Origin of the sequence: Massilia mucilaginosa (assembly GCF_011682145.1) — a bacterium.
GTDB classification, from domain to species: domain Bacteria; phylum Pseudomonadota; class Gammaproteobacteria; order Burkholderiales; family Burkholderiaceae_D; genus Telluria_A; species Telluria_A mucilaginosa.
The window spans coordinates 1-57671 of record NZ_WHJH01000032.1; the positions used below are offsets into that span (position 1 = coordinate 1).

The 57671-nt window shown below is 63.1% G+C and carries 47 protein-coding genes and 1 tRNA gene (1 of these 48 running past the window's edge); 28 read left to right on the top strand and 20 right to left on the bottom strand.

Annotated features, from left to right (window positions below):
- The coding region (locus F2P45_RS21860; RefSeq protein ID WP_166879930.1) for an IS66 family transposase at nt 1-210 on the top strand (210 nt) is incomplete at its 5' end.
- Here the strand turns inward: F2P45_RS21860 and F2P45_RS21865 are convergent.
- From F2P45_RS21865 to ispB, 5 genes are all read right to left on the bottom strand, one after another.
- Complete coding sequence (locus tag F2P45_RS21865) at nt 191-1348, bottom strand: GH39 family glycosyl hydrolase (RefSeq protein WP_229505220.1); 1158 nt, start codon at nt 1346-1348, stop codon at nt 191-193. The two genes, F2P45_RS21860 and F2P45_RS21865, sit on opposite strands and share 20 nt — an antisense overlap.
- Before the next feature lie 152 nt (nt 1349-1500).
- Nucleotides 1501-2448 (bottom strand): alpha/beta hydrolase family protein, encoded by a 948-nt coding sequence (locus tag F2P45_RS21870; RefSeq protein WP_166879932.1) that lies wholly within the window; start codon nt 2446-2448, stop codon nt 1501-1503.
- Nucleotides 2449-2646: 198 nt separating this feature from the next.
- On the bottom strand, nt 2647-3198 hold the full coding sequence (locus tag F2P45_RS21875) for a hypothetical protein (RefSeq protein WP_166879934.1): 552 nt from the start codon (nt 3196-3198) through the stop codon (nt 2647-2649).
- A 279-nt stretch (nt 3199-3477) separates the two neighbouring features.
- Nucleotides 3478-3554: transfer RNA gene (locus tag F2P45_RS21880), tRNA-Pro, on the bottom strand.
- 38 nt (nt 3555-3592) lie between these two features.
- On the bottom strand, nt 3593-4582 hold the full coding sequence (ispB, locus tag F2P45_RS21885) for an octaprenyl diphosphate synthase (RefSeq protein WP_166879935.1): 990 nt from the start codon (nt 4580-4582) through the stop codon (nt 3593-3595).
- 251 nt (nt 4583-4833) lie between these two features.
- On the opposite strand from ispB, the gene rplU reads away from it, so the two are divergent.
- The 7 genes from rplU (at nt 4834) to F2P45_RS21920 (ending at nt 10647) form a co-directional block, all read left to right on the top strand.
- Nucleotides 4834-5145 carry a 50S ribosomal protein L21 gene (gene rplU / locus F2P45_RS21890; protein WP_054268134.1) on the top strand — a complete coding sequence of 104 codons (312 nt, stop codon included), beginning with the start codon at nt 4834-4836 and terminating at the stop codon, nt 5143-5145.
- A gap of 71 nt (nt 5146-5216) precedes the next feature.
- Nucleotides 5217-5501, top strand: coding sequence for a 50S ribosomal protein L27 (gene rpmA, locus F2P45_RS21895; RefSeq protein ID WP_166879937.1), 285 nt, complete (start codon nt 5217-5219; stop codon nt 5499-5501).
- 102 nt (nt 5502-5603) lie between these two features.
- Nucleotides 5604-6713 carry a GTPase ObgE gene (gene obgE, locus F2P45_RS21900; protein WP_166879939.1) on the top strand — a complete coding sequence of 370 codons (1110 nt, stop codon included), beginning with the start codon at nt 5604-5606 and terminating at the stop codon, nt 6711-6713.
- Between the two features lie 156 nt (nt 6714-6869).
- Nucleotides 6870-7274, top strand: coding sequence for a hypothetical protein (locus tag F2P45_RS21905; protein WP_188130202.1), 405 nt, complete (start codon nt 6870-6872; stop codon nt 7272-7274).
- Nucleotides 7275-7291: 17 nt separating this feature from the next.
- Nucleotides 7292-8410 carry a glutamate 5-kinase gene (proB, locus tag F2P45_RS21910; RefSeq protein ID WP_166879941.1) on the top strand — a complete coding sequence of 373 codons (1119 nt, stop codon included), beginning with the start codon at nt 7292-7294 and terminating at the stop codon, nt 8408-8410.
- Nucleotides 8411-8535: 125 nt separating this feature from the next.
- A complete protein-coding gene (locus F2P45_RS21915) occupies nt 8536-9465 on the top strand; it encodes a hypothetical protein (protein WP_166879942.1) in 930 nt (309 codons plus the stop codon).
- A gap of 105 nt (nt 9466-9570) precedes the next feature.
- Nucleotides 9571-10647, top strand: a complete 1077-nt coding sequence (locus F2P45_RS21920) for a DUF4272 domain-containing protein (RefSeq protein ID WP_166879944.1) — start codon at nt 9571-9573, stop codon at nt 10645-10647.
- An 11-nt stretch (nt 10648-10658) separates the two neighbouring features.
- Here F2P45_RS21920 and F2P45_RS21925 read toward each other — a convergent pair whose 3' ends face one another.
- From F2P45_RS21925 to F2P45_RS21960, 8 genes are all read right to left on the bottom strand, one after another.
- Nucleotides 10659-11405, bottom strand: a complete 747-nt coding sequence (locus tag F2P45_RS21925) for an AAA family ATPase (protein ID WP_166879945.1) — start codon at nt 11403-11405, stop codon at nt 10659-10661.
- Complete coding sequence (locus F2P45_RS21930; RefSeq protein WP_166879947.1) at nt 11402-11941, bottom strand: O-acetyl-ADP-ribose deacetylase; 540 nt, start codon at nt 11939-11941, stop codon at nt 11402-11404. Before F2P45_RS21930 ends, F2P45_RS21925 begins: the two co-directional genes overlap by 4 nt.
- 34 nt (nt 11942-11975) lie before the next feature.
- The gene (gene nth / locus F2P45_RS21935) at nt 11976-12623 is read right to left on the bottom strand and encodes an endonuclease III (protein ID WP_166879948.1); all 648 of its coding nucleotides are present in this window, start codon (nt 12621-12623) and stop codon (nt 11976-11978) included.
- A gap of 1 nt (nt 12624) precedes the next feature.
- Nucleotides 12625-13299: an electron transport complex subunit RsxB gene (gene rsxB, locus F2P45_RS21940; protein WP_166879950.1), complete on the bottom strand. Its 675-nt coding sequence runs from the start codon at nt 13297-13299 to the stop codon at nt 12625-12627.
- Between the two features lie 139 nt (nt 13300-13438).
- On the bottom strand, nt 13439-14674 hold the full coding sequence (locus F2P45_RS21945; RefSeq protein ID WP_166879952.1) for a polyhydroxyalkanoate depolymerase: 1236 nt from the start codon (nt 14672-14674) through the stop codon (nt 13439-13441).
- 272 nt (nt 14675-14946) lie between these two features.
- The gene (locus F2P45_RS21950; protein WP_188130201.1) at nt 14947-16044 is read right to left on the bottom strand and encodes an NAD(P)/FAD-dependent oxidoreductase; all 1098 of its coding nucleotides are present in this window, start codon (nt 16042-16044) and stop codon (nt 14947-14949) included.
- Nucleotides 16045-16203: 159 nt separating this feature from the next.
- Entirely contained in the window at nt 16204-16527 is a 324-nt protein-coding gene (gene fdxA / locus F2P45_RS21955; RefSeq protein WP_166879954.1) for a ferredoxin FdxA, read from the bottom strand.
- A 278-nt stretch (nt 16528-16805) separates the two neighbouring features.
- Nucleotides 16806-18050 (bottom strand): putative Na+/H+ antiporter, encoded by a 1245-nt coding sequence (locus F2P45_RS21960; protein WP_166879955.1) that lies wholly within the window; start codon nt 18048-18050, stop codon nt 16806-16808.
- Nucleotides 18051-18170: 120 nt separating this feature from the next.
- Between F2P45_RS21960 and F2P45_RS21965 the strand changes: the two genes are divergently transcribed.
- Nucleotides 18171-18452: a polyhydroxyalkanoic acid system family protein gene (locus tag F2P45_RS21965; protein WP_166879957.1), complete on the top strand. Its 282-nt coding sequence runs from the start codon at nt 18171-18173 to the stop codon at nt 18450-18452.
- Nucleotides 18453-18475: 23 nt separating this feature from the next.
- On the opposite strand, the gene F2P45_RS21970 is transcribed toward F2P45_RS21965, so the two are convergent.
- The gene (locus tag F2P45_RS21970; protein WP_166879959.1) at nt 18476-18730 is read right to left on the bottom strand and encodes an acyl-CoA-binding protein; all 255 of its coding nucleotides are present in this window, start codon (nt 18728-18730) and stop codon (nt 18476-18478) included.
- 340 nt (nt 18731-19070) lie between these two features.
- On the opposite strand from F2P45_RS21970, the gene F2P45_RS21975 reads away from it, so the two are divergent.
- Nucleotides 19071-19823 (top strand): substrate-binding periplasmic protein, encoded by a 753-nt coding sequence (locus tag F2P45_RS21975; RefSeq protein ID WP_166879961.1) that lies wholly within the window; start codon nt 19071-19073, stop codon nt 19821-19823.
- A 136-nt stretch (nt 19824-19959) separates the two neighbouring features.
- On the opposite strand, the gene F2P45_RS21980 is transcribed toward F2P45_RS21975, so the two are convergent.
- Together F2P45_RS21980 and F2P45_RS21985 are read right to left on the bottom strand one after the other, a co-directional pair.
- Nucleotides 19960-20199 carry a hypothetical protein gene (locus tag F2P45_RS21980; protein ID WP_187367208.1) on the bottom strand — a complete coding sequence of 80 codons (240 nt, stop codon included), beginning with the start codon at nt 20197-20199 and terminating at the stop codon, nt 19960-19962.
- A gap of 2 nt (nt 20200-20201) precedes the next feature.
- Entirely contained in the window at nt 20202-20558 is a 357-nt protein-coding gene (locus F2P45_RS21985) for an FKBP-type peptidyl-prolyl cis-trans isomerase (RefSeq protein WP_166879963.1), read from the bottom strand.
- Nucleotides 20559-20691: 133 nt separating this feature from the next.
- On the opposite strand from F2P45_RS21985, the gene F2P45_RS21990 reads away from it, so the two are divergent.
- The 6 genes from F2P45_RS21990 to F2P45_RS22015 all read left to right on the top strand — a co-directional run bounded on the left by F2P45_RS21990 (nt 20692) and on the right by F2P45_RS22015 (nt 31056).
- Complete coding sequence (locus F2P45_RS21990; RefSeq protein WP_166879965.1) at nt 20692-21561, top strand: EI24 domain-containing protein; 870 nt, start codon at nt 20692-20694, stop codon at nt 21559-21561.
- A 47-nt stretch (nt 21562-21608) separates the two neighbouring features.
- Nucleotides 21609-22412 carry a competence/damage-inducible protein A gene (locus F2P45_RS21995; RefSeq protein WP_166879967.1) on the top strand — a complete coding sequence of 268 codons (804 nt, stop codon included), beginning with the start codon at nt 21609-21611 and terminating at the stop codon, nt 22410-22412.
- A gap of 310 nt (nt 22413-22722) precedes the next feature.
- Nucleotides 22723-26061: a transglycosylase domain-containing protein gene (locus F2P45_RS22000; RefSeq protein ID WP_229505222.1), complete on the top strand. Its 3339-nt coding sequence runs from the start codon at nt 22723-22725 to the stop codon at nt 26059-26061.
- 205 nt (nt 26062-26266) lie between these two features.
- On the top strand, nt 26267-26701 hold the full coding sequence (locus F2P45_RS22005; protein WP_166879969.1) for a hypothetical protein: 435 nt from the start codon (nt 26267-26269) through the stop codon (nt 26699-26701).
- 64 nt (nt 26702-26765) lie between these two features.
- On the top strand, nt 26766-28103 hold the full coding sequence (locus F2P45_RS22010) for a TAXI family TRAP transporter solute-binding subunit (RefSeq protein ID WP_166879970.1): 1338 nt from the start codon (nt 26766-26768) through the stop codon (nt 28101-28103).
- Nucleotides 28078-31056 carry a sensor histidine kinase gene (locus tag F2P45_RS22015; RefSeq protein ID WP_166879972.1) on the top strand — a complete coding sequence of 993 codons (2979 nt, stop codon included), beginning with the start codon at nt 28078-28080 and terminating at the stop codon, nt 31054-31056. The genes F2P45_RS22010 and F2P45_RS22015 overlap by 26 nt, the downstream gene beginning before the upstream one ends.
- Nucleotides 31057-31250: 194 nt before the next feature.
- Here the strand turns inward: F2P45_RS22015 and F2P45_RS22020 are convergent, their stop codons facing one another.
- Complete coding sequence (locus tag F2P45_RS22020; protein WP_166879974.1) at nt 31251-31709, bottom strand: rhodanese-like domain-containing protein; 459 nt, start codon at nt 31707-31709, stop codon at nt 31251-31253.
- Between the two features lie 310 nt (nt 31710-32019).
- Here F2P45_RS22020 and glnA point away from each other — a divergent pair, with 310 nt between their 5' ends.
- The 5 genes from glnA (at nt 32020) to corA (ending at nt 37987) form a co-directional block, all read left to right on the top strand.
- Complete coding sequence (glnA, locus tag F2P45_RS22025; protein ID WP_166879976.1) at nt 32020-33435, top strand: type I glutamate--ammonia ligase; 1416 nt, start codon at nt 32020-32022, stop codon at nt 33433-33435.
- 194 nt (nt 33436-33629) lie between these two features.
- Nucleotides 33630-34145, top strand: coding sequence for a DUF4124 domain-containing protein (locus F2P45_RS22030; RefSeq protein WP_166879978.1), 516 nt, complete (start codon nt 33630-33632; stop codon nt 34143-34145).
- Nucleotides 34146-34281: 136 nt separating this feature from the next.
- The gene (glnL, locus tag F2P45_RS22035; protein ID WP_166879979.1) at nt 34282-35373 is read left to right on the top strand and encodes a nitrogen regulation protein NR(II); all 1092 of its coding nucleotides are present in this window, start codon (nt 34282-34284) and stop codon (nt 35371-35373) included.
- A gap of 68 nt (nt 35374-35441) precedes the next feature.
- A complete protein-coding gene (gene ntrC, locus F2P45_RS22040; RefSeq protein ID WP_166879980.1) occupies nt 35442-36929 on the top strand; it encodes a nitrogen regulation protein NR(I) in 1488 nt (495 codons plus the stop codon).
- Nucleotides 36930-37021: 92 nt separating this feature from the next.
- Nucleotides 37022-37987, top strand: coding sequence for a magnesium/cobalt transporter CorA (gene corA / locus F2P45_RS22045; protein ID WP_166879981.1), 966 nt, complete (start codon nt 37022-37024; stop codon nt 37985-37987).
- Between the two features lie 200 nt (nt 37988-38187).
- Here the strand turns inward: corA and F2P45_RS22050 are convergent, their stop codons facing one another.
- Nucleotides 38188-39813: an NAD(P)/FAD-dependent oxidoreductase gene (locus tag F2P45_RS22050; RefSeq protein ID WP_166879982.1), complete on the bottom strand. Its 1626-nt coding sequence runs from the start codon at nt 39811-39813 to the stop codon at nt 38188-38190.
- 465 nt (nt 39814-40278) lie between these two features.
- On the opposite strand from F2P45_RS22050, the gene F2P45_RS22055 reads away from it, so the two are divergent.
- Entirely contained in the window at nt 40279-43041 is a 2763-nt protein-coding gene (locus F2P45_RS22055) for a TonB-dependent receptor (RefSeq protein WP_229505223.1), read from the top strand.
- A 192-nt stretch (nt 43042-43233) separates the two neighbouring features.
- Here the strand turns inward: F2P45_RS22055 and F2P45_RS22060 are convergent, their stop codons facing one another.
- On the bottom strand, nt 43234-43959 hold the full coding sequence (locus tag F2P45_RS22060) for a 16S rRNA (uracil(1498)-N(3))-methyltransferase (RefSeq protein ID WP_166879983.1): 726 nt from the start codon (nt 43957-43959) through the stop codon (nt 43234-43236).
- Nucleotides 43960-44117: 158 nt separating this feature from the next.
- Here F2P45_RS22060 and tkt point away from each other — a divergent pair, with 158 nt between their 5' ends.
- The 3 genes from tkt to F2P45_RS22075 all read left to right on the top strand — a co-directional run bounded on the left by tkt (nt 44118) and on the right by F2P45_RS22075 (nt 47941).
- Entirely contained in the window at nt 44118-46115 is a 1998-nt protein-coding gene (gene tkt, locus F2P45_RS22065) for a transketolase (protein ID WP_166879984.1), read from the top strand.
- Nucleotides 46116-46176: 61 nt separating this feature from the next.
- A complete protein-coding gene (gap, locus tag F2P45_RS22070) occupies nt 46177-47187 on the top strand; it encodes a type I glyceraldehyde-3-phosphate dehydrogenase (RefSeq protein ID WP_166879985.1) in 1011 nt (336 codons plus the stop codon).
- A 205-nt stretch (nt 47188-47392) separates the two neighbouring features.
- Nucleotides 47393-47941, top strand: a complete 549-nt coding sequence (locus tag F2P45_RS22075) for a DUF5625 family protein (RefSeq protein ID WP_166879986.1) — start codon at nt 47393-47395, stop codon at nt 47939-47941.
- 316 nt (nt 47942-48257) lie between these two features.
- Here the strand turns inward: F2P45_RS22075 and F2P45_RS22080 are convergent, their stop codons facing one another.
- On the bottom strand, nt 48258-48719 hold the full coding sequence (locus F2P45_RS22080; RefSeq protein WP_166879987.1) for a cache domain-containing protein: 462 nt from the start codon (nt 48717-48719) through the stop codon (nt 48258-48260).
- Between the two features lie 351 nt (nt 48720-49070).
- Here F2P45_RS22080 and F2P45_RS22085 point away from each other — a divergent pair, with 351 nt between their 5' ends.
- The 3 genes from F2P45_RS22085 to F2P45_RS22095 form a co-directional block, all read left to right on the top strand.
- On the top strand, nt 49071-51974 hold the full coding sequence (locus tag F2P45_RS22085; RefSeq protein WP_166879988.1) for a TonB-dependent receptor plug domain-containing protein: 2904 nt from the start codon (nt 49071-49073) through the stop codon (nt 51972-51974).
- A gap of 674 nt (nt 51975-52648) precedes the next feature.
- Nucleotides 52649-55948: a calcium-binding protein gene (locus tag F2P45_RS22090; RefSeq protein ID WP_166879990.1), complete on the top strand. Its 3300-nt coding sequence runs from the start codon at nt 52649-52651 to the stop codon at nt 55946-55948.
- Between the two features lie 131 nt (nt 55949-56079).
- On the top strand, nt 56080-57671 hold the beginning of the coding sequence (locus tag F2P45_RS22095) for a calcium-binding protein (protein WP_166879992.1). Its footprint extends 8092 nt past the window's final position; 1592 of the gene's 9684 nt are visible here — the first part of the coding sequence; the start codon lies at nt 56080-56082; its stop codon lies beyond the right edge, outside the window.

The following is a 57671-nucleotide window of genomic DNA, read 5'->3' on the forward strand; positions in this document are numbered from 1 at the left end:
ACCGTGCCATTCACCAACAACGTTGGCGAACGCGCCGTGCGCATGCCCAAGGTCAAACAGAAAATATCGGGCTGCTTCCGCACACTCGCCGGTGCCGAGCACTTCTGCGTCATCCGCTCCTGTCTCGACACACTGCGCAAACAAGGCCACAGCATGCTCGCTGTACTACAACGCGCCTTTGCCGGCAACCCTATCCCACTAATTGCTTAGTCGCTGAACAGTCACGGAACTGATAGGCGAAATAGGCCGGCTTTTTGATTCCCTGGGTATTCATCAGGCCAAAACCGCCGTGAAAAGCCTCCATGCGCGGCCCGGCTTCTTCGAAAATATCGGTAAACACCCAGTACGACATCGACTGCGCCCCCGCGCCGACCTGCTTGAGCTTTTGCAGGATATACGCGGCCTGGTGATAACTGTCGTGGGTCGGGTCGGCCGGCGTGTACGAGGAACTCCATTCGGTGTAATGCAGTTCCAGTCCGGGCATGGCCGATGCCGCGATTTGCTGGCGGCTCCGGATCACGTCGCCGCTGATCGCAGCGCCGTCCCGGCTCAATACCGTGCCCGTGCCGCCGTATTCGTCCAGGAAGCCCTGATCGACGCCGTAGGTGTGGGTGCTGACGAAATCGAGCGGTACGCCATGGCGGGTGCAGTAGGCGATCATTTCAGGTATCCACGCGGCGCCGGCGGTAGCGGGGCCGCCCACCTTGTAATTGGCGTTGACGCTTTTGATGGCGCGCGCGGCATGCTGGTACAGCTTGAAATAATCGTCCTGCGAACCGGACCAGAAGCCATCCAGGTTCGGTTCGTTCCAGACTTCGAAATACCAGCTGGCCACCTCGGCTGCGCCATAACGTTCGGTAAAGTGCCCGGTCAGGGCCTTGATCAGGCGTTCCCAGGCCGCATAGTCCTTGGGCGGCGTGACGTTACCGCGCCACCAGAAGATGGTTTTATCGCCGCTGGCCATGTGCGACGGCATGAAGCCCAGTTCGACAAAAGGTTTGACGCCGATGCTCAGCAGATAATCGTACAGCGCGTCGACATACTGGAAGTTGTATTGTTCCTTGCCCTGGGCATCGACCCGGTACACGGCCATGTCGTCGGACAGCAGTCCGTGCATGCGGATGTACTTGAACCCGGCGTCGCGTTTGATCTCGGCCAGTTGCCGCTGCCAGTCGGCGCGCAGGCCTTCGTTGGCGCGCCCGGCGCCGATGGACATATTGAATGCGGGCGCCAGGGTGCCATCGATGGCGTTGGCATCGAGCGCGATCACACGCGATTGCGCGCGGCCCGCCAGCGGTAGCGCCATCATGGCGATGAACAGGAAGATGCTGGTTTTCCGATGAATCATGGTCGCGCTCCGCGGCAGGCAGTCATTGGCAATCTGCCATTCTGCGAGAGACCCGGTGGCGCGGCAATGCCGAAAACAGCGTTGTCGCGTTATGAAATCCGCCAGCGGCGGCGCCCTCACGCCGATGCAAGCGAAAGGGCGCGGCAGGACGCTTAAGGCGCGATTTCCGGCGCCGCCAGCATGATATTGCTGACCGCGCCGCTGTCACGCAGGATTTTCTGTGCGATCACGCGGTTCGCGGGGGCCAGCACATTGAAGTGATCCGCGCCCTTGACCGCAACGAAACGGATGTGCGGGTTGCTCGTCGCGCTGCGCATGGCGAGCAGCGAATCGATGTTGCCGCCCGCGCCTTCGATGACAAACACCGGCGAGCGCACCGATCCCAGCCAGCGCGCCGGCGAGCGCAGCGCGGCTTCGCGCGGATTGGCCGGGTTGAAACTGGTAAAGCGTCCACCGTAGCCATCGATCTCACCGACCGGGCCGAAAGCGAAGACAGCGCGAAAGCGGGCCGAGGTCTCGGCGGTGAGCAGTGCCAGGGTGCCGCCGGTACTGTGCCCGCCCAGGTAAATCCGGTCCGGGTCGACGTAGGGTTGCTTGGCCAGGTAGGCCGCAGCGGCGAGCACGTCGTCGACTTCGCCGAGGAAACCTTCGTGTTCGCCGGGATTATCGTTGCCGCCGCGCAGAGACGGGAACATCATCACGATCCCCGCCTTGCGAAAGGCGCTCGCGCTCTGGTCGTTGTCGGCCGGATTCGGCGACCAGACATCGCCAATGGTGTTGGAGTCGCCGCCGGTCATCCAGACGATGGCCGGGTGCTTTTTGCCGTCCTTCGGATCGGGGGTGAGGTAAGCGCCCAGTTTGCCGGGGGCGGCATCGTAACGCACGAGCTTGAAGATATTGGCAGGCGGCGTCGGGAAGGGCTCTTGCTCGCGTTGCTTGCGGATCGGGGTGGTGCGAAAACCTTTGCGGGCGTCGGCCAGGGGGGATGTGTCGGCGGCGCTGTCCGCGCGCGCGGATGGGGGCTGCGCGAGCGCTGGCGGGTGGGTGGCAAAAACGGTCGACACCAGCAGCAACAGCGCGGGTAAGCGGGGGAAATTCATGGTCCATCCTTTCGTTGCGACGCAATGGCGTCGGCAGGGAATGCGGGCAAGCGTGCCATGAAGTATCAGGCACGCTGGGGAGCGTTGGGCGGCAGCAGGGCTGAATCGGGCTGCTTTCTTGAGTGTATCAGCGCTTGCAATATAGAAAAACTCTAATGGTCTGGCAAGGTTTTTGTGCGAAAGGTTCGTGATTGGCGGCTATTTCCCGGTCAGCGGGTCGAACCAGAGTTCGGCGCGCGACAGCGGGGTTGGCGGCGTCAGGCGTGGATTGGGCAGTCGGATCACGCGCCGCTGCGTCATCGCCGCCCTGCCGATGATGTCGCCTTTGTAGTCGGCCCAGCCCTGGCCGACGCCGGCGCGCAACGGGCGCAGATCGGCCACCGACTTCACTTGCGCAAAGTGGGCGCGGTCGCTCTGGCGGATCAGCAGCAGGCGGTAGCCGAGCAGGCCGCGATCGACTGGCAGGCGGATCGGCAGGAATTGCATTTCCAGCTCCGGCGAACTGGCGCGCACGAAAATGTTGATGCGGCCGGCGGGTGTCGCCATTTCCTGGACCACGCGCGAGGGCGACATCGGCGCCGCCGACTGGCGCTGCTCGAACGCGCCGAAGGCGGGGACGGTCTTTTCCAGCGCCGCGCGCAGCACCGCCCAGTCGTAGTCGTAGCGGCTGTCGATGCCGTCGCTGGTGAGCGGATAGGTCAGGGTGGCGGCGTGGGCATGGCAGGCGAGCGCGAGCGATGCCAGGAGCATGCGGCAAAGGCCTGGCAATCGCGTCATGTTCTTGCGCATGGGGAACTGGCGGGAGACTGGCGAAGCCCCGAGTGTGCCATGCGGGCGCGCGGGTCACCAAGCGTGGCGGGCTGCGCTGGCGCGATTACAACGGATCGCGGGCGCCAAGGCAGGGGTGCTTGACTGCCGGTGCTCGATACCGCGGAGGGGCGAGCCTCGGGCGGTGCGATCGACGAGGCGCCGGACAGGATGTGCCGATGCTGTCCGGACCAGCGCTGCGCAATGGCGAAACAAGCATGCTGGTCGGGGTGAGAGGATTCGAACCTCCGGCCTCTGCGTCCCGAACGCAGCGCTCTACCAGGCTGAGCCACACCCCGACGGGTGGTCAGATCTCACACCTGATAAATTATGCCGCTCAGTGGTTCCTGTCAACTGCGAAGCTACACAGTTGCAGCAGGCTTTGCTTGTACAAACTATCCGGCAATCCTTCAATGGCGTGCGCCGCCCGCTTGGCGGCGATTTCCGCCTCGCGCCGCGTGAAGTCGAGCGCGCCGCTGCTGGTGACCGCCGCCAGAATCGCATCGAAATGCTGCTCGTCGCCTTGTTCGATGCAGTTGCGCACCAGCTCGCGCTGCTCGGGCGTGCCGTTTTCCATCAGCCAGATCAGCGGCAGGGTCGGCTTGCCTTCGCGCAGGTCGTCGCCGACGTTCTTGCCGATTTCGCTGGCGTCGCCCGCGTAGTCGAGCACGTCATCGATCAGCTGGAAGGCCGTGCCCAGCGAGCGGCCGTATTCGCCGGCCGCGCTGATCTCGTCATCGTTGGCGCCGGAAATGAGCGCGCCCAGTTCCGCCGCCGCTTCGAACAGCTTGGCCGTCTTGGAGCGGATGACTTTCAGGTAGCTTTCTTGCGATACATCCGGATCGTGCATGTTCAGCAACTGCAGCACTTCGCCTTCGGCGATCACGTTGGTCGCGTCCGACAGGATCTGCATCACGCGCATATTGTTCAGGCCAACCATCATCTGGAACGAGCGCGAGTACAAGAAGTCTCCCACCAGCACCGATGCCGCGTTGCCGAACAGCGCGTTGGCGGTCTGGCGCCCGCGCCGCATCGACGATTCGTCGACCACGTCGTCGTGCAGCAGGGTGGCGGTGTGGATGAATTCGACCACGGCGGCCAGCTCATGGTGGGCCGTGCCCTTGTAACCATAGGCGTTTGCCACCAGCAATACCAGCACGGGGCGGATGCGCTTGCCTCCGGCGCTGATGATGTATTCGGCAATCTGGTTGACCAGGCTGACCTCGGAATGCAGGCGCGCGCGGATCACCGTGTTGACTGCCTCCATGTCCGGAGCGATCGATTGGGCGATGGAATTTTGTTGTGCGTGTAAGATGGCGGCGGACAAGGCGAACCTGCAATGGACGTTAGGTGCGGCGATTATACGACAAGCCGCCTGTTTCCGCCCCATGCTCAACGGTTACGCCCGCCTGGCCGTACAGCGCGGCGCCGGCCCGCCCAGCGCCTTGTAGTTGTCGACATACCACGAACATGTGGCCTTGTGCATGACTTTTGACGAAAAAAACCAATCCATGTATAATCTGCGGTTCCCCCGGCTCCGGCCAGGGAATTTTTTAACATTTGATGAGGTTTCCTATCATGTACGCGGTCATAAAAACCGGTGGCAAACAATACAAAGTTGTCGCTGGCGAAAAACTTAAAGTAGAACAGATACCGGCAGACATTGGTTCCGAACTCACCATCGATCAAGTTCTCGCAGTAGGCGCGGGCGACACCATCAAGTTTGGTGCGCCATTGGTCGAAGGTGCAACGGTACTGGTAACTGTTGTGGCACACGGTCGTCACGATAAAGTGAAGATTTTCAAGATGCGTCGTCGTAAGCACTACCAAAAGCATCAGGGCCATCGCCAGAATTTCACCGAAATTCAAATCGTTTCGATCAACGGTTAATTCCGGGTGCCAGGCGCGCAAGCGCCCGGCTAGATCAGTCCAAAGTTAACCAGCTATCCAGGAGTATTTAAATGGCACACAAAAAAGGCGGCGGCACAACGCGCAACGGCCGTGACTCAGAATCAAAACGCCTTGGCGTTAAAGTCTACGGCGGCCAGACCATCAATGCCGGCGGCATCATCATCCGTCAGCGCGGCACCCCGGTGCGCGCAGGCGAAAACGTCGGCACCGGCAAGGATCACACCCTGTTCGCGCTGGTCGACGGCAAGGTGAAGTTCGTTGTCAAGGGCGCAGGCTCGAAGCAGTTCGTTACCGTTGTTGCTAACGACGCAGCTCCAGCAGCAGTCGCAGCGTAAGTTGTATCCGCGCTGTCATGGCGCACATTTGTAAGGCGCAAGCCTTCCATTGAAAGGCTCTGCCCACGGTAGGGCCTTTTTAGTTTTAGGGCGGCACAAAATATGAAGTTTATCGACGAAGCAAAAATCGAGGTCATCGCCGGCGACGGCGGCAATGGCTGCGCATCGTTCTGTCGCGAGAAATTCCGGCCTTTCGGCGGCCCGGACGGCGGCGACGGCGGCAAGGGGGGCTCCATCTGGGCCGTTGCGGACCGCAACATCAACACCCTGGTCGACTTCCGTTACTCCAAAATGCACAAGGGCAGGGACGGCGAACCAGGCCGCGGCGCGGACTGCTATGGCAAGGGCGCGGAAGATATCTATATGCGCATGCCGGTCGGCACCTTGATCGTCGATAACAACAACGGCGAGATCATCGCCGACTTGACCGAACACGGCCAGACCGAACTGCTGGCCAAGGGCGGCGAGGGCGGCTGGGGCAATATCCACTTCAAGTCCTCGACCAACCGCGCCCCGCGTCAAAAGACCGAGGGCAAGGAAGGCGAACGACGCGAACTGCGCCTGGAACTGAAAGTGCTGGCCGACGTGGGCCTCTTGGGCATGCCGAACGCCGGCAAGTCGACCTTCATCACGGCCGTCTCGAACGCCAAGCCGAAGATCGCCGACTACCCGTTCACCACCCTGCACCCGAACCTGGGCGTGGTGCGCGTGTCGCACGAGAAGAGCTTTGTGATCGCCGACATTCCCGGCCTGATCGAAGGCGCTTCCGAAGGCGCGGGCCTCGGCCACCAGTTCCTGCGCCACCTGCAGCGTACCGGCCTGCTGCTGCACATCGTCGACATGGCCCCGTTCGAGACCAATGTCGATCCGGTCAAGGAAGCCAAGGCCCTGATCAAGGAACTCGAAAAGTACGACGAGTCGCTGGTCGACAAGCCGCGCTGGTTCGTCTTGAACAAGCTCGATGTGGTGCCGCAAGAAGACCGCAAGAAGCTGGTCAAGGATTTCGTCAAGCGCATGGCCTGGAAGGGTCCTGTGTTCGAAATTTCGGCCCTGAGCCACGAAGGCTGCCCGGAGCTGGTCAACGCCATCTACCTGCACCTCGAGACCATCAAGAAGAGCGAGCACCGCGCCGAAGAAACGCAGATGACCGAAGAAGCACGCGGCATTGCGTCGATCGACCCGGACGATCCGCGCTTCAAGATCCTCGACTAAGTTGTCCTGAGTTGGTAATACCCATGCAGGGTATTCTGAGTTGAAAGTTTGTTGAACAAATATGCCGACAATCGCCCCGATACTGCGTCGAAAATGCTCGCAAGGCACCAGCCTTGCTCCGCTTTTACTCCTTGCCTCAGGGCGATTTCGGCACATTTGATCATCAACAAACTTCCAGCTCAGAACACCCGGCAGAAGCTGCGCGCGCAGCTTCTGAACCTGATCGCCCTTGCCAGTTCGCTGGCCGCACTCGCGGCCTTGCTGGACCCGGACCGGGTGGCGATCGCCATGGGCGTCTTTCTCGTTGGCGTGAACGGCTACAGCCAGTTCTTCGCCATGTATGTCGGCGTCAGGGTGGCTACCGCCGCCCTGGCGCTGCTGGCAGCAAGGCAGGCCGACCAGCCTGTCCTCGGCGATATCACCGCATTGTTCGTCCTGGCGCAGCCGGCCGGCCGCTTTGTCGCGGCCTTCGCCATCGGCCTGCCCCAGGGATTGTTGTTAATCGTTTGCGGGATCGAACTGGCGGCAGGCCTCCTGCTGCTTGCCTTGCGCCCGCGCTGACAAGAACCGCCGCCCCCATGAACTCCGTCATCCAGACCGCTACCCGCATCATCATCAAAGTCGGCTCCTCGCTCGTCACCAACGACGGACGCGGACTCGATCACGCCGCCATCGCGCGCTGGGCCGCGCAAATCGCCGCCCTGCGCGCCCTCGGCAAAGAAGTCGTCATGGTCAGCTCCGGCGCCATCGCCGAAGGCATGCTGCGCCTCGGCTTCGAGAAGCGCCCGACCGACATCCACGAACTGCAGGCCTGCGCCGCGGTCGGCCAGATGGGCCTGGCGCAGATCTACGAAACCAGCTTTCGCGCGCACGGCCTCGGCACGGCCCAGGTGCTGCTCACCCACGCCGACCTGGCCGACCGCGAACGCTACCTGAACGCGCGCTCCACGCTCACCACCTTGCTGCGCCTGGGTGTGGTCCCGATCATCAACGAGAACGATACCGTCGTCACCGACGAGATCAAGTTCGGCGACAACGACACCCTCGGTGCCCTGGTGGCCAACCTGATCGAAGCCGACGCCCTGGTCATCCTCACCGACCAGCAGGGCCTGTACAGCGCCGACCCGCGCAAGGACCCGCAAGCGGTGCTGATCGCCCATGGCGAGGCGGGCGACCCGGCGCTCGAAGCGATGGCCGGCGGCGCCGGCAGCAGCATCGGGCGCGGCGGCATGTTGACCAAGATCCTGGCCGCCAGGCGCGCCGCCGGCTCGGGCGCGCACACCATCATCGCCTGGGGCCGCGACAGCGACGTGCTCACGCGCCTGGCCGCCGGCGAAGCGATCGGCACCGAACTGCGCGCCCAGACCGGGCGCCTGACCGCGCGCAAGCAGTGGATGTCGGACCATCTGCACACCGCCGGCAAGGTGGTGCTCGACGCCGGCGCGGTGCAAAAGCTCTCAAAAGAAGGCAAGTCGCTGCTGCCGATCGGCGTGATCGAAGTGCGCGGCGAGTTCGGACGCGGCGCCGTCATCACCTGCCTGGCCGAAGACGGCACCGAGATCGCGCGCGGGCTGTCCAACTACACCAGCGGCGAAGCGCGCCGCATCCTGCGCAAGCCCTCGTCCGAGATCGAAAAACTGCTGGGCTTCCTGGAAGGCCCGGAGCTGATCCACCGCGACAATCTGGTCCTGCTCTGATCCGGACGCGGCCTCGTGCCGCGCTCCAGAAACATTGCATTCAAGCATTGGATCAGTTACGCTTCAGGCATCCATCGTAAAAGCTGCGATGCCCCTTATCGTCTGCCTGAAGCGTGCCAATCCCCATGAAAGCGTTCTTCTTCAAATTCCTGAGCTGGATCGGCGTGCTGGCGTTCCTGATGCTCGGGTTCTTCTATTACATGTTCACCTACAGCGTGCTGGTGTTCTTCGCGACCCTGCTCGCCGTGCTGGTGTGCGCGCCGCCATCGCGCCGCTTCATCATCGAGCGTAGCGGCGTGAACCTGGGCGGCGGCGGCCTGGCCATCGCCTTGATCGTGCTGTTCATCGCGCAGGCCTGGATCGGCTTCTCGCAAAATTTCGATGTGATCGAAGAGAAGGAAGCGCTGCGCGAGCGCGAGAAGGCCCAGGCCCTCTCTAACGCGCGCGAGGGCCAGCAGGCGCGCTTCCTGGCCGCCAAGCCGGCCCTGGTGGCCGAGATTACCGCCAAGCGCGACCAGGGCTTGCTGACCGAAGCGCTGGCGCTGATCGACAAGTCCGCCGCCGGCCGGGCCGATCCCGACATCGGCAAGCTGCGCGTATCGATCCAGATCATCCAGACCCAGGCCGGCCTGAAGGACGAAACGGCGCTGCCGCTGCGCCAGCGCCTGGCCATCTACACGCGCCTGGCGGCGCTCGATCCATCGAATCCGCGCTTCGCCTCCAGGGTGGCCATGCTCGACGCGGAACTGAAAGAGCGCAGCGCGCGCGAACAGGCCGAGACGGAGCGCGCCAGCGACGCCATGGGCCGCGAAGCGATGCTGGCGCGCCAGTTCGACAAGCGCAGCGGCGCGCATCTCAAGCTGCAGGCGGAACTCAAGCGCACCATGATGAACCCGGCCAGCTACCAGCATGTGGAAACGACCCATCTCGATACCGGCGGCGGCATGAGCGTGCGGACCACTTTTCGCGGCAAGAGCGCGGCCGGCGAGACGGTTGAAAACAGCGTCACCGCCACCGTCGACGACAGCGGCAATGTGCTGACCATCGAAGAGTAGCGAAGCGGCGTTTGCGGGTGCGCACGGCCGCACGGCGCAATGATCCTGCCGAAAAGCGCGCCGCGCCGGTATGATGGCAATTTCGCCATCGTTCCACCGAGCCCCATGATCAATTCACTCAAGCGACTGTTCGCCCGCCCCCAGGCTGTCGTTCCGGCCGCGCCCACCGGCGCGACGACCCTTTACAACGTCTACTGCACGCGCCACACCATCGCGCAGCCGGCCTTTGCCCACGCGCTGCAAGGACGGCGCGACCTGTCCGACGGCGAGCTGCTGGGCCACCTGCACAGCTTCTGCGGCTATGTGTTCAGCCGCGGTACCGAAGCGATGACGCGCGATAAGTACCATGTCATCCTGCACATGCAGCGGGTCCAGCATCACCTGAGCATGGAGGTGGCCGACGACGCGCTGCCCGGGCTGCACGCCTGGGCGCGCGATGCGAACGCGCTGCTGTTTACGCCGGACGGCCATGTACGCGATCCCGGCGGCCATGTACTGATCAGCAGCGCCGACGGCCAGGCCACCGCCGATGCCAAGGTGCCGTATCCGGCGCAGGCGTGGACGCGCAAGGCCGCCACCGAAGCCATGCTGGCCGCGCGCGGCATCGCGGTGCCGGACAGCCTGCCGCCGCTGGTGTGCGAAGAAGAGCTGACCCTGCGCGAGCGCGACGAAGTGATCGGCCGCGCTCGCGCCTTGCTGCTGGTGGCCCTGCGCGCCGAATCGGTGGCTGCGGGCGAGCCGATGGCGGTCGCCACCTTGCTCGACAAAATGCCGCTGGCCGAAGACAGCCTGTCGCCGGCCGAACGCGCTTTTCTCGCGCTGGAGTCGCCTTCCGAGCACGAATGCGCGCAGTTCCTGTGGCGTTACGAGAGCCTGTATGTGCTGCAGTGGGCGCTGGGCATGGTCGGCGAGCTGCCGTACCCGGATGCGCCGTGCGACACCGCCGCCGCGGTGGCGCGCCAGATCGAGATGCGCGGGCCGCAACTGCGCGACGCCAGCCAGATTGTCGACGCGCTCGACCAGACTTACCGCCTGCACTGGAATATCCGCCAGATCCGCCTGAAAAAGACCGGTGCCGACTTCGGCGCCGATGCCGACGTGGTGATGGAACGTCACCACGCCCTCAACTGGCTGGTGCGCTTCCAGCACGCCGACTGGGACGTCGTCGACACCCCGACCTGACGGTTAGGAGGCTAGCGCTTGAGCAGTTCGCGCAAGGTGCGCTCCGGGTTGAGCAGGAAATCGCGCGTGACCTGGAAGTGCTCGGTGTCCTCGTACGCCACTTCGCTAATGCCGTCGGCGCCGCACTGGTAGATGCGCGCGCCGGGGTAGGCCATCAGGATCGGTGAATGGGTCGCCACGATGAACTGCGAGTCGTCCAGCACCAGGTCGTGCATGCGCGAGAGGACGGCCAGCTGGCGCTGCGGCGACAGCGCCGCCTCCGGCTCGTCGAGTATGTACAGGCCCTTGCCGCCGAAGCGTTCGGTCATCAAGGCCAGGAAGGACTCGCCATGCGACTGTTCGTGCAGCGACACGCCGCCGTAGGAGTCGATGATGCGCGGCCCGCCGGCGCCTTCATCCAGGCGCTCGATTTCGGTGGCGACATTGAAGAAGCTCTCGGCCCGCAAAAAGAAGCCGTCGCGCCAGCGCCGGAAGCCTTTGCTCACGCGCAGATACTCGTGCAGTTCCGAATGCGAGCGGCGCGTGCCGAACCTGAAGTTTTTGGTGCCGCCTTCGGCATTGAAACCGAGCGACACGGCGATCGCTTCGAGCAGGGTCGATTTGCCGGCCCCGTTTTCACCGATGACGAAGGTCACCTTCGAATGCAGCGCCAGTTCGTGCAGCGAACGCACGGCCGGCAGGCAAAATGGATAGCGCTCGAACGAGTCGACCCGCTCGCGCAGCAGCGCGATGCGGCTCACGTACTGTGTTGAAATCATGCGCGCGCTTCCAGCGCCGCTTCGTACAGCGCCAGGTCGGCGCCTGAAAAACAGCAGAACACCACGTCGCGGATGCCTGGCGCATCCTGCAGCGCTTCGCGCACGGTGGTCACCGCCACGTTGGCGGCCAGTGCCGCCGGGTAGCCGTAGATGCCGGTGCTGATCGCCGGGAAGGCGATCGACGCCAGCGAGCGCGCAGAGGCAATCCCGATGGCGCGCCGGTAGCAGCTCGCCAGCAGCGCCGCTTCGCCATTGTCGCCACCGCGCCAGACCGGGCCGACCGTGTGGACGATGCATTTGGCGGCCAGACCATACGCGCCGGTGGCCTTGGCTTCGCCGGTCTTGCAGCCGCCGAGCAGGCGGCATTCGTGCACCAGCTCCGGCCCGGCCGCGCGGTGGATCGCGCCGTCGACCCCGCCGCCGCCCAGCAGGGACGAGTTGGCGGCGTTGACGATGGCATCGACCTGCAAGGTGGTGATGTCGGCGCGCACGGCGCGCAACCGTGCGCCGTTCTGGTGAAGCACTTCGTCTGTCATGCGATTCTCCAAAAAAGTGCGCCTGGTCGAGAGACTACTTCAGCGCCGGCGCCGGCGTCTTCGCCTTGTATTCGCACAAGTCGGCGATCATGCAGTTCCAGCACAAGGGTTTGCGCGCGATGCAGGTGTAGCGCCCGTGCAGGATCAGCCAGTGGTGCGCATCCTGCAAAAACTCCTTGGGCACGAACTTGAGCAGCTTTTGCTCGACCACCACCACATCCTTGCCCGGTGCGATGCCGGTCCGGTTCGACACCCGGAAAATATGCGTGTCGACCGCGATGGTCGGGTCGCCAAAGGCCGTATTGAGCACCACGTTGGCGGTCTTGCGTCCCACGCCCGGCAGCGCTTCGAGCGCCTCGCGCGAATGCGGCACTTCGCCGCCGTGCAGGTCGATCAGTATCTGGCAGGTCGCCATCACGTTCCTGGCCTTGGTGTGATACAGGCCGATGGTCTGGATGTACGATTCGAGTTCGTCGATCCCCAGCGCCAGGATGGCCGCCGGGGTGTTCGCCACCGGATACAGGCGGCGCGTGGCCTTGTTCACACCCACATCGGTCGCCTGGGCCGACAGCAGCACCGCGATCAGGAGTTCAAAGGGCGTGGTGTAGTCCAGTTCCGTGGTCGGGTGCGGATTGGCGGTGCGCAGGCGGGTGAAAATGTCAGTACGTTTTGCTAAATTCATCTCATTGTTCCGTGGGCGGCGCCGCCTTCTGGCGCGCGCGTTCCATGGCGGCGGCGATGATGGCGCGCTTGCGCTCCTTCTCGGCGACTTCTTCGGGGGTGTTGGTCGGCTGCGCGGTCACTTCCTGCATCTTGGCGACCGCCTTGGCGGCCAGGCGCGCATCGTTTTCCTCGCGCTCGCGCTGCAGGCGCGCGTTGCGGAAGTCGTGCCGGTCGCGCGCGCTGTCGGCCTGCTCCTGCGACCACGCGGCCCAGCCGGTGCGCTCGCCCGTCACCGGCATCATGCTGATGCAGTCGACCGGGCAGGGCGCCACGCACAGGTCGCAGCCGGTGCACAGGCTTGGCAGGATCGTGTGCATCTGCTTGGCCGCGCCCATGATCGCATCGACCGGGCAGGCCTGGATGCACAGGGTGCAGCCGATGCACAGCGCTTCATCGATAAACGCCACCGGGCGCGCACGTTCGACGCCGTTGGCCGGATTGATCGGGATGACCTTGCGCCCCAGCAGCGCGGCCAGGCGCGCCACGCCCTCGATGCCGCCCGGCGGGCACTGGTTGATGTCGGCCGCGCCCCCGGCGATCGCTTGCGCATACGGGCGGCAGGCGGGGTAGCCGCATTTGGTGCACTGGGTCTGCGGCAGCAGGTCTTCGATGTGGTCGGCCAGGGTCTTGGTCACGGCGGCGGGCGGCAAACGGGTGGGAAAGCGACATTATAGTCGCCGCCCGCCATCCTCAGCGCGCGCGCCGCGGCCGGCGAAAAAAATGCCGCAGACGGGAATCGACCCGCGTGCGGCATTCTTTGCGGCGGACTGGAAATCAGCCGTGCTTGAGGATGAATTCGCCGATCTTCGGGCAGATCACTTCGCGCCAGCGGCGGCCCGAGAAGATGCCGTAGTGGCCGCATTTCGGCGCCACGAAATCCTGCTGCATGTCGGCCGGAATGCCGCTGCACAGATCATGCGCGGCCTGGGTCTGGCCGGCGCCGGAGATGTCGTCCAACTCGCCTTCGACCGTAAACAGGGCCACCGTGGTGATGTCCTGCGGACGCACCAGCTTGCCGCCGACGGTCCACGTGCCTTTCGGCAGGCGGTGTTCCTGGAACACGGTCTTGATGGTGTCGAGGTAGTACTCGGCCGGCATGTCGAGCACCGCGTTGTACTCGTTGTAGAACTGGCGATGGCCTTCGGCCGGTTCGTCGTCGCCCGCCACCAGGTGGTTGTAGAACTCGCGGTGGCTCTGCGCGTGGCGGCCCGGGTTCATGGCGATGAAGCCGGCGTGCTGCAGGAAGCCCGGATAGACCTTGCGCCCGAAGCCCGGATAGTTGGCCGGCACCGCGTAGATCACGGTGTTTTCGAACCACGAAAACGGCTTTTCGATGGCCAGGTCGTTGACCGCGGTCGGCGACTTGCTCGGATCGATCGGGCCGCCCATCATGGTCATGGTTTTCGGCAGCTTCGGATCCTTGGCGGTGGCCATCAGCGAGATCGCGGCCAGCACCGGCACGGTCGGCTGGCACACCGAAATCACATGCAGATCGGGTGCGAGCAGGCGAATGAAATCCTGCACGTAGTAGATATAGTCGTCCAGGTGGAACGCGCCTTCGGTCAGCGGCACCATGCGCGCATCGGTCCAGTCGGTGATGTACACGTCATGCCCGGTCAGGAGCCCGCGCACGGTATCGCGCAGCAGGGTCGAATGGTGGCCGGACAGCGGCGCGACCAGCAGCACTTTCGGCTGGCCCAGCTTTTCAATGGCCTTGTCGTTCAGGTCTTTTTTGAAGTGCAGCAGGCGGCAGAACGGACGGGTCTGGACGACCTGCTCCATGATGCCGACCGTTTCGCCGTCGATGACGGTCGATGTGATGTCGAAAGCCGGTTTTTCGTAATCCTTGCCGAGTCGGTACATCAGCTCGTAGCCAGCGGCGATCCGCTGCGCGAACGGCGTGTGCGCGAACGGGGACACCGGATTGGAAAAGAGTTTGGATGAGGCGTCGGCCCACTGCATCAGTGGCGTCAGGAATGAGCGTTGCATCTCGTGCAATTGGTAAAGCATACATATTCCTTCGTGGTAGTCGTTGCCTTGCAATCGTTTGCGTAAGGTGTGCTGATGAATTATAGGCCATTTGAAAGGCCGGTCTGCAATTTAGCGTTCTTGTTGGAAAGTCAGCGCGGCTGTCAGTTTCAGGCAAGCCAAGCGTGTTCGATACACCGTTTTATCACACAATGCTGCGCTGCGTTTATGAGCTACCTAACGCAGCATGAAAAATGCCCCGACTGGGCGGGGCATCTGTTGTGGCGGTAAGACTGATCCGGCATGCGCGCTTGTCAGTCGAAGGTCGGGGTCTCGACACCGAGGATCTTGTGCAGTTTCGGCGACGTGGTCGTGTACTGCATGTGGATCTTCTTGTCCGGGAAGATGTAGGGCGCCGCGCCGAAGGCGGCCAGCGCCGCTTCGTGGAAGCCCGACAGGATCAGCTTCTTCTTGCCCGGATAGGTGTTGATGTCGCCCACGGCAAAAATGCCCGGCACGTTGGTTTCGAACTTTTCGGTGCTCTGCACCTTGAGCTGGCGCCGCTCGATGTCCAGGCCCCATTCGGCGATCGGGCCGAGTTTCGGCGACAGGCCGAAGAACACCAGCAGCATGTCGAGCGGTACGCGGCGGGTCACGCCGTCGGCGCCGGTCACTTTGACTTCGCTCAGCTTGCCGTCTTTTTCATCGAAGCCGGTGACCTGGCCGATGATCAGCTGCATTTCGTAGGCTTCGCACAGGGCCTTCATCTTGGCCACCGAGGCCGGGGCGGCGCGGAAGTCTTCGCGGCGGTGCAGCAGCACCACCGATTCGGCCTTGCCCACAAAATTCAAGGCCCAGTCCAGCGCCGAGTCGCCGCCGCCGCAGATGACCAGGTTCTTGCCTTCGAACTGGCTTGGGTCCTTGACGCGGTAGTGCACCTGGGTGCCGTCGAAGGCTTCGATGCCGTCGACCTTGATCGTGCGCGCCTGGAACGAACCGACGCCGGCCGCGATGAAGATGGTCTTGGTGATGAACTGGGTGCCGGTCGATGTTTCGACGTTGAAACGGCCGTCTTCACGGCGCTGCACCACGGTCACTTCCTGGTTCAGGTGGAAGGTCGGCTCGAACGGCTCGATCTGCTTGAGCAGGTTGTCGGTCAGTTCCTGGCCGGTGCACACCGGTACCGCCGGGATATCGTAGATCGGCTTGTCGGGATACAGTTCCACGCACTGGCCGCCCACGGCCGGCAGCGAATCGATCACATGGGCCTTGATTTCCAGCAAGCCGAGCTCGAACACCTGGAACAATCCGACCGGGCCTGCGCCGATGATCACGGCATCGGACTCGATGGCGCCGGCAAAGGAACTATTGGCAGCGACGCTGCCTGCTTCATGGTTGGCGATGATAGTCATGCGCTTACTTCCTGTTGATTTTGGGGTGGGGTTGCTGCTTGCAGCGCTGCATCGGGCGTTGCTGCGGATGGCCGACAGTGTGCCACGATGGAGACGATCTTGCTGGCGCGAACCCTGGCGCCGGCCCGCGAGGGCGGTCCGGCGGGGCTGCTGGCTGGCTTAACGGATCAGCTGATCGATCTTGTTCTGGACGTCTTTCCACTGTTCCGCGTCGGGCAAGGCCGGCTTGGTCTTGGTGATGGACGGCCAGGCGCGCGCCAGTTCAACGTTGATCTTGATGAACTGCTGCTGGTCGGCCGGCACATCTTCTTCCGCAAAGATGGCGTTGACGGGACATTCGGCCACGCACACAGCGCAATCGATGCACTCGTCCGGATCGATCGTCAGAAAATTCGGGCCTTCCCGGAAACAATCTACCGGGCATACATCGACGCAATCGGTGTAACGACAGCTGATGCACGATTCGGTGACAACGTGGGTCATAACAGTCCTATCAGTGAAAAGGGTGCTGCGGGCCGGTGGCGAAGGGCTTACGCCGACCATAGCAAAGCACTGTATTTTAAGGCAATTCGCTTATTCCCACAATTCAGGCTTATACACAATCCACATAAGCAAATGCGCCGTTGCACCCGCACACACGGGCATTTTTGCTCAAAAACCAAGACTTGTTTTCCTGCCAATTCAAGCGAACTGAACAGAAATGGTCACCCTGATAAGGGGGCGCGGGTTTGATGCGGCGCAAACGCGGCCCGCAATTGCCGCTACAGCAGGAAGGCGATCATGGCCACGATGGTCGGCGGCAGCGCGCCCGCCAGCAGTCCGGCCACACCGATCGACTCATCCTCGAAGCCATCGCGCAGCAGGGCCGCACCGGCCGGATTGGGGGCGTTGGCGATGATGGTCAGGCCGCCGCCGGCCACCGCGCCGGCCACCAGCATGTATTTGGCCTGGTCGGACAAGCCGGCAATGAGCGAGCCGAGGTAGGTGAGGGCGGCATTGTCGGTGATCGCGGTCAGGCCCACGGCGCCGAAGAACAGCGCGGTCGGCCCCAGGCTCGACACAATCGGCTGCAGCCACCATTGCTGCATGCCGCCCAGCACCACCAGCCCGGCCAGGAAGAAGCCGACCAGCAAGCCTTCCTTCAGGATCAGGGGATTCTGGTACTTGTCGTAGGCATGGGTAAAGCCGATGAAGAACATGAACAGGCCCATGAAGATGACCGGATGGTGGGCAAAGCCGACCACGGCGGCCAAAAAAGCCAGGTGGATCGCGCTCACCAGCAGCGGCACCTTGACCGCGCCAGACGCCGGCGCCGGTGCGTCGATGATGTGCTTGCGCAGCATGACGGTCACCACGGTCGCGTTGATGAGCACGGCGATGGCGGCGCGCCAGCCGAAGGTCGAGGCCATGAAGGCGCTGTCCCAGTTCCAGGTGGAGGCCACCATCAGCACCGGCGGCGCGGCGAACGAGGTCAGGGTGCCGCCGATCGACACATTGACGAACAGCACACCGAGGGCGGCGTACTTGAGCCACTCGGGCATGTCCTTGCGAAAGATCTGCGGCGCCAGCATCAGCGCGGCCAGGGTCATGGCGGCCGGTTCGGTGATGAGCGAGCCGATCAGCGGCACCAGCGCCAGGCACAGCCACACGTTGACCAGCGGCGTGCGCAGCGGCACCAGGCGGGCCAGGGTGGCGATGACGGCGCGGATCGCTTCGAGCACCGGCCTGGACGCCGCCACCACCATGATCACGAACACGAACAGCGGTTCGGTGTAGGTGCGCGATTCGGCGTAGGCGATGGCTTCCTGGCCGCCGACCAGGAAGGCCATGGCCAGGATCAGCACCAGCGCCCACAGGCCGAACACGACCTCAACTTCGCCGAAGAAATGGAACAGCCCGGCGTGGCGCGGATAGCGGTCGGCCAGGCGCTCGAAACTCTTGGCGGCAAAGGTGTGGGCCAGGGCGAGTCCGAACAGGATCGCGGCGATGAGTTGCATGTCGCTCATGTCATTCCGATAAAAAGTAGCCGAAAAGCATTATAGGACGGGAAGCGGCGCGGCAGGGCGAACTAGGCGGCCTGAGCGCAACAAGGTATCATGTGCGCGAAAAACACAACAAGGAAAGTCATGGCTGACATCAGCATCGTTCAGGAGCATAGCCTGACACCCAACAAGGCGCGCGAAGCGGCCCAGAAAGTGGCCGACAAGATTGCCGCGGAATATGGCCTGGAGTGTGCGTGGCAGGGCGACGTCCTGCATTTCGAGCGCAGTGGCGTGCATGGATCGCTGGCGCTGGAAGCGCAGCGGGTGGCGATGCATATCCGCCTGGGGTTCCTGATGAGTGCGTTCGCGCCGGCGATCGAGGCGAAAGTGACGGAAAAGCTCAAAGCGGTCTTCGGCGCAGCCTGAAGCGGCCGCGCCGGGGTGGCTGGTCAGCCCTTCAATTCTTCGATCAGGTCGACGTACTGCTGCATGGCGTCGTCCTTCGAGGTGCCTTTCACGGCATCCCACGCATCGTACTTGGCACGGGCGACGAAGTCGGTCATGCCGGGACGGTTGCCGTCGGTGTCGCCGGCCGATGCCTGTTTGTAGAGCGCGTAAATCTTCAATAAGGTTTGATTATCGGGGCGCTCGGGCAGATTTTTGGAATCGGCCAAGGCCTGGTCAAACTGTTCCTGCAAACTCATCGTATCTCCTGGGGTGGCTGAAATGAAGGATGAGAATCTTAGCGCAGCTTGCACGCCAAACGCCGGAAAAGCGCAAGAGATTAGAGGGGATGCTCAGCTTCGCTGCCGGAGCCTTCCCTGGCTGTGGCCGAGGACGGTAATGGGCTGCTTGTCCCGGATTGAGCAGGCTTGCAGCCAAAAACGTGGCGGCGCGGGCCGGGTCCTGGATAAAAAATTTCCTCAGGGTAAATTTCGCTGTTTGGGTGTATGATTTCGTATCGACATAACGTTGTCTTGATCAGTGGTGCCTATGATGCGAGCGGGCGGACAGGTTCTTTCGGCGTGGGCTTGCGGCCTGGCCATGCTGTTCTGTAGCGTCGCCGCAGCCGGTACTCCCGCGCGCCCGGTGCTGGCCGATGCCAGCCGCATCATACGTCTCTCCTCGCTCGAATGGCCTCCGTATACCGGCGCGGCGCTGCCCCAGCAAGGCGCGACGACGGCGGTGATCGCCGCCGCGCTTGCCAGCATGGGGTATCGCCTGGAAGTTCACTACTTTCCATGGTCGCGGACCATCGCCCTGATCAAACACGATTCTCCATTTGCCGGGTATTACCCCGAATACCTCTCGGCCGGGCGGGCACTCGACTTTCTCGTGTCCGACCCGATCGGCAGCGGCCCGCTCGGCTTTGCTTACCACGCGGACGCACCGGTTCAATGGGAAACCATGGCCGACCTGTCGAGGTATCGTATCGGCGTCGTCGAAGGTTATGTCAATACGAGCGAGTTTGACGCGCGGGTACGCCAGGGAGCGCAAATGGTCGATACCGCGGTGAACGACAAGCAAAATCTGCGCAAGCTCGCCGCCAAGCGGGTCCCGCTGGTATTGATCGACCGGCGGGTGTACGAACACCTGATCCTCAACGACGCCGACCTGCGCGCCGTGGCGCCGGCGCTGCGTTTCCATCCCCGCCTGTTGGAAGACAAGCAGCTCTACATTTGCTTTCGCTCCAACGCCGAGGGCGAGCGCGTGCGCAAGATCGTCAATCAAGGCTTGAAACGGATTGATATCGAGGCAGTGGTGGCGGCAGCCTTGAGCGCTGGCGGTGCGAAGTAGCAGCCTGCCGGACGTGCGGTGTGGCAGTGAAAGAATCGCGCGACGAGGCCAGGCTGGATTATGGCGAACGCAAGCGGATGCCTTGCAAGGCGCCGCTTGTGGAAGCTGGAAACTACACGAATTCATGCGCACTTACTCAGTCCGCGTCTGCGGCCTGCGCCCTGGCTTTGGCCGCCTTTTCCTCATCGCTGTCGCGGAACGGATACGTGGCCACCTTCACCGCGCCCTTGGTCACCGCGACCCCGGCGCCAACGGCGGCCGAGCCGACCGCGGCGCCGGCGCTGACCACCGCGCCGGTCACCGCGACGACCGCGCAGCCATTTGACGCGGCCAGCACCAGCAGCGCCAGCGCGTAGCGCAGGGCGCTCATCGGCATGCTTAAACCTTCAGCAGTTCGACGTCGAAAATGAGCGTGGCGTTCGGCGGAATCGCGCCGCCCGCGCCGCGCGAACCGTAACCGAGGCTGGCCGGAATCGTCAGGCGGCGGGCGCCGCCGACTTTCATCCCCTGCACGCCTTCGTCCCAGCCCTTGATCACGCGGCCGGCGCCCAGCGGAAACTGGAATGGATCGTTGCGGTCCTTGCTGGAGTCGAACTTGGCGCCGGTGGTGCCGTCGTCGTTGCGCAGCCAGCCGGTGTAATGGACGGTGACGTGCTGGCCGGCTTGCGCTTCGGCGCCTTCGCCAACGGTGGTGTCTTCGTACTGGAGGCCGGATTCGGTGGTAATGGTGGACATGGTTTTCCTTAGTAAATCGGTGTGATTGGCGATTGTAGTGCATGCCGTGCCGAAGCGCTATTGACGCCACCCCCGCGAGCGCCCAAAGCGCGCTACACTGCGTGGACTTTTTGACCATCATTGACCGCTTTCCATGACCAAGACTCCCTGGCGCCCCGTCGCCACCGCCTACCGCCGCGCCCTTGTTTCGCAGGCCAATCCCAGGATGCTGCTGCTGACGGTGATTCCCTTCGTGCTGTCGGTGCTGCTGTGGGCCATCCTGCTGGCCTTCGGCTTCCAGCCGCTGCTCGACTACGTTCAGGCCCTGTTCCAGGATCACGACTGGTTCAAGACCACCAGCGGCATGCTCGGCACGTTCGGCATGAGCGCGGTCAAAACCATGATCGTGCCGCTGATCGCCATGCTGCTCCTGCTGCCGCTGATGATCGTCACCGCCCTGATCTTCATGGGCGTGGCCGCCATGCCGCCGATTACGCGGCACGTCGCGGCGCGCCATTACAGCACGCTCGAAGCGAAGAATGAAGGCAGCTTCATGGCCGGCCTGGCGATCAACATCAGCACCTCGCTGCTGTTCGTGGTGGTCTGGATCGCGACCCTGCCGCTGTACATCGTGCCGCCGCTGGCGGTGCTCGTGCAGGTGGTCCTGTGGGGCGCGCTGACCACCCGCGTGATGGTCTACGACGCCCTGGAAGACTATGCCAGCGCCGATGAGATGAAAGAAATCCGGCGCCGCCACCGCGTGCAACTGACCTTCATCGGCATCGTCTCCGGTTTCATCGGCGCCTTGCCCGGCATTGTCTGGCTCGGCGGCGCGGTCATCTCGTTCGTGCTGTTCCCGTTCCTGGCGGCGATCTCGATCTGGCTGTATGTGCTCATCTTCGTATTTACCGCGCTCTGGTTCCAGTACTACTGCATGCAGGCGCTGGCCGACCTGCGCGCCCAGAAGACGCCGCCGGCCGGCGTTGCCGCCGCCGCCGACGCGGGCGCGCCGCCGCCGGCCTGACGCGCTTTCATGGCACACTGACCATTTTTGCAACAACGGAGAATCACATGGCAATCGGTTTGATCATCATCGGCGACGAAATTTTGTCGGGCAAGCGGCGCGACCAGCACTTTCCCAAAGTGCTGGAGCTGCTGGCCGAGCGCGGCCTCAAGCTGGACTGGGCCGAGTACCTGGGCGATGATCCGGCGCGCATCAGCGCCACCCTCAAGCGCACCATGGCCAGCGGCGACATCGTGTTTTCCTGCGGCGGCATCGGCGCCACCCCGGACGACCACACGCGCCAGTGCGCCGCCACCGCGCTCGGCGTGCCGCTGGCGCTGCACCCGCAGGGACGCCTCAACATCGAAGAGCGCATCGCCGACATGGCGCGTGAAGCGGGCAAGGAAGCCGACCTTGGCTCCCCGGAAAACCTGCACCGCCTCAAAATGGCCGAGTTCCCCGAAGGCGCCTCGCTGATCCCCAACGCCTACAACAAGATCGCCGGCTTCACGGTCGGCACCCATCACTTCGTGCCGGGCTTTCCGGTCATGGCCTGGCCGATGATCGCCTGGGTGCTCGACAACTGCTACCGCGACCTGTTCAACCGCGATCCGCACAGCGAGCAGTCGGTACTGGTGTACGGCTCGATGGAGTCGACCTTGAATCCGATGATGGAAGCGCTCGAAGCGCGCTTCGCCCCGGTCAAGGTATTCAGCCTGCCGAGCGTGGGCGACGCGGTCACGCGCGGCCATATCGAACTGGGCGTCAAGGGCGAGCCGGCGCTGACCGCGACCGCGTTCGCCGACATGTGCGCACAGCTGGCCGCCATGGGCATCGAATTCGCGCCGTACGAGGCGGGAACCGTCTCCTAGCGTGACCGGCATGTGACGCGTTTTGCGGCAGCGCTTTTGCACGGCGCGCTGAGCCGTTGTTTTTTTGCGAAAAACAAACGGCGAGATCAAGTTTTCTTGAACATGCCTTCGCCACGGTCACCCGATGTGGTGGAATGGTGACCGTGCAGCACTCGTTCCCGCGTGAGATTCGAGTGAGATTTTAACGAGTGCAGTTTTAATACATCAGCAATGCGATTGACCACCCGATCACACGAAGCGACCCGTTGCACGATGGCGAAGGTTGATGCGGTGATTGCAGGTACGATTGATTTGAACCGGTTGAGCCATCATGGAAAGTAATCGTCGTTCTCGACGGCCCCGCATCGTCGCCAGCGCGGTGCGCAAATTGCGCGCCCGCGCGGCAATGATCCAACTCGGCCATGTGCCGCCCGAGCCGGACGACGCCATGGCGGCGCCGCATTCCCACCTGTCCCTCGTGTCCGACGGCGCCGCCGGCGCCTCCGGCACGCACATCGATACCGATACCGATACCGATACCAACACCAACACCAACACCAGCGCCGATACCTTGCCCAATTCCGACACCGCCAGCGATACCTTGCCCCATTCCGAACACGTCACCGAGCCGCAAGGCACCCCTCCGCGCCGGCGCCGGCGCCGCATCAAGCTGGTGCTGTGGCTGCTGCTGCTGGCCTTGCTGGGGGCCGGCGTCTGGTGGCTGCTCGACGAAGTGCGCACCTCGGCCATGCAGGCGAAGTACTTCGCCGGCATCGCCAAGAAGATCAACTACAAGGTCGAGAAGGGCCCGAGCACCAACATCCGCTTCCCGCACGACAGCCCGTACGACGAGCGGCTCGGCTACGCCAACATGCCCGAGTACCTGGCCAAGCTCAAGGCGCGCGACTTCATGATCGATTCGCAGGCGCGCCTGTCGCCCAAGATGGTCGAACTGGCCGACCAGGGCCTGTTCGCCACCTACCGCGAAAAAACCAAGGTCGGCCTCGAAATCCTCGACTGCCGCAGCGAGCCGCTGTTTTTGGCGCGCTACCCGGAGCGCTTCTACGAGAAGTTCGACGATGCGCCGTCCTCGCTCGTCAAGAGCCTGCTGTTCATCGAAAACCGTGAACTGCTCGACCCGACCTACCCGAAACGCAATCCGGCGGTCGAGTGGGACCGTTTCAGCAAGGCCGTCTTCGACAAGTCGCTGCACGTGTTCAGCGGCGGCGACAAGCGCTCGGCCGGCGGCAGCACGCTCGCCACCCAGATCGAAAAATACCGCCACTCGCCGGACGGACGTACCAACTCGCTGTCGGAAAAAGCGCGCCAGATGGTCTCGGCCACCCTGCGCGCCTACCAGTACGGCGAAGACACCACCATGGCGCGGCGCCAGATCGTCATCGACTACCTCAACACGGTGCCGCTGTCGGCCAAACTCGGCTACGGTGAAGTCAACGGCATCGGCGACGGCATGTGGGTCTGGTACGGGCGCGATTTCGCGGCCATGAACAAGGCGCTGAAAGACGATCCGCACTCGCCCGAGGCTGCGCTGGCCTACAAGCAGGCGCTGTCGCTGATGATCGCCCAGCGCCGTCCGGCGCACTACCTGGGCGCCGGCGCCAACGACCTTGAAAACCTGACCAACACCCACCTGCGCGTGCTGGCCCAGGCCGGCGTGATCACGACCCAGCTACGCGACACCGCTCTCGCTGTCAGGCTGGAGCCGGCCAAGGGTTCCGGCGTGGCGCCGCCGGCCGCCAATGCCTTCGTCTCGCGCAAGGCCTCGAACGCCGTGCGCACCCACCTGGCCGGTTTGCTGGGCGACGCCCGCCTGTACAACCTGGACCGGCTCGACCTGTCGGTGGTCAGCACGCTCGACTCGGAAGCGCAAAAAGCCGTTACCGACATGCTGCGCAAGCTGCGCAACGCCGAGTCCGCGCGCGAGGCCGGCCTGACCGGCAAGGGCATGCTGGGCAACGGCGACCCGGCCAATGTGGTGTACAGCTTCACCCTGATGGAACGCGGCGAGAAGGCCAACTACCTGCGCGTGCAGACCGATAACTACGACCAGCCGCTCGATATCAACGAAGGCGCCAAGCTCGATCTGGGCTCCACCGCCAAGCTGCGTACCCTGGTGACCTACATGGACATCGTCGACCAGCTGTACCAGCGCTTCAACGGCATGAGCGCCGAAGAATTGCGCAAGACCGTGGTCGATCCGAAGGACCGGCTGTCGCAATGGGCGATCGAATACTTCCTGACCTTGCCTTCGGGCGCGGCGCGCGACCTGCCGGCCATGCTGGAAGCGGCGATCGAACGCAAATACTCGGGCAGCCCGGCCGAAGGCTTCTTCACCGGTGGCGGCATGCACACCTTCGGCAACTTCAGCCGGCTCGATAACGCGCGCATCATGAGCGTGCGCGACGCGCTGCGCAGCTCGACCAACCTGGTGTTCGTGCGCCTGATGCGCGACGTGGTGCGCTACTACATGTTCCAGCTGCCCGGTTCCTCGGCCGCGCTGCTGGCCGACGCCGACGACCCGCGCCGCGCCGAATACCTGGCCCGCTTCGCCGACCGCGAAGGGCGCGAGTTCCTCGGCCGTTTCTACAACAAGTACAAGGGCAAGAACGCGGCCGACGCCGAAAAAGTGCTGCTCGCGAGCTTCCGTCCGACCCCGACCCGGCTGGCCAACGTGCACCGCACGATCGCCCCCAACGCCACCCTGGCCCAGTTCTCGGCTTTTGTGAAGGACAACCTGGTGTCGGCCAACGAAGTGCCGGACGAGCGCATCGCCCGCATGTACGACCAGTACGCCCCGGCCAACATGTCGCTGGCCGACCGCGGCTACCTGGCCACCATCCACCCGCTCGAACTGTGGCTGGTCGGTTACTTCCGCGCCAATCCGACCGCCACTTACTCCGACATGGTCGCGGCCAGCGTCAAGCAGCGCCAGGAAGTGTATGCCTGGCTGTTCAACACCCACCGCAAGCACGCGCAGGACCGCCGCATCGCCGGCTTGCTCGAAGTCGAAGCGTTCCTGAAGATCCACGCGCAGTGGAAGAAGATGGGCTATCCGTTCGACTCGCTGGTGCCGTCGTATGCGACGACCCTGGGCGCGTCGGCCGACCGTCCGGCGTCGCTGGCCGAGATGATGGGCATTATCGTCAACAAGGGCGTGCGCAAGCCGGTGCAGCGCATCGACTCGCTGCATTTTGCCGAAGGCACGCCGTACGAAACCCTGGTCAAGCAGGCCAAGAGCGCGCCGGGCGAGCAGATCCTGGCGCCGGAAGTGGCGCGCGCGGTGGCCGATGCGATTCGCGGCGTGGTCTCGGACGGTACCGCCAAGCGGGTCAAGACCGCCTTCAAGATGGCCGACGGCAGCATCATCGCCGTGGGCGGCAAGACCGGTACCGGAGACCAGCGTTTCGAGGTGTATGGCGGCGGTGGACGGCTGATCGAATCGCGTTACGTGAACCGTTCGGCGACCTTCGTCTTCAACATCGGCGAGCGCTTTTTCGGCAGCATGACGGCATATGTGCACGGACCGTCGTCGGCCGACTATGACTTTACCAGTGCCTTGCCGGTGCAGTTGCTGACGGTGCTGGCGCCGACCCTGATGCCGATGATCGAGCCGCCGACGGATGGCACGGCCAAGCAGTGCGTGCGCTGATGGCGGCGGCAAGTCAAGATCGTCTGACATAGAACCGTCAGCTAAAAACCGGCGGCGTTAGAGCGCTACACTAAAAACCGTCTTTCCCGCCTTCGCGGGAAAGACGGTTTTTAGGTTAACGGTATATGTAAATGTATCGGTAAATGTATAAGAAAATGGACCGGTAAATGTGTATGTAAATAACAGAGAGGTGTCAGCGTGCCCAGTGAATGACTTTTATACCAACCGGATTCTCTGGAAGGCCCGCAAGAACGGTATGATCGGAGGAAACTGCCATCTTGTCGCCGATATCGACGCCCATCGGCGCACACAGGTATGCGCGCAGGCGCAGTGCGCGGGCGATCCGGTCTTGCTATTTTGGTCCGATAGCAGCTTGTGGACTTTGCTGACGAACCGCGAAATCATCTCCTGGAGCGGCAAGAAAACCAGCAGCATTGCGCTCGACAGCATTCAAAAGCAGATCGAACTCGAGCCAGTCGAGGGGACGCACCCGCAATCGACCAAATTGCATTCGCAGTATTTGCATGTCGGTCCTGCCGGCGTAAAGATTTGGGCGCCGGCTGGTGCTCCGATCCTGTCGCTGTGGAATATTCTGGCCATGTTCCCTCTGATGCAGGGAGCCGCCCCCGCCCCGAAATGATTACCCTTGCATGTTTGTGCGATTGTTGGCATCGTACCGAACCATGAAACCTTTGCAACGTGCGATGTCCAAAATCCGGAAGTTTACCCAGTTCTCGTTGCGCGACCTGGTAGCCACCGCCGGCCCCACCGTCCTCACCATCGTCGCCCTGTGCGCGGTCGCCTACTTTCTGGTCGACCCGTCGCCGCCGCGCAGCGTCACGCTCGGCACCGGCCAGGAAAACAGCGCCTACGAAGAATTCGGCAAAAAATACGCGGCCAGGCTGGCCAGGCACGGCATCAAGGTCACCCTCCAGCGCTCGCTCGGCTCGCAGGACAACCTGCAGCACCTCAATGAAGGCAAGGTCGATATCGCCTTTGTCCAGAGCGGATCGACCGAGCAGGCCGAAGCCCAGCGCAAGGGACTGGTCTCGATCGGCAGCCTGTTCACCGAACCGGTCTGGCTGTTCCTGCGCGAAGACGCGCAAGTGACCCAGCTGACCCAGCTCAAGGGCCTGAAAATCAACCTCGGGCCGGAAGGCAGCGGCGTGCCGAAGCTGTTTCGCCAGGTGCTGGCGTTGAACGGCGTCGAGCCGGGCGACCTGACCATCAGCGCGCTGGAAAACACGCCGGGCACGGTGGAACTGCTGGAAGGGCGCATCGATGGCCTGGTCTTCAGCTCCGGACCGGACGCGCCGCTGGTGCAGATGCTGCTGCAAACGCCGGGCTTCAAGCTGTTCGATTTTTCGCAGGCCGAGGCCTATTCGCGGCGCTTGCCGTTCGTCTCGCACGTGGTGCTGCCGCGCGGGATTGTCGACGTCGGGCGCGACTTGCCCGCACAGGACTATCACCTGATCGCCCCGACCGCGACCCTGGTGGCGCGCGAGGACCTGCATCCGGCGCTGATCGACCTGTACGTGCAGGCGGCCAGCGAAATCCACGGCGGCACCGGCTGGTTCCAGCAGCAGGGACAATTCCCGTCGGCGCGCTACACCGAAATCCCGGTGGCGCGCGAAGCGGCCAAGTTCTACAAGGATGGCGCGCCGCTGCTGCAGCGCTACATGAGCTTCTGGCTGGCCAATTTCTTCGACCGGATGTGGGTCGTGGTGGTGGCGCTGGCCGCGCTGGTGCTGCCGCTGTCGAAAGTGGTGCCGCCCTTGTACGTGTGGCGCATCCGCTCGCGCGTGTACCGCTGGTACGGGCAGTTGCGCACCGTGGAGCAGGAACTTGAGGCCGCCCAGGGCCCGCAGCGCGCGCAGATTTGCGCGGGCCTGTTGAAGCGTCTCGATGAAATCGAAGAAATGGTGAACCAGATTTCGATTCCGCTGGCGTTTGCCGATGGACTCTATGGCCTGCGCAGCCATATCAATTTTGTGCGGCAGCGCGTGAAAAACGCCGATGGCGCGATCGCACCGGCCAAATAGCGGCCCGTCGATGATCCTGCGGGCACTGCGCGCCGTGTGCCTGCTGATCGCGCTCGCCGCGCATCAATGTGCTTGCGCAGCGGCGCCCCGGCCTTTGCTCACCGACTACACCCACACCGCGTGGACCGAGCGCGATGGCGCGCCGACAGGCGTCACAAAATTTGCGCAGGGTCCCGACGGCTGGCTGTGGATCGCAACGCCAACCGGCTTGTACCGCTTCGACGGCGTGCGCTTCGAGCGCACCGACACCGTCCACGGACATCGGCTCGAGTCGAGCAATATCATGGCGCTGACCACCGCGCCGGACGGCGCAGTCTGGATCGGCTACCGCGCCGGCGGCGTGTCGGTGTTCAGGAAGGACGGCGCGCACACCTATGCGGAAGGCGGCGGCTTGCAGCCGGTTGGCGTGATGCATATCGAAGCGGCGCCCGATGGGACCATATGGGCGGCGATGCGCGACGGCGTGGCGGTGCTGGCGCCTGGCGAGTCCCATTTCCGCTATCTTGGTCCGGAGTCCGGGCTGCCTGCCCTGGGCGTATTCCAGATTCTGTTCGCCCGCGACGGCACCACCTGGGTCGGCACCAACACGGGCGCCTGGTTTCGCAAGCGGGGCGAGACCCGCTTCTCCCGCGCATGGCCGCACGTCACGCTGGTCTGGCTGTGCGAGGCGCCGGACGGCACGATCTGGGGCAACGACTTCAAGCAGGGCTACTACCGCGTTCGTACGACAGAACCTGCCTCCGGCGCGCCGCCCGCACCCGAAATCGAAGGCTATGGCATGCGCTTCGACCGCCAGGGAACCATGTGGATGATGCATCCGGATGGACTGGAGCGCAGGCTGGCACCGGGCCTGCCAGACCAGCGCCTGTCGAAGGAACACGGCATCAGCGGCCCGCTGCCAGGGGCCCTGTTCGAAGACCGCGAGGGCAATCTGTGGCTCGGCACGCAGCGCGGCATGGACCGGCTTCGCCCGAATCGCCTGCGCACGGTATCGGTCAACCCGCAACTGGAGTTTCCCGCGCTGGTGAGCGGGCCATCCGGCCAGATGTGGGTGGGCGACTATGCGGGCGACCTGTGGCGCTTCGACCGCGAAGGGCGCGTCAGCCGCGAAGTGGCGGGCAAACTGACGGCCAGCTTTACGTCCCCGGACGGCGTGCTGTGGCTGGGCGGGATGGAGGGCGTGCAGCGGCGCGGGCGCGATGGCACGCTGACCGCGTTCCGCTTTCCGGACGAACTGACAGGGCTGCGCGTGCACGCCATGCAGCAGGACCGGCATGGCGCGCTGTGGGTCGCGTTCTCCGCCGGGAAGGGCGTGTACAAACTGGTCGAGGGCGCGTGGGCCAAGGCGGGCGGCGTTCCCGATCTGCTGACGACATCGATGGCGGTTGATGCCGATGGCAATGTCTGGATGGGGCATCTGCGCAGCCAGGTCAGCATCGCGGGCAATGACGCCGTACGCCAGCTTGGCGTTGACCAGGGACTGAAACTGGGCACCATCCTGACGCTGCACGCGGACGGGAAGGGCATGTGGGTGGGCGGTGAGAACGGCGCCGCGCTGTATCGCGACGGCCGCTTTAGCGCCTTGCAGGGCGAACGCAATGAACAGTTCCGGGGCGTGTCGGGCATTGTGCGCGAGCCTGGCGGCGACCTGTGGCTGCATGGCGCCGATGGCCTGTATCGCATCGCCAGCGCCGATCTGAACGGATGGTTGAACGACCCGCACAGCGCGCTGGCATTCGAGCGCTTCGATGCGCAGGACGGCATGCAGGGCCATGCGCCGCAACTGCGGCCGGTGCCGTCGCTCAAGCGCGCGAGCGATGGCGTGCTGTGGTATGCCACAGCCGTGTCGGTCGGCAGCATCGATCCGGCCAACATCTTGCGCAACCGGCTGGCGCCGCCGGTGCATATCACCGCGCTGAGCGCCGACGGCATGCCTTATCCGCTTGCCGATGGACGTGTGACCGCGCTGCCGCCGGGGACGCGCAATCTGCAGATCGACTTCACCGCACTGAGTCTGTCGATTCCCGAGCGCGTGCGCCTGCGCTACCGGCTGGTCGGGTTCGACCGCGCGTGGCAGGAAGCGATAGGGCGGCGGCAGGCGTATTACACCAATCTGGCGCCGGGCACGTATCGCTTCGAGGTCATGGGATCGAACGAGGATAATTTGTGGAACAGCGCCGGTGCGACATTGGAAATCATGATTGCGCCGACCTTCGTGCAAAGCGGCTGGTTCAAGGCGCTGGCGGTGGTGCTGGTCGTCTTGCTGTTGTATGCCGCGTATGCCCTGCGGATTGGCTACCTGACGCAGCGCATGCGGGAGCGCTTGCAGGAACGCCTGGCGGAACGTACCCGCGTCGCGCGCGCCCTGCATGACACCTTGCTGCAAAGCGTGCAGGCGCTGCTGATGTCGTTCGACGCCCACAGCCGCAAGGTGGAAGAGGGCACGCCGGAGCGCGCGCGCCTGGACCAGACGCTCAATCTGGCGGAGCAGTTGCTGGCGGAAGGACGGGACCAGATCATGGGCCTGCGCACGCCATCGTCGGACGACGTGCTGGAACTGACCTTGGGACAGTTCGGCCAGTCACTGGCCGAATACTGGCCGCACGCGTTCGACATGAAGGTCGAGGGCAGCCCGGTCACGCTGCGTCCGGACGTGCATGCGGAAGTCTACGCGATCGCGCGCGAGGCACTGTTCAACGCGTCACGCTATGCCGACGCCACCCGGATCGAACTCGGACTGGCCTACAGCGGCAGTGCGTTCGTCATGCGCATCCGCGATAACGGGCGCGGACTCGATGCCATCGTCGCCGCGGCGGGCCAGCGTTCCGGCCATTGGGGTCTGGTCGGCATGCGCGAGCGCGCCGCCAGCATCGGCGCGCTGCTGGACATTGACAGCAAGGCGGGGGTGGGGACGGATATCACGGTGACGGTGCCGGGCAAGATGGCTTACTGATGCTTTGTAACGTTAAGGTTGCGTTGTGGTGCTCCCGCTGCTGCTCGAAAACTCATCTCGTACTTTTTCCTGGTTTTGACGTAGCTCAAATTTTTCGCAAGAGGGGTTCTACTATTGCGCTTTGGTCAACGCTGAACATACAAGATGCAGCGCCTTGCGGGAGTTGCAAAATGGCCGACTCTGGGGAACGGGCGTCAAGCCCCCATCCACGGCAAGCCCACCTTGCACCATCCTCCCACCGTCTTGCGGTGCCCATCCGCATCCTTGTCGCCCTCGAAGCCTTCCAGGATATCGAACGCGTGCGCGTAGCCGTTTTCGGTCGCGACCCTGGCCGCGTGGCGCGAGCGCACGCCCGAGCGGCACAAAAACAGCAGCACTTCATCCTTCTGCGCCACCGCTTGCAGCTGCTCCACGAAATCGGGATTGGGCACGCCCTCCGGCCACACGCTCCACTGCACCGCGCAATGCTGCTGCGCGGGAATGGCGACCTTGCCGACCCAGGCGCGCTCGGCATCGGTGCGCACATCGACCAGCCGCACGCGCGCTGCGCTTTGCAGCAGTTCCCAGGCTTCCCGCGGCGTCACCGCCCCGGCATACGGTTGGCCCGGCGCGCGGGTGCGGGCGGCGGCAAGCAGGGTCTCGACGTTACTCATGGCGTATTCCTCGGTGAAGTTTGCGATTATTATAGGAGCGGCGCACCACGGCGCGGCATTTTTCCCTTTTCGGTGCATGCCGCCTCAAACTGGTGCAATCGGCCGCGTTTGCACCAATAAAGTGCGAGCGCAGCCGGGCGGCACCGCCTCGCCGCCGACAGGGACTCAGGAGTTTAGTGACATTTGGCAGCATTTTCAACGCCGCTGCGGCCTTTGGCCTATGTGGTCTGGCTGGCACGCTTTCTGCTATGATCCCTGTGAGTTTTGCCGCCAGGGCGGCAACCCCCCATTTATACTAGGAGAGATACGCATGGCAATGACGGCCGCAGAAGTCTTGAAGATGGTTGAAGATAAGAAGGTTCGTTTTGTGGACTTCCGTTTCGCCGATACGCGCGGCAAAGAGCAGCACGTAACGGTTCCCGTATCGCACTTCGATCTCGACAAATTTGAATCGGGCCACGCCTTCGACGGTTCGTCGATCGCCGGCTGGAAGGGCATCGAAGCGTCCGACATGCTGCTCATGCCAGACCCGAACACCGCCAACATCGATCCGTTCATGGAAGAAGTCACGCTGTTCATGCAGTGCGACGTGATCGAGCCGGCCGACGGCAAGGGCTACGACCGCGATCCGCGTTCGATCGCCAAGCGCGCCGAAGCCTACCTCAAGTCGACCGGCATCGGCGACACCGCCTACTTCGGCCCTGAGCCGGAATTCTTCATCTTCGACAGCGTGCGCTGGAAGATCGACATGTCGGGCTGCTTCGTCAAGATCGATTCGGATGAATCGTCGTGGGCGACCGATGCCAAGACCGAAGGCGGCAACAGCGGCCACCGTCCAACCGTCAAGGGCGGCTACTTCCCGGTGCCGCCAGTCGATTCGTTCCAGGACATGCGCTCGGAAATGTGCCTGATCCTCGAAGAACTGGGCATCCCGGTCGAAGTGCACCACCACGAAGTGGCCGGCGCCGGCCAGAATGAAATCGGCACCAAGTTCTCGACCCTGGTCGAGCGCGCCGACTGGACCCAGAACCTGAAATACGTGGTCTGGAACGTGGCCCACAGCTATGGCAAGACCGCCACCTTCATGCCGAAACCGATCGTTGGCGACAACGGCTCGGGCATGCACGTGCACCAGTCGATCTGGAAAGACGGCAAAAACCTGTTCGCCGGCGACGGCTATGCGGGCCTGTCGGAAGATGCGCTGTTCTACATCGGCGGCATCATCAAGCACGCCAAGGCGCTCAACGCGATCACCAACCCGGGCACCAACTCGTACAAGCGCCTCGTGCCTGGCTACGAAGCGCCGGTCAAGCTGGCTTACTCGGCCAAGAACCGTTCGGCCTCGATCCGCATTCCGCACGTGGCCAATCCAAAAGGCCGCCGCATCGAGACGCGCTTCCCGGATCCGCTGGCGAACGTGTACCTGTGCTTCGCCGCGCTGCTGATGGCGGGCCTGGACGGTATCGCCAACAAGATCCATCCGGGCGAAGCAGCGTCGAAAGACCTGTACCACCTGCCGCCGGAAGAAGACGCGCTGATCCCGACCGTCTGCGCTTCGCTGGAAGAAGCCCTGGACAACCTGAACAAGGACCGCGAGTTCCTGACCCGTGGCGGCGTGTTCAGCGACAGCATGATCGATGCCTACATCGAACTGAAGATGCAGGACGTGCAGCGCATGCGCATGACCACGCACCCGGCTGAATTCGACATGTACTATTCGCTGTAATTGTTTTTTGTTGGCAAGCATTGCCAACTTGCAGCACCTGTGGCCGTAGAGACATCAAAACGTATCTCTACGGTATAAAAACGCGAGGAAGGCCAAGGCTTTCCTCGCGTTTTTCATTGGATGTTGTATATTCGGTTGAATCTAATTACTCCACGGAATTCCGTGAAACAACGCTGATGCTTATGATAACGAGGATGTCCCGGATTCGCCCGCTCCGCCCGCTGCGCTCGCCAACCTTGCCTGTACTGGCACTGGCGCTGGCGCTGCTCGCCGGCCTGGGCGTGCAACCGCTGGCCCGGGCCGACATCTATTTGTGCGTCGATGCCAATGGCAAGAAGGAGTTGACCGACAACCCCAGGAGCGGCTGCAAGCAGCTCGATGTGCCGAACAATATCCCGGCGCCGTCCGGCCGCAAGAATACCGGTCCCGCCAAGCCGGTGACGACGCCGACCGATTTCCCCAAGGTGGGCGGCAGCGAGCAGCGTGCGCGCGACGCCGACCGGCGTGAAATCCTCAACGAAGAGCTGCGCGCCGAAGAGAAGAAGCTGGCCGAACTCAAACGCGAATACAACAAGGGCGAGCCTGAACGCCAGGGCAACGAGAAGAACTACGCCAAGTACGAAGAGCGGGTCAAGCAAATGGCCGACAACATCGCGCGCGCCGAGAAAAACATCGAAGCGCTGCGACGCGAAATCTCCAACATCAAATGATGGGAGACTCGCCAACCCTACTGCGCGACGCAATTTTCTCCCGGGACACGAAAGTCCTGCGATGCTCACCGTACCTTCGTACGGCTCCGCTTCTCGGGACAAACTTGCGCCGCTCGCTACGGTTTTGCGAGCTCCCATGACTATGCTTGTTACTCCGGCCGCGTCCCCGCGGCGCGACGGCATGGCCGGCCTCGACCTGCTGGCGTCGGCCGTGCTGCTGGTCGACGCCAGCGGCGCCATCACCTTCGCCAACGCCGCCTGCGAAAACCTGCTCGAAAGCTCGCTGCGCGCCCTGCAACGCCAGCAGCTGCACACGCTGTTCCTCAACGCCGAGGAGCTGACCAATCTGTGCCAGCAGGCGCTGGCCCATAAATATGCCGACCTGCGCCAGGACCTGACGCTCGAGCGCAGCGGGCGCGAACCGCTGCATGTGCACAGCATCGTCAGCGAGGCAGGCGAGTGGGGCATCGTGATCGAGCTGCGCGAGAACGTCCAGCAACTGAAACTGGACCGCGAGGAGCGCATCCTCGACCAGAGCCAGGTCAACAAGGAGCTGGTGCGCAACCTGGCGCACGAGATCAAGAATCCGCTGGGCGGCATCCGCGGCGCGGCGCAGCTGCTCGAACTCGAACTGCCGGCGCTGCACTTGACCCAGCTGCGCGAATACACCCAGGTGATCATCAAGGAAGCGGACCGCCTGCAAACCCTGGTCGACCGCCTGCTGGCGCCGCACCGGCGCCCGCACATCGTCGGCGACGTCAATATCCACGAAGTGCTCGAAAGGGTGCGCAGCCTGATGCTGGCCGAGTTCCCGGCGGGGCTCACCATCCGGCGCGACTACGACGCCTCGATACCCGAGTTCAGGGGCGACAAGGAGCAGCTGATCCAGACCGTGCTCAATATCGCCCACAATGCGGCGCAGGCGCTGTCGGAGCGGATTGTGGCGGGCGAGGCCGAGCTCATTTTCAAGACCCGCGTGGCGCGCCAGGTGACCCTGGCCAAGGTCCGCTACGGGCTGGCATTAGACTTGCATATCATCGACAATGGACCGGGCATCCCGCCGCAGATCCGCGACCGCATTTTCTATCCCCTGGTATCGGGACGGGAGGGCGGCAGCGGTCTGGGGCTGACACTGGCGCAGACCTTCGTGCAGCAGCACATGGGTGTGATCGAGTGCGAAAGCCGGCCTGGATTTACGGATTTCAGGATCCTGTTGCCGCTGCCATAAGCCGCGCACCAGCCTTGTCGTCCGGGTCCCATCAATTGAAGATCCATATTGCGGGGAAGCGCGAACACATGAAACCAATCTGGATAGTCGACGACGACGCCTCCATCCGCTGGGTGCTTGAAAAAGCCCTGGCACGCGAGAACCTCGCGACCAAAAGCTTTTCGAACGCGCGCGATGCGATGGCGGCGCTCGAATTCGATACGCCGCAAGTGCTGGTGTCCGACATCCGCATGCCGGGCGAGTCGGGGCTGGACCTGCTGCAGACCGTCAAGGCCAGCTATCCCGGCCTGCCGGTCATTATCATCACCGCGTTCTCGGACCTCGATTCGGCGGTCGCCGCCTTCCAGGGCGGGGCCTTCGAATACCTGGCCAAGCCCTTCGATATCGACAAGGCGGTCGAACTGATCCGGCGCGCGCTGGAGGAGAGCCTGCGCGAGACCAGCGTCGAATCGGGACCGACCGACACGCCCGAAATCCTGGGCCAGGCCCCGGCCATGCAGGAAGTGTTCCGCGCCATCGGGCGCCTGTCGCAGTCGAACGTGACGGTCTTGATCACCGGCGAATCGGGGACCGGCAAGGAACTGGTGGCGCGCGCGCTGCACAAGCACAGCCCGCGCGCGCAGCAGCCCTTCATCGCCCTGAACACCGCGGCCATTCCGAAGGACTTGCTCGAATCCGAACTGTTCGGCCACGAACGCGGCGCCTTCACGGGTGCGCAGACCACGCGCCGCGGGCGCTTCGAGCAGGCCGAAAACGGTACGCTGTTTTTGGATGAAATCGGCGACATGCCGTTCGACCTGCAAACGCGTTTGCTGCGGGTGCTCTCGGACGGCCACTTCTACCGGGTCGGCGGGCACCAGCCGATGAAGGCCAATGTGCGCGTCATCACCGCCACCCACCAGAACCTGGAACAGCGCGTGCGCGACGGCCTGTTTCGCGAAGACTTGTACCACCGCCTGAACGTGATCCGCCTGCGCCTGCCCAGTTTGCGGGAGCGGCGCGAAGATATCCCCCTTTTGGTGCGCCACTTCCTGGTGCAGAGCGCGCGCCAGCTCGGGGTCGAGGCCAAGCGCATGAGCGATCCGGCGCTGCATTTCCTGACCGGGCTCGATTTGCCGGGCAATGTGCGCCAGCTGGAAAACCTGTGCAACTGGATCACCGTGATGGCGCCCGGGCAAACGGTGGAAGTGAAGGACATGCCGCTCGAACTGACGCAGGAAGGCGCGGCCGACACCGCGCTGGCGCCGGCAATGGGCGAGAGCGCCGCCACGCAGGCCAACGGCCAGGCCGGCACTGCCGGCGCCGGCATGGCGGCCCTGGGCGCGGCCGGCGGCTGGATTGGCTTGCTGGAGCTGCAGGCGGCCAGCATGCTGGCGGCGGGGCAGTCGGAAGTGATGGACGTGCTGGGACGGCAGTTCGAGTCGGCCCTGATCAAGACGGCGCTCAAGCACACGCACGGGCGCAAGAACGATGCGGCGGTGCGCCTCGGGATCGGGCGCAACACCATCACGCGCAAGATCGCCGAACTGGGGATCGATGGCGCCAAGGACGAATAGGACGATGACGGGAGGCAGGGGGGCGTCCCCCTGTGCTCCCGTCCAGCTGCGGCATGGTGTAAACTTCTGTCCAATTTATCGTTGGAACCACCATGCTGATCAACTGCGTCGCCTACCAGGAAGGCAAAAAGCTGTCCGACATTTCCGTCGAAGCCATCAGCGACTACATTCAACAACCCGACTGCTTCGTGTGGGTGGCACTGAAGGACGCCCAGCCGGACGAACTGGCCATCATGCAGCACGAATTCGGCCTGCACGAACTGGCGGTGGAAGACGCGCTGCGCGGCCACCAGCGTCCCAAGATCGAGGAGTACGGCGACTCGCTGTTCGTGGTGGTGCAGACGGTCGAAACCGATGGCGATGAACTGAGCGTCGGCCAGGTGGCCATGTTCGTCGGCGAGAATTACGTGCTCTCGGTGCGCAACAATGTGATGCGCGGTTTTCTCGGCGTGCGCGCGCGCGCCGAACGCGAACCGCACCTGCTGGCCAAGGGGTCCTCGTTCGTGCTGTATGCGTTGATGGACGCGGTGGTCGACCGCTATTTTCCGGTGGTCGACGCGCTCGAATCGGAGCTCGAAACCATCGAAGACCGGATTTTCATCCGCGGCTCGCAGCGCGACAATATCGAGCGCCTGTATGAACTCAAGCGCAAGGTGCTGGTGCTGCGCCACGCGGTCACGCCGCTGCTCGACGCCATCGGCAAGCTGCATGGCGGGCGCGTGCCCTCGTTTTGCCGCGACACCCAGGAATACTTCCGCGACGTGCACGACCACCTGCAGCGCATCAACGCCTCGCTCGACACCGTCCGCGACACCATCGGCACGGCGATCCAGGTCAATCTGTCGATGGTGGCCATCGACGATGGCGAAGTCAATAAACGGCTGGCCGCATGGGCCGCGATCTTCGCGGTGTTTACCGCGTTCGCCGGCGTGTGGGGGATGAACTTCGAATTCATGCCGGAGCTGAAATGGCATTTCGGCTACCTGGCCGCGCTGTCCATCATGATCAGCGTGTGCTTCTACCTGTATTATCGGTTCAGGAAGTCGGGCTGGCTGTAGCCCGGTCGCCAACCATCTGTTTGCGCCGGGAGCACTGCCATGGACACGCTGGAGATGACGTCGCCACCGCCGCGCCGCATTGGCGCTCTGGTCCAGTGCTCGGCAAGACGATTGGCCAGGCGTGACGCATGAGGTTTCGCGTGCGCCGCTCGACTCTTGAGTCATGCGGCGTGCGGATAGTGTACCTGTACCTGCCTTGCTTACCGCGCCATCGACAAGGCTACCGCTTCGGCCACCTTGATCCCGTCCACCGCCGCCGACAAGATCCCGCCCGCGTAGCCGGCCCCTTCGCCGGCCGGGAACAGGCCGCGCGTGTTCAGGCTTTGCAAGTCGTCGTCGCGGCGCTTGATGCGGATCGGCGACGAGGTGCGCGTTTCCACGCCGGTCAGCACCGCGTCTTCCTGGTAGTAACCGCGAATCTGCTTGTCAAACGCCGGAAAGGCTTCGCGCATGGCGACGATCGCGTAGTCGGGCAGGGCGGTGGCCAGGTCGGTCAGGTGCACCGCCGGCTTGAACGAGGGCACCACCGAGCCGAAGGCGGTCGAGGCGCGGCCCTTGACGAAGTCGCCCATCAGCTGGCCCGGCGCGTCGTAGGTGCCGCCGCCGAGCGCGAACGCGCCTTCTTCCAGCTGGCGCTGCAGGGCGATGCCGGCCAGCGGGTGGCCCGGATAGTCGGCCGGCGTAATCCCGACCACGATGGCGCTGTTGGCATTTCTCTCGTTGCGCGAGTACTGGCTCATGCCGTTGGTGACCACGCGTCCCGGCTCCGAGGCGGCGGCGACCACCGTGCCGCCCGGGCACATGCAGAAGCTGTACACCGAGCGGCCGTTGGCGGCGTGGTGCACCAGTTTATAGTCGGCCGCGCCCAGGATCTTGTTGCCGGCGTTCGGACCGAAACGGCAGGCGTCGATCAGCGACTGCGGGTGCTCGACCCGGAATCCCACCGAAAACGGCTTCGCTTCGATATACACGCCGCGCTCGTACAGCATCTCGAAGGTATCGCGCGCGCTGTGGCCGATGGCCAGCACCACGTGGCGCGTGGGGATGTGCTCGCCGCTGGCCAGGGTCACGCCGCGGATCTGGCGCTGTTCTCCCTCGCCCTCGACCTCGATATCGCTCACCTTGCTCTCGAAGCGGTATTCGCCGCCCAGCGCGATGATGTTTTCGCGCATCTGTTCGACCATCTTGACCAGGCGGAAAGTGCCGATGTGCGGTTTGCTCACGTACATGATTTCATCGGGCGCGCCGGCCTTGACGAACTCGGTCAGCACCTTGCGTCCGTAATGCTTGGGGTCCTTGATCTGGCTGTACAGCTTGCCGTCGGAAAAGGTGCCGGCCCCGCCTTCGCCGTACTGCACGTTCGATTCCGGGTTCAGCTCGCGCTTGCGCCAGAAGCCGAAGGTGTCGACGGTGCGCTCGCGCACCACCTTGCCGCGCTCGAGGATCAGCGGGCGCAGGCCCATCTGGGCCAGGATCAGCGCCGCGAACAGGCCGCACGGGCCGGTGCCGATGACCACCGGGCGCTCGTTGCGGTCGTGGCCCTGCAATTGCTCGCCGCCGGCCACGAACCGGTAGCCGGTGTCGGGCGCCGGCAGGATATGGGCGTCGTGCTTGAGGCGGGCCAGCACGGCCGCTTCGGCGCGCACGTCGGCGTCGATCGCATAGATCAGCACGATGGCGCTGCGTTTGCGCGCGTCGTAGCTGCGTTTGAACACACTGAACCCGAGCAAGTCGGCGCCGGCAATGCCGAGGCGCGCCAGAATGGCCTGGCGCAGGTCGGCTTCGGCATGGTCGAGCGGGAGTTTGAGTTCGTTAATTCGCAGCATAGGAGTCGTTCGTGGTTCAGGGTGAGGGAAAGCAAGGCAGGGCGCTATTTTACCGGCTGCATCGCCGCATGGGCGAATCGCGGTAAGCATCATGGGTATTTTCGATGTCAAGTTGTTGCTGCGCGTCCATTATTGTCTCTCTGAGAAATTTTGTTGCAAAACAGACTCATTCATTGTTCTTATTTTTCTGCAATGCACAATATTTCATTTGGTGCATATACGCATACGAAGAATTTTCGCTGTAGTCGCAAGGAAAGTTGCATTTAGGTTCTTTTTGGCCGCCATTTTTTTGTCGCTGACCCGATAATGCCCATTGCAGAAAAATGACGCGACGTCCCTGCCGCGCGCGGCCTGCCCTGGTGATTTTCTACTGGGCAATGTGCCAGCGTGGTTTGCTACCGAAAGGCTGTCGTGCAAGCAAGCTGCTGTAGTGTCATTATCCTCATCCTAAACGGAGTTCTAAAAATGATGTTTCAAGAGAAGATTGGCGTACGTTCCGTTCGCCTCGCCCTCGGCCTGTTAGCTGGCTTCGTTGCCGGTCAAGCCCTGGCCCAGGATGCACCTATCCAGCGTGTTGAAATCACCGGTTCGAGCATCAAGCGGATTGTGAAAGAAGGCGCACTGCCAGTGCAGGTGGTTTCCAAGGAAGTCATCGCACGTTCGGGCGCGACTACCGTAGCCGACCTGATCCAGAAACTGCCAGCGATGCAGGGTTTCACGATTGAAGCCGTGGCCGCCGGTACCAACTCGGGCGGCCGCACGACCGCGTCGATCCACGATCTGGGCGGCAGCTACACCCTGGTCCTGCTGAACGGCCGCCGCATGGCGCCTCTGCAAGACAGCGGCAGCGCGGTCAATCTGAACTCGATTCCAATGGCTGCGGTTGAGCGCGTCGAAGTGCTGACCGACGGCGCTTCGGCACTGTACGGCGCCGACGCCATCGCCGGCGTCATCAACTTCATCCTGAAGAAAAACTTCCAGGGCCTGACCCTGGACGCGGGCGTGTCGGTACCGACCAACCCGGGCGGCAAGAACGCCAATGCCAGCATCACCTGGGGCTTCGGCGATCTGGAAACGAATCGCTTCAACCTGTTGATGACCTACCGTCACGACGAGCAGAAAAAAGTCAAGGCGACCGAGCGCGAATTCAGCAAAACCTCGTACATTCCACTGGGCCACGACGGCCAGAGCTACATCTACGACCGCACCTCGACCTCGGGCACCGCGGCCAACGTCAACGTGGCTTTCAACAGCAAGGCCAATTCGGCAGTCGGCTTCAACCCGTACCGCGCCGTCAACGGCCAGTGCGCCCAGGGCTTCTTCCCGTACCTGTCGAGCACACCTGCGGCCAACTACTGCGCCGTGGACAGTGCCTCGACCATCGAAACCGTGCCTGAATCGAAGCGCGACACCCTGTACACCTCGGGCCGCATCAAGTTCTCGGACAACGTCACCGCCTTCGCCGACCTGTCGCTGGGCCGCTTCGACCTGACCGCGCGTATCGCCGCCAATCCGGTCAGCGTTGCCGTTCCGCTCAACTCGCCAGTCTACAACCAGTACGTCAAGCCTTTCCTGAACCCGGCGCAGCAGGGCGATGTGAAGAGCGCGACCGCGACCTACCGCGCCAGCGAATTCGGCACGCGTGACAGCAAGACCGTCACCGACGTGATCCACTTCGTCACCGGCCTGGACGCCACTGTTGGCGGCTGGGACATGAATGCCGGCCTGACCTATTCCAAGTACAAACTGGAAGAGCGCTACACCGGCGGCTACCTGTTGAACAAGGAATTCCGCAGCCTGATCAACGGCCCGACCTTCAACCCGTTCCTGCCAACCGGTTCGGCAAGCTCGCCGACCGCCGACCAGATCAGCGGTTCGATCTTCCACGGCGCGGTACGTGAAGCGTACTCCGACATGCGCGGCTTCGACACGCGTGCTTCGCGTGAACTGTTCACTCTGCCGGGCGGCGCAAGCAGCATCGGTATCGGCGCTGAATACCGCGAACTGAACCAGGTGCAGACCGCCTCGACCGCTGCCAAGAACGGCACCATCTACGGTTACAGCCCAAGTGCCGAATTCGACTACACGCGTGAGTCGACCGGCGCCTTCGCCGAGCTGGCCCTGCCGATCGTCAAGGACCTGGAAGTGACCACCGCCGTCCGTTACGACCGTTACTCGGGCGTGAAAGACAAGGCTGCCGGCCGTACCAAGGGCGAAACCCAGGACGCCAGCACCTACAAGATCAGCGCACGCTACACCCCGACCACGGCCGTGCTGCTGCGCGGTTCGTATGGAACGGGTTTCCGCGTAGCCGACCAGAACGACATCGCCAACACCCTGGTGTCGAACGGCTACACCGCGACCGCCTATGACTGCCCGGCAGCCCTGAGCCAGGCCGATGCCAGCCTGTGCCGCACCGGCCGCCTGCAGTACTACTCGTACCTGGGTGGCAACGAGAAGCTCAAGCCTGAGAAATCGAAGCAGTACACCATCGGTTTCCGCCTCGAGCCATCGTCGAGCGTGACCTTCGGCGCCGATCTGTGGGATGTGCGCATGACCAACCAGGTATCGTCGGTCAGCGAGACCCAGGCCTTCGCCAATGCCGGCAAGTTCCGCGACCTGTTCACCGACTTCGCCGATCCTGCGACCGGTATCAAGAGCTGGGCCTACATCAACGCCCCGATCAACATCGGCCGTACCCACAACCGCGGTATCGACTGGGACCTGACCGTCGGCGAGAAGTACTCGTTCGGCAAGATGACCCTGAACGTCAACGGCACCCACATGCTCAAGGCCAGCTACACCGTGCCGGGTACCGACAACGAGTGGACCGACAGCATGGATAAATACGGCATCAACGCTGCCGTGACCTTCCGCAACATCGCCAAAGCCGTGGCTACCCTGGAAACGGGTAACATGACCAACGCGCTGACGGTCAACTACCGCAATGGTTACACCGACCAGTCGACGACGCTGTACAACGTGGCGACCCAAGCACCGTCGCTCGCTCCGATCCGTCTGAACGTGCCTTCGTACAGCACCATCGACTACCAGGGCAAGTTCGCGATCAGCAAGCAATGGGAAGTTCGTGGCGGTATCAAGAACCTGATGGACAAAGAGCCACCACTGACCCTGCGCACGTCGTCGGGCCACCAGATTGGTTACGATGCCCGTTACGCCGACACGATGGGTCGTACCGTCTACGTCAACACCAGCTACAAGTTCTAAGCTGACATAACGTCAGTCACAACGAAAAGCGCGTTGCCTCGGCAACGCGCTTTTTTTTTCGTCCACTGCGGTGTCAGGTCTGACATTCGGACCCGGCCCGGACAGGCACGGCCTCGGCCTTGATCGCCGGCGTGTCCACCCACCGGCGCGAACGATCAAGTCGCGCCGGGCGCGTGTGCGGCGAATAGCGCCTTACATACCGCCCCACAGGGCATTGAGCGCGGCCACGGCGGCAATCCCGGCCGTCTCGGTGCGCAGGATGCGCGGCCCCATCGACAGCGCCAGCGCGCCGCGCGCCATGGCATTGTCTTCTTCCTGCACCGTAAAGCCGCCTTCCGGCCCGATCATCAGCGAGACCGCCTGCGGCGGCTGGTGCCTGGCCCAGTCGGCCAGCGACTGTCCCCCGCGCGGACTGAGCAAAATGCGCTTGTGCATATCCTGCTGGGCGCTCCACTGGTGCAGGTCGTCGACCGGGGCCAGCCGCGCCAGGCGGTTGCGCCCGCTCTGCTCGGACGCGGCCACGATCACGCCCTGCCAGTGCGCCAGGCGCTTGTCGGCGCGCTCGCCCGACAGGCGCACCACGCAGCGCTGCGCGGCCAGCGGCTGGATCGCCGCCACCCCCATCTCGACCGCCTTTTCGATGATCCAGTCCATCTTGGATGCTTCGGGCAGGGCCTGGGCCAGGGTGATTTCGTAGGGCAGCTCGACGTCGCGCGCCACATGCGCCTTGACGCTGACGCTGGCGCGGCGCTTTTCCACGCTGGCCAGGTGGGCGACATATTCGCCGCCGTCGCCGTTGAACAGGCACAGTTCGGCGCCGACCTGCAGGCGCAGCACATGCAGATGGTGGGCGACCGCCTCGGGCAGGTCGAGTGTGAGGCCAACCGCCAGCGGCACGGAGCAATAGAAACGGGGCATGAAATCCTGGTAAAGAGTTGAGGGCGTAGTTGAGGCCGGCAGGCGCGGCAAAGTGCTTCATTTTAATTCGCCACCCCATGGTCTGGTAAAATACTTGACCCGGTACGCCAAGCAGCGCCACCCGCATTTCCAATCCTACGACCTCACAGATTCGACCCATGAAAACGACGCTCCCTACCACTTTGATGGCCAACGCGATCCGCGCGCTGGCAATGGACGCAGTGCAACAGGCTAATTCCGGCCACCCAGGCATGCCGATGGGCATGGCGGAAATTGCGGTGGCGCTGTGGGCCGGCCACTACAAGCACAATCCGTCCAATCCGAAGTGGCTCAACCGCGACCGCTTCCTGCTCTCGAACGGCCACGGCTCGATGCTGCACTACGCGCTGCTGCACCTGTCGGGCTACGACCTCTCCATGGCCGATATCAAGAATTTCCGCCAGATGCATTCGAAGACCCCGGGCCACCCGGAAGTCGACATCACCCCGGGCGTGGAAACGACCACCGGCCCGCTCGGCCAGGGCATCGCCAACGCGGTCGGCATGGCGCTGTCGGAATACCTGCTGGCGGCGGAATTCAACAAGCCGGGCTTCGACGTGGTCGATCACTACACCTACGCCTTCCTGGGCGACGGTTGCCTGATGGAAGGCATTTCGCACGAAGTGTGCTCGCTGGCCGGCACCCTGGGCCTGAACCGCCTGATCGCCCTGTACGACGACAACGGCATCTCGATCGACGGCAAGGTCGAAGGCTGGTTCACCGACGACACCCCGAAACGCTTCGAGTCCTACGGCTGGAACGTGATCGCCGCCGTCGACGGCCACAGCGTGGCAGCGGTCGATGCCGCCATCGCGCAAGCGAAGCTGTCGTCCAAGCCGACCCTGATCTGCTGCAAGACCATCATCGGCAAGGGTTCGCCGAATCTGCAGGGCGGCGACAAGGTGCACGGCGCCGCGCTGGGCGACAAGGAAGTCGCGGCCGTGCGCGAGCACCTGCTGTGGACCTCGGTCCCGTTCGAGATCCCGGCCGAGGTCTACACCGCCTGGGACGCGAAAGCCAATGGCGCCGCGATGGAAGCCGAATGGAACACCAAATTCGCCGCCTACCGCGCGCAATACCCTGAGCTGGCCGCCGAATTCGAGCGCCGCATGAAGGGTGAACTGCCGGCCGACTTCAACGCCACGCTGGACGCGGCGATTGCCGCCTGCGTCGAGAAGAAAGAAAACATCGCCACCCGCAAGGCCAGCCAGAACGCGATCCAGGCGCTGGCCCCGACCCTGCCGGAGTTCCTGGGCGGCTCGGCCGACCTGACCGGTTCCAACCTGACTAACTGGAAAGAGTGCATCGCACTGCGTTCCGGCAAGCCGGGCAACCACATCAACTACGGCGTGCGCGAGTTCGGCATGAGCGCCATCATGAACGGCATCGCCCTGCACGGCGGCTACATTCCGTTCGGCGCCACCTTCCTCACCTTCTCCGACTACAGCCGCAACGCGCTGCGCATGGCCGCGCTGATGAAGCTGCGCTCGATCTTCGTGTTCACCCACGACTCGATCGGCCTGGGCGAAGACGGCCCGACCCACCAGTCGGTCGAGCACGTTTCTTCCCTGCGCCTGATCCCGAACCTGGACAACTGGCGTCCGTGCGACACCGTCGAATCCGCAGCAGCCTGGGGCGCCGCCGTCCAGCGCAAGGATGGCCCGTCGACCCTGATCTTCTCGCGCCAGAACCTGCCGTTCCAGGAACGCAGCGCGGCCCAGATCGCCGACATCGCGCGCGGCGGCTACGTGCTGCAAGACGTGCTTGAGCCCAAAGCGATCCTGATCGCCACCGGTTCCGAAATCGAACTGGCGACCAAGGCCGCCAGCGCGCTGGCCGCCGAAGGCATTCTGGTGCGCGTGGTGTCGATGCCGTCGACCGACGTGTACGACCGCCAGGACGCCGCCTACAAGGCCAGCGTGCTCACGCGCGGCGTGCCGCGCGTGGCGATCGAAGCCGGCGTCAGCGATTTTTGGTATAAATACGTTGGCCTGGAAGGCGCCGTGGTCGGCATCGACACCTTCGGCGAATCGGCTCCCGCGCCGGTGCTGTTCAAGCACTTCGGTTTCACGGTCGAGAACGTGGTTGCCAAGGTCAAGTCGGTACTGACGAACTAATCTGCGCAGGCGGCGCCCGGGCGCCGCCGCCCACCCATTTTTATCACTCAGGAGCAAAGTAATGACGATCAAAGTTGCAATCAACGGTTATGGCCGTATCGGCCGCAATGTCCTGCGCGCTTTCTACGAAGGCGGCAAGAAACACGACATCCAGATCGTGGCGATCAACGACCTGGGCGATGCCAAGTCGAACGCGCACCTGACCCGTTACGATACGGCGCACGGCAAGTTCCCCGGCACCGTCACGGTCGAAGGCGACAACATGATCGTCAATGGCGACGCGATCCGCGTGTTCGCGCAGCGCAATCCTGCTGAAATTCCATGGGGCGAGCTGGGCGTGGACGTGGTCCTGGAATGCACCGGTTTCTTCACCACCAAAGAAAAAGCCTCGGCCCACCTGAAGGGCGGCGCCAAGAAAGTCATCATTTCGGCACCGGGCGGTAAAGACGTGGACGCCACCATCGTGTTCGGCGTGAACGAAAACGTCCTGAAGTCGACCGATACGGTCATCTCCAACGCATCGTGCACCACCAACTGCCTGGCCCCGCTGGTCAAGCCGCTGAACGACGCCATCGGCCTGGAAACCGGCCTGATGACCACCGTGCACGCCTACACCAACGACCAGGTGCTGTCGGACGTGATGCATGAAGACCTGCGCCGCGCCCGTTCGGCCACGATGAGCATGATCCCGACCAAGACCGGCGCCGCCGCCGCGGTCGGCCTGGTGCTGCCTGAACTGAACGGCAAGCTGGACGGCTTCGCGATCCGCGTGCCGACCATCAACGTCTCGCTGGTCGACCTGACCTTCATCGCCAAGCGCGACACCACGGTGGACGAAGTCAATGCCCTGATGAAAGCGGCATCCGAAGGCGCGTTGAAAGACGTGCTGACGTACCAGACCGAGCCGCTGGTATCGATCGACTTCAACCACAACCCGGCCTCGTCGAATTTCGATTCGACCCTGACCAAAGTGTCGGGCCGCCTGGTCAAAGTGTCGTCGTGGTATGACAACGAGTGGGGTTTCTCGAACCGCATGCTGGACACCACGGTGGCACTGATGAACGCCAAGTAATCGTCGGCCGGATCGACAAGAACGCCCTGCGGGGCGTTTTTTTTCGCGCCGATGTTCGCTTGCGGGGGCGGGCCGGTGTTTCCGGAAAAATCGAGCGTATCAAAAAGTAATCCCCCTGGTCCACGTACGGTAGCGGCGGGAACCATGTCGCCACAACACGGCTGGGCATCGGATACTGCTCGTCCGATCCAGCACAAAGAGCATCATGGGACCCATCGCTTACTCGCTCTGCCAGAAGCCAGTCATCGGACTGGTCATGCATATCACCTTCGCGTGCTCCTTTCCGCCGCTGATAGCGGACCAGCCGCTGGCGCTGAGCGAGGCCGGTGTCACGGCATCGACCGCGTTTTCGGTCCCGGTGGACAAGCGCTACTCGCTCGACCTGACGTTTGCGTTTCAGAATGCGTGGGCGATGCGGCAGGATGAGATCGTCGGCTCGCGCTACGACAAACACTGCGAGCCGGGTGTGAACTATGGCGACATTCCGGTAGCGCAGTTGCCGGGCCTTGGCCGCCCGATCCCGTTTCGCGTGGCGGTTCAGCGCAAGTCGGATAAGGCTGTCGTCATCGAGCGCACCTTCACCTCGCTGTGCAAGGTCTCCGGCGGCATCGACCGCGCGCGAAAAACGCGCCAGATCGGTCGGCTCGACTTGACGCGGGGCGAGTACATCCTGGTGATCACCAATCTCGAGCGCCAGGCCGGGCTCGACGGCGTCGCCACCTCGTTTTCCCTGGTTCCCGGCCACGGAAAATAGCCCGCCCCCAAAACCGGGGTCAGAGCTCTAATCAGCAATAATTTGCTTAGATCGCATACCGTGGTCTGACCTCTGACGCGTCATTTTCTCGTCGAATGGCGGGACGGCGGCGGTGCAGGCAACAGGCGTACCGTTGCGTGCCTGCCGTCGCATGTGGATCGGCAGCACTTTGTTGCGCTTTGGCAAAAATTTCCTAGCAAGAGGTCAGACTACTGTTGTGCGCTCGGGTAACAATTGCTGATTAGAGCTCTGACCCCGATTGTAGGGGCTTGCCGCGAAAGGTTTTAGGACGCGGCCTTGCAGTTGAGGCGGATGCCTATTTGTAGATGCCGGAGCCAACCATCATGTCGTCGACCCGTTCGATGTAGCCCGACTTGTTTTCGACCGCCTTGGTCACCGGATTGGGCCACTTGAAGTCGACCCAGCCTTTGCCCGCGGGCGACTTGGCCAGGTCGGCCATTTCTTTGATCATCAGCTTGCCGTTGCTGTCGGCCAGCGCCATCAGGTTCTTGCCGACGATCTTGGGATTGTTGCCGTGGGCGAGGGCGATGCCGTTCAGGTCATAGACATACACATACAGATCGCGGTCGTGATATTCCTTGTTGGCGGTGTCGCTGATCGCCGCGAAGGCCTTGGCCTTGTCGGCCTTGATCAGCGCGACCGCTTTCTTGACCATCGCGACCGCTTCGTCGGCACTGCCTTTGTCAGCCGCCCACGCCGCTCCCGGCAGGGCCAGCAGGGCTACGCTGAGCAAGCTTGCGGAAAATATCGTTCTCATCAATACACTCCCATCCCGGTCAATGGCGCGTTGTTGCGTGAAACCATTATGCCGATGTTCGCCTGCTTGTCAGGTACTTTGCGGAAAATTCTGGGTGCGACCGGCGAATTTAATGCACAAAAACGACAGTGCACCGAACTGAACTACATACAGCCGAAGTTGCAAAACGGCGGTTTTTGCGTAGGTATGTTCGTCGAAAAACAACAGTAAAGACGGCAAAATTGTCGTATATGCATAAGTTGTTTGATTCCGTGCAGGGTTCATGCGAAATTTGTCATCACCCGTACACATAAATGGGTTTCAAAAAAGAGTCGATTTTTTTCACGGAAGAATATCTCACCTGGAGTTATCTTGAAAAAGCACTTTGCATTGAAACAGAGCGTCCTCGCCGTCGCGTTAACCTTGGGTTCGTCGCACATCGTGCTCGCGCAGCAGGCTGCCGCGCCACTGTCCGCGACGCCGTCCGCCACGGTGTACATCACCGGTTCGAATCTGAAACGCACCGAGAAAGAGGGCACCCAGCCGATCCAGGTCATCACGACCAAGGATATCCGCGACAGCGGCGCGGCCACGGTGACTGAACTGATGCGCCAGGTGCCGTCCATGGGTTCCGACCAGAATATCGACTCCAATGACCCTGGGTTCGCCGGCGGCGTGTCCACCGCATCGCTGCGCGGCCTGTCGTCGACCTCGACCCTGATCCTGCTCAACGGACGGCGCATGACGCCGTCCGCCTACGCCGATCCGAACGACGGCAATTCCACCCTGTACGACTTGAACTCGATTCCCCTGTCGGCCCTCGAGCGGGTCGAAATCCTCAAGGATGGGGCGTCGGCAGTGTACGGTTCCGATGCCATCGGCGGCGTGATCAACTTCATTACCAAGGCCAATTTCCAGGGCATCGAAGTCTCGGCCCGCGCCAGCGCCAACGACGACCGCAATTTCAAGCGCAAGGGTGCGAATATTTTCTGGGGCAAAGGCGACCTCGACGCTGATGGCTACAATGTGTTCGTGACGGCCGATGTGTCGGACCGCGACCGGGTCCGGCGCACGGACGTCACTGATATCGAATACGATACTTACAAGGCGCTCAATAACCGCTACGCCACGCCGTACGGCAGCACCAGCTCGGCCTCGCCGGCGTTTTATCGCGAGAGTTTCCCGGGCAGCAAAAACTTCGCCGTGAACCGGGCCAACATGGCCGATCGCCTGGTCGTGCGCACCAACTGCGATCCGTCCAAGCAACTGGTAGGCAGCACCACGATGGGCCTGGCCGCCACCAGTGTCTTTATCGGTCGCAATTTCTGCAACTTCGATACCTCGCCATTCCTCGAAGGCACCGGCGACGGCAAGGATGCGAGCATCATGTCGCGCGGCATGATGAAGTTTGGCGGGAATATGAAGGGGTTTGCCGAAGTGGCCTACACGCGCACCGAGCGCAGCTACACCGGCTCGCCGATCAACATCGGCCAGGCCGTGACGACCAATTTCGCCAGCAATTCAGTGGTCGCCCCGTTCCAGGCTGTCCTGGAAATCGGCCACCCCGACAATCCGTTTCCGAATGCCCGTGCCTCGGTCGGCTACCGCTTCGAAAACCTGCGCGGCGGCACCAAGAACGTGAACGAGAATACGCGCCTGGTGACCGGTTTGCAGGGCACCCTGGGAACTTGGGATTGGGAAACGGCGATCCTGTACAACCAGTCGGTGCGTGAAGACACCACCTACGACCGCCTGTACCTGCCGACCTTGCGCAAACTCAACTCCGGTACCTCGCTGGCGGCTCTGGCGGCCGATCCGACCATCTCGCATGACGTGGTCAACGATAACAAGGCCGCCATCTTGCAGTGGGATGTCAAGGCCAACACCCAGTTCGGACAGCTCGGTGGCGGTGCGATGGGCCTGGCGATGGGCGCCGAAGTGCGGCGCGAGAAGCTGACCCTGACGCCCGATCCTTTGCTCGGGAGCGGACAGATCTTCGGCCTGGCCAACAGCGCGATCGACGGTGAGCGCGATGTGAAATCGGCCTTCGTCGAGCTGCGCACGCCGTTCCTGAAGAATTTCGAGATGGACTTCGCCGGCCGCCTCGACAAATACCCTGGCATCAAGACCAACTTCGTGCCCAAGGTCGGCACCAAGTGGACCGTCACCGACAGCTTCGCGATGCGCGGCACCTATGCGCGCGGCTTCCGCGCACCGGCGCTGACCCAGGTCTTGCCGGGCGGTTCGCAATTCTTCCAGCCAGGTATCTACGATCCGCGCCGTTGCGAGAACGACGAGGTCACGCCGAAGGCGGGCGCCACCGAAGTCGATTGCAACAAGACCGCTGGCGGGGTGGGCAACTCCAATCCCGACCTGAAGCCGGAAAAATCGAAGAGCATCTCGTTCGGCTTGCTGTTCTCGCCGAACTCGAACATGGACTTCGGGCTGGACTTCTACAAGATTCGCAAAGAGGGCGAAGTCGCGCTCGGCACCGCCGCGCAGGCGATGAAGAACGAGGATACCAATCCGGGCGTGGTGCAGCGCGACACCAATCCGGTCAATCTCCTGATTGGCGCGGACGGCAAGGCGATCCCCGGTACCGGACCGCTGTTGCTGGTGCGCCTGCCATGGACCAACCAGGGCGCGACCGAAGTGCGTGGCGTGGACTTTGACGCCGCTTTCCGCAAGAACCTGGGCGAGTGGGGGGCGTTCAGTGCCAAGCTCAACACCAGCTATCTCGACTCCTACCGTTTCTCGGAGAACCCGGGCGATATCGAGCACGAGCTGGCGGGCCATAATGCCGGCATCGTCGACTGGTCCTTGTCGAACTCGATCGATTTGCCGCGCTGGAAAACCTCGCTGTCAGGATCGTGGAGCCTGGGCTCGCACGCGTTCAATGCCAGTGTGAACTACATCGGCCGGGTATCGCTGCAGCGCAAATATGACGGTGCAGAAACCTATGAAAAGCCGTTCTGCCACTACGGCACGCGCAAGGATCCGGAACCGAACCGCGCAGCGCTCAATCCGAATTATGAAGGGACCTTCCCGGAGTGCGTGGTCAACAGCTGGACCCGGCTTGGCGTCGGTTACACCTACACCGGGTTCAAGAACCTGAGCCTGAATGTGAATATCCAGAACGTGCTCGACACCAAGGCGCCGTACGATCCAGCCTATGGCACCAGCACCTCGACCGGCGCGCCGCTGGCCGGCTACAACGAGGGTTTGCACAATCCTTACGGCCGCTACTTCCAGGTGACGGCGCGCTACGCGTTCTAAGCCGTTCCCGCGGTACCTGAAAAACCCGGTCCTGGCGCCGGGTTTTTTTCGCCTGTCCGGTGCGCCGCTTTCGTGCCGAAAACAAGAAAAAATCACGCATATGCACGTTTTTGTGAGTTCCTCTTGTTCGCCAATCCACCTTTGTGCGAATTTCATGGCCCTCGCTTTTGCGCGCCGCGACGGCGTGGACGCGCGGCGTGCGGTATCAGTTCTGATAAGGGCATGATGGCGCCGCAGGGCGCCATCGATCTGACCCGGCCCTGTGCCGGGTATTTTTTTCCATGGCGTTTTTGCAACGACGCATTCCTGGCAACCAGCTTCCACTATGTATGCGCATCGGCCGCACGCTATGGTGTTGCTTATAGTGTAATTTTTTTGGGTCTTAAACGCGCTTGGCCCTGCCTGAAAACATTACCTAAAAATATATTTTAAAAATACCTAAACATTTTCGAAAATCTCTGGATACATTCATTAAGGAAAGCAGCAGCGCAGGAATGGCAACCTGAAGCTCTGCAGCAATGTTTTTGGCGCGTCCAACATGAAATTGAGGGAATCGAATGGTTACGAATGTAAGCGGTAGTGGTTTTGGGTTGTTGAACCTGTCGGCAATGGCTGCGGGCCGTCCAGGGCCCGATGGGGCGACGGCAGCCAGGAACAGCAGGGAAAATGTGCTCTTGAATCTGTCCAAAGGCGGCTTGCTGCTGGAACGCCATGACGACCTGCTTGCTGCCAGCGCCATCGATACCAGCCTCTTTCGTACATACAATTCGCAGGGCGCCCTGAGCGACGCCACGCCTGGGCAACAATGGAAGCTCGGCCTGGCCAAGCAAGTGCGCCATCTGGGCGCGGACACGCTCGGCCGGGTCGATGAGCATGGCGACGTGACGCTGTTCCAGTTCGACCGCGAGCGCGATCTGTATGTGTCGAGCGATCCTGGCAAGCAGGCGCAGTCGCTCGCCGCCGCCGCAGGCGGGCAGTGGATCTGGCGCGACGTGGGCCGCCCGGACAGCGCCATCTACGAGTTGTACGACGGCGCCGCCGACGGCCGCATCCTTGAAGCGGGCGACGCCGCCGGCGCCCAGCTGCGCTATACCTACAATGATGACGGACTGGTCGGCCAGATCGGCAATGCGCACGGGGATCTGACGCATCTCGCCTACGATGCGCACGGCAATGTCGCCACGTTCAGGACCGTACTCGCCGGCACGACGCACGACGCCACGGCGGTTCGCTATGCCTACGATGCGCAGCAGCGACTGGTCCAGGTCGCCACCACGCTCGCTGGCGCCGTCTACACCACCGCCTACACCTACGACGGCGCCAGCGGACGCGTTGCAAGCGTCACCCGGTCGGACGGCGGCGTGCTGTCGTTTACCTACACCCTGCACGACGGCGGATGGAAGCTGGCCGGTTTCGTGGACCCGAACGGCGGCGTCACCACTGTCGATTACGCGCTCGCCGGCACGACCACCGTGACCGATGCGGCCGGTGCGCAAACCCGCTACGCCTACGATGGCGCCGGCCGGCTGGTGCACAGCGTCGATGCCACGGGCGCCGACACGTATTACGACTACGATGCCATCGGCAATTGCGTGCGCGAACGCGATGCCGGGGGAGCGCTGCGCGTGCTGCGCGACTTCGCGCCGGGCACGAGGAATCTGCTGGCCGAAACCACGCTGGCGCCGGCTGCCGGGACGGCGGCCACCAGCCTGTTCGTCTACAACAGCGCGCAACAGCTGCGTTTTGCGGTCGATGCGCAGGGTGTCGTCGAGCAATATCGCTACGACGGCAGCGGACGGCGCGACGCTGTGCTGCGCTATGAGGGCAGGACGTTCGCTCCGGCGTTTTCCCTGCTCGACTTTAGCCAGGACGGGCATGGCCTGAGCTTGCCGCCCGAGGCGCAGGTCGAAGACGGCACCCTGCGCCTGACCTCGGGCAGCCAAGCCGGCCAGGCCACCCCCGAGATTGCCGACGTGGCCCGTCCGATGGGCACCAGCTGGCGTTTCGAAGTGACCACGCCAGCGTTGCTGAGCCAGGACATGCTCACCACCGGGATCGATGCCGGAACCTGGGGCGAGGCCGATGCACGCCGCCTGCGTGTGCGCTTTGACGGCGATGTCATCGGTTGCCAGGTCGGCACCGGTTCCGCCATGCGCTACCAGGTGCTGGGCCGCGCGCGGCCGGACACCGCCTATGTGCTGGAGTTCGATACCAGTGCCGATGGCGGCGCGGCCGTGGCCGTGTATCCGAAGGGCGAGGGTCGCGCCAGCGCCTTTGCCGTGAGCCAGCAGTTCGGTCCCGGCGCCAGCGTGCGCATGAGCGCCGCCACCTACTGGGGACCTGGTGCGGCCGCCGGCACGCCGGGTTCGACCAACACCATCGAGATCGACAACCTGAGCATCCGCAAGGTCGTGCAGGAATCGGAGATGCTGGCCTGGCTGGCCGCTTCCGGTGCCGCTGACGATCAGGCGGAGCTCACCACGCTGAACTACGACGCGCGCGGCTTGCTGGCATCGGCGGCGGGCGTAACGGCGTTGGAGGAGGTGGTCAGCGGCATGGACGGGGCGCGCATGCACTATGTGCACGACCAGGCGGGGCAGTTGCTGCAGGCGATCGATACGGACGGCGTGCTGACCGACACGATCCACGCGGATGACGGACGCTTGCTGGCATCGAGCGATGGCGCTGGCGCGGCCTTGTTCCTGCATGACGACGCGGGCAACGACAGTGTCGTGGTGATCGCGCAGGCGACCGCGACGGAGCCTGTGGTCGTGGTGCAGGGACCTGTGCAGCGGAGGATGATGATGGTCAATGCGGCCGCAGCGCCGGCTGGCCATGACAAGCTCATTGGAACATCTGGAAACGATACTCTTGTTGGCGGTTTGGGAAATGACACGCTGATCGGAAGCGGCGGCAGCGACGTCTTTGTTTTTTCGAAGGGGGATGGGGCCGATCGGATCGAAGTTTCCCCGGATTCCGCAAGCGCGGTTAACACAGTCGAATTTTCGGATGTGAAATCTGATGAGTTGCACTCGCTCGTGCGGATGGGCGACAACCTGGTCCTGAACTACGGCGCAGGCGATCAGGTGACGATCGTCAAGCACTTCTCCGGGAGTTATCGTAGCTACGCAATCGATCAAATCAGGTTCAGCAATGGCGTGACATGGGACGAGGCAGGTATCCTGGACAAGGTAGTCACCCCTGGCACGGCGGGGGCGGATGCGCTAACCGGGATCGATTATGGAACCAATCGCATCGACGGCTTTGCGGGAAAAGATACATTGACCGGTGGCGCGCTCAGCGATGTACTCCAGGGCGGCGCGGACGACGACGTCCTTAAAGGCCAGGGCGGGGACGATATCCTGATTGGCGGTACCGGCAACGATATCCTGACCGGTGATGTCGGCAGCGAAACGTTCAAGCTGTCCAGGGGGGGCGGCGTGGACGTGATTTCCGTCCATGACACCTCGAATAGAGATGTGGACGTGATCGAATTTTCCGATGTGAGGTCGGACGACGTGTTGTGGCTCCGGCGGATCGGCGACGACCTGGTCCTGAACTACGGCGCAGGCGATCAGGTGACGATCGTAAAGCACTTCGAAGGCAGTTATCGTTACTCCGCAATCGACCTGATCAAGTTCAGCGATGGAGTCTCATGGGACAAGGCGGCGATTCGCGAACTGGCAGTCACCCTTGGTACGGAGGGGAATGACACACTGGCTGGTTACGACGATGGCACCAATCGCATCATGGCGCTGGACGGCCATGATTCCGTGAAGGGCGGCGTATTGAACGATACGCTCAACGGCGGCAAGGGCAACGATACCTTGGTGAGCGGTACCGGCAACGACACCTTCGTCTTTGCGAAAGGCGATGGCGTGGACCGGATCGATGCCGACGATGTTGTCGGAGCGGTCGACTCGATCCGTTTCACCGACGTGGCATCGAGCGAGTTGGCAACGATTTGGTGCTGAAATATGGTGTCAGCGACGAAATCACGGTCATTAACCATTATTATCTTGCGGAGAGTAGTGCGCCCCGGCACAAGATCGACCGTATCCTGTTCAGCGACGATGTCGTCTGGGATATCGCAAAGATCGGGGCCATGACAGCCACGAAGGGCACCGACAAAGCCGACCTGATCGGCGGCTACAACGAGGCCAGCAATCGCGTCGAGAGCGGCGACGGTAACGACACCGTCGGCGGCAGTATCTTGAACGACACGCTCGATGGCGGGCTTGGCGACGATTCGTTGTCGGGCAGCCGCGGCGACGATCGCATTCTCGGCGGCGCGGGCGATGATAGCGCCAGTGGTGACGAAGGCAACGACACCCTTGTCGGCGGCATCGGCAACGATTACCTCGCCGGTGGTTTCGGCAGCGATACCTACGTCCTTTCCAAGGGCGATGGCGTCGACCGCATCCTGGCCGACCATCCAAATAGCGAGGGATCCATCAGCGAGATCGAGACGATCGAGTTCGCGGACGCAACGTCGTCCGAGGTGCACGCGTTCAGGGTCGGCCACGATCTGGTGCTGAAGTATGGCGCGAACGACCAGGCCATTGTGCTCAATCACTTTCATTCCCAAGCCTCGCGCGCTGACAGGCACAAGATCGACCGGATCAGGTTCAGCGATGGCGTCACGTGGGACAGGTCCATCATCGATAACCTGGCCGTCACACCCGGTACTGACGGCAACGATACGATCACGGGCTACGACTATGCGACCAACCGGATTCATACCGGAGACGGTAACGATAGCATCACGGGCGGGGCCCTGAGCGACGAGCTCAGCGGCGCCGCCGGCAACGACGTAGTGAGTGGCGCGGCGGGCAACGACACGCTCATCGGCGGAATCGGAAACGACACGCTCGAAGGCGGGGCCAACAGCGACACCTACTTGTTGTCCAAGGGCGACGGGAGCGACCGCATCACGGCAGAGCACTGGTCGGAAAACGAGAACGAGTCAATTACGTTCAAGGACGTGGCGGCGGCCGAGTTGCGCTCCATCGAGCGGGTTGGTAACGATCTGGTCATCCGGTATGGCGTCAGCGACGACATCACCGTGCTCAATCATTTCCATTCTCAGGAAGACCATGCGAGGCGGCACCAGCTCGACCAGATCAAGTTCAGCGATGGCGTCACCTGGAACAAGGACGAGATCAACAAGCGTGCCGTCACGCGCGGTAGCGACGGCAAGGATACGATCACCGGCGTGGGCTACGAAGCGAACACCATCCTGGCCGGCGCCGGCAACGACAGCGTCACCGGTGGCGCGCTGAGCGATACGGTGTTTGGCGGCAGCGGCAACGACAGCCTGTCCGGCTCGGGCGGCAACGACGAACTGTACGGCATGGAAAACGATGACGTCCTTCACGGCGATCTTGGCAACGACACGCTGGTCGGCGGCACCGGCAACGATACCCTGCGCGGCGGCGCCGGCGCCGACAACTATGTCTTCTCGAAAGGCGACGGCGCCGACAGCATCATCGATGGCGGCGAGGCCGGCATGGCCGACGTCGTCAGCTTCGCCGACGTGGCGTCGACCGACGTGACCTCGATCAAGCGCGTGGACGACAACCTGGTGCTGAGCTACGGCAGCGGCGACGAGCTGACCATCCTGAGTCACTACGCAACGTCGGCCGCCAACAAGATCGAAGAGGTCCGCTTCAGCGACGGCATTATCTGGGACAAGAA

Bases quoted from the DNA above. Each gene is read 5' to 3' on its own strand.
- F2P45_RS21865 (WP_229505220.1), bottom strand. From the start codon at position 1,348: ATGATTCATCGGAAAACCAGCATCTTCCTGTTCATCGCCATGATGGCG.
- F2P45_RS21870 (WP_166879932.1), bottom strand. From the start codon at position 2,448: ATGAATTTCCCCCGCTTACCCGCGCTGTTGCTGCTGGTGTCGACCGTT.
- F2P45_RS21875 (WP_166879934.1), bottom strand. From the start codon at position 3,198: ATGCTCCTGGCATCGCTCGCGCTCGCCTGCCATGCCCACGCCGCCACC.
- rplU (WP_054268134.1), top strand. From the start codon at position 4,834: ATGTACGCGGTCATAAAAACCGGTGGCAAACAATACAAAGTTGTCGCT.
- rpmA (WP_166879937.1), top strand. From the start codon at position 5,217: ATGGCACACAAAAAAGGCGGCGGCACAACGCGCAACGGCCGTGACTCA.
- obgE (WP_166879939.1), top strand. From the start codon at position 5,604: ATGAAGTTTATCGACGAAGCAAAAATCGAGGTCATCGCCGGCGACGGC.
- proB (WP_166879941.1), top strand. From the start codon at position 7,292: ATGAACTCCGTCATCCAGACCGCTACCCGCATCATCATCAAAGTCGGC.
- F2P45_RS21915 (WP_166879942.1), top strand. From the start codon at position 8,536: ATGAAAGCGTTCTTCTTCAAATTCCTGAGCTGGATCGGCGTGCTGGCG.
- F2P45_RS21920 (WP_166879944.1), top strand. From the start codon at position 9,571: ATGATCAATTCACTCAAGCGACTGTTCGCCCGCCCCCAGGCTGTCGTT.
- F2P45_RS21925 (WP_166879945.1), bottom strand. From the start codon at position 11,405: ATGATTTCAACACAGTACGTGAGCCGCATCGCGCTGCTGCGCGAGCGG.
- F2P45_RS21930 (WP_166879947.1), bottom strand. From the start codon at position 11,941: ATGACAGACGAAGTGCTTCACCAGAACGGCGCACGGTTGCGCGCCGTG.
- nth (WP_166879948.1), bottom strand. From the start codon at position 12,623: ATGAATTTAGCAAAACGTACTGACATTTTCACCCGCCTGCGCACCGCC.
- F2P45_RS21945 (WP_166879952.1), bottom strand. From the start codon at position 14,674: ATGCTTTACCAATTGCACGAGATGCAACGCTCATTCCTGACGCCACTG.
- F2P45_RS21950 (WP_188130201.1), bottom strand. From the start codon at position 16,044: ATGACTATCATCGCCAACCATGAAGCAGGCAGCGTCGCTGCCAATAGT.
- fdxA (WP_166879954.1), bottom strand. From the start codon at position 16,527: ATGACCCACGTTGTCACCGAATCGTGCATCAGCTGTCGTTACACCGAT.
- F2P45_RS21960 (WP_166879955.1), bottom strand. From the start codon at position 18,050: ATGAGCGACATGCAACTCATCGCCGCGATCCTGTTCGGACTCGCCCTG.
- F2P45_RS21965 (WP_166879957.1), top strand. From the start codon at position 18,171: ATGGCTGACATCAGCATCGTTCAGGAGCATAGCCTGACACCCAACAAG.
- F2P45_RS21970 (WP_166879959.1), bottom strand. From the start codon at position 18,730: ATGAGTTTGCAGGAACAGTTTGACCAGGCCTTGGCCGATTCCAAAAAT.
- F2P45_RS21975 (WP_166879961.1), top strand. From the start codon at position 19,071: ATGCTGTTCTGTAGCGTCGCCGCAGCCGGTACTCCCGCGCGCCCGGTG.
- F2P45_RS21980 (WP_187367208.1), bottom strand. From the start codon at position 20,199: ATGCCGATGAGCGCCCTGCGCTACGCGCTGGCGCTGCTGGTGCTGGCC.
- F2P45_RS21985 (WP_166879963.1), bottom strand. From the start codon at position 20,558: ATGTCCACCATTACCACCGAATCCGGCCTCCAGTACGAAGACACCACC.
- F2P45_RS21990 (WP_166879965.1), top strand. From the start codon at position 20,692: ATGACCAAGACTCCCTGGCGCCCCGTCGCCACCGCCTACCGCCGCGCC.
- F2P45_RS21995 (WP_166879967.1), top strand. From the start codon at position 21,609: ATGGCAATCGGTTTGATCATCATCGGCGACGAAATTTTGTCGGGCAAG.
- F2P45_RS22000 (WP_229505222.1), top strand. From the start codon at position 22,723: ATGGAAAGTAATCGTCGTTCTCGACGGCCCCGCATCGTCGCCAGCGCG.
- F2P45_RS22010 (WP_166879970.1), top strand. From the start codon at position 26,766: ATGTCCAAAATCCGGAAGTTTACCCAGTTCTCGTTGCGCGACCTGGTA.
- F2P45_RS22015 (WP_166879972.1), top strand. From the start codon at position 28,078: ATGGCGCGATCGCACCGGCCAAATAGCGGCCCGTCGATGATCCTGCGG.
- F2P45_RS22020 (WP_166879974.1), bottom strand. From the start codon at position 31,709: ATGAGTAACGTCGAGACCCTGCTTGCCGCCGCCCGCACCCGCGCGCCG.
- glnA (WP_166879976.1), top strand. From the start codon at position 32,020: ATGGCAATGACGGCCGCAGAAGTCTTGAAGATGGTTGAAGATAAGAAG.
- F2P45_RS22030 (WP_166879978.1), top strand. From the start codon at position 33,630: ATGTCCCGGATTCGCCCGCTCCGCCCGCTGCGCTCGCCAACCTTGCCT.
- glnL (WP_166879979.1), top strand. From the start codon at position 34,282: ATGACTATGCTTGTTACTCCGGCCGCGTCCCCGCGGCGCGACGGCATG.
- ntrC (WP_166879980.1), top strand. From the start codon at position 35,442: ATGAAACCAATCTGGATAGTCGACGACGACGCCTCCATCCGCTGGGTG.
- corA (WP_166879981.1), top strand. From the start codon at position 37,022: ATGCTGATCAACTGCGTCGCCTACCAGGAAGGCAAAAAGCTGTCCGAC.
- F2P45_RS22050 (WP_166879982.1), bottom strand. From the start codon at position 39,813: ATGCTGCGAATTAACGAACTCAAACTCCCGCTCGACCATGCCGAAGCC.
- F2P45_RS22055 (WP_229505223.1), top strand. From the start codon at position 40,279: ATGATGTTTCAAGAGAAGATTGGCGTACGTTCCGTTCGCCTCGCCCTC.
- F2P45_RS22060 (WP_166879983.1), bottom strand. From the start codon at position 43,959: ATGCCCCGTTTCTATTGCTCCGTGCCGCTGGCGGTTGGCCTCACACTC.
- tkt (WP_166879984.1), top strand. From the start codon at position 44,118: ATGAAAACGACGCTCCCTACCACTTTGATGGCCAACGCGATCCGCGCG.
- gap (WP_166879985.1), top strand. From the start codon at position 46,177: ATGACGATCAAAGTTGCAATCAACGGTTATGGCCGTATCGGCCGCAAT.
- F2P45_RS22075 (WP_166879986.1), top strand. From the start codon at position 47,393: ATGGGACCCATCGCTTACTCGCTCTGCCAGAAGCCAGTCATCGGACTG.
- F2P45_RS22080 (WP_166879987.1), bottom strand. From the start codon at position 48,719: ATGAGAACGATATTTTCCGCAAGCTTGCTCAGCGTAGCCCTGCTGGCC.